Raw genomic sequence first — 43,596 nt, forward strand, 5'->3', positions numbered from 1 at the left:
GGTGGGAATCTATGCACGGCCCTTCCCACGCGCTCGTGCCTGCGAGACCTACATGAATGAAGCGGAGGTCTCGGAGATGTGTTGTGGCATCAACACTCCGCGGGGGCTCAGCGGTTGAAGCGGAGAACCTGGATGGACCTGGCCGTCCCACCCTCTTCAGACCACGCAAGCACCGGGGTCCCGTGACTGTCGAATCCCAAGACGGGTCTCGTGGCCTCGGTCTTCCCGGATACGGCTCCCAGCGCACCACTCCCCAGCCAGTCCCAGTCACTTCCGGTCCACTGCCGAGCGAAGATGTCTTCGGACATCTCACCGGTGAACTCGCTCCACACAAGGTGGAGCGTGCCGTTCCGGTCCACGCCGAGCTGCGGCCACCGGGCCGCCTGGTAGCCAGACCGAGCACTCAGGGCCCCCCCCACGGGTTCCCAGGCATTGTTGTTCCACCGGCTGACGTAGATTTTCTCGGCAAGCGTCGGGGAGCCCGGCTGCTGCTTCATGAAAGCCACGACGGGGCGACCGTTCCCATCCAACTGCAACGAGGGCGTTCCTCCAAAACAGCCCGTGTCTCCCAGGTCACCGCCGACGGACCGCCAGTCATCACGTGCCCACGTCCAGACCCTGATGGTGCATCGGGGAGGAAAGACGTCGTCGTTCTCTTCATGTACGGCGACCACCGGGTGCAGCCCCGCTTCCAACACCATGGAAGCAGACACCGTCCTCATGGAAGGCCGACTGGCCGTGAGGGCAGTCCCAATGGGCAGCCACTCGCGACCGCTCCAGCGCTGGACGTACACCCATCTGGGACCACCCAAGGTGCCTTCATCCCATGAGACAACCGGACTGCCATCCTTGTCGAGCTGCAGAGCGACACTCCAAACCGGCGTATCCCCAGCCTGCGCACTCAAGGGAGTGCCCAGTTGCTGCCACTCGCCATCCACCCATCGCGAGACATACAGGCTGGTGGTGGAACCCTGACGGCCACCCCAAGCAACAACTGGGTTGCCCTGCGCATCCAACCGGAGAACCACCGGGCCATGCGCGGAATCCTCCACAGTGGGAGCGCCAAGCGACTCCCAGGAACTCCCGTTCCACCGCGAGACAAAGACGAATTGACCGTTCTCATCCGTATCCAGCTCGATCCAGGCAACGACAGGACGCCCATCTCCATCGAGCTGGAGCGAGGGACCGCCGGCAGGGGTTGAACCTTCGAGAGCACTCAGCGCCGGAAACCTGAAGAACTCGGGAAGGCTCCAGGCCCACCCATCGGAGGGCAGTAACAAGGCGTTTCCAGCCAGGTCCGTGAGCTGGTCTGTCAGGACGAGCGTCAGGGTACCCGGCAGCTTCAGGCTCGCCGCAGGAGCCACGATGAGCGACATACCGTCGTTGGACAACTCCGCGGTACGCGCCAAGGGTCCAGTGCCCGCGCGCAGCAGCACCGAAGCCTCCGTCAGGGTCACGGCGTCGAGCGGTTCGGTGAACGTGGCCTGGATGGGCTCGCGGACGGAAACGCCCTCGGCTCCAGGCGCGGGGCGACGTGACAACACCTGGGGCGGCGTCCTGTCGACAACCACGGTGCGCTCCGCGCTGGTGTACAACCTCCCAGCCAGCGTGGCGCGAGCCCGAAGCACGTGCGCGCCTTCCGCGGTGGACGTCGTATCCCACGAGTACGTCAACGGCGGCGTCAGGACCGCGAGACGGCTGCCATCCACGAGCAGCTCCACGACTTCGGGTGTGCCGCCCTCCATTGCCACTTCGAGCAGGACACTCCCGTTCGTATACGTGACGGGTTGTGGCGTCAGGAGGTCCAACGTGAACACGGGAGGCCCCGCATCCGGCACCGAAGCATCCGGTGTTCCGGAGTCCGGCGATGTTCCGGAGTCCGGCGGTGTTCCGGAGTCCGGCGGTGTTCCGGAATCCACGACGGGAACCTCCGGCTCGCCAGCGTCGGGCGTTTCGGGCACCTGCTCGATTTCTGGGAGGTCGATGCAGGCCCAGGAGAAGAGGCAGCAGAGCACTGCGACGGTTCTGAGGTTGTGCATGGTGCAGGTGGGCGGTGCAGTCGTCGTTCCGCGCCCACGCCGGATGGGAGCCGTGCCAATACCTCGAACTCCCATGGGTTGAAGCCACGAAAACAGCGGCCCTTCCCGTGAGTGAGTCCACCCGCGAGACGCGGGTCTCGCCCAATGGACCTCCGGCATCCAGAACGGCAACGCCCCCGTGGAGTCCGTCTCCACGAGGGCGCTGCGAGCCACTCAGTGCTGGAGGCTCAGGACCTCCGTTGAATCACTGGGCAGGAGGCGGCTGGGTGGCGACCGTGCTGACCGACAGGTTGGCGGTGATGGGCTGGCCCCAGATGCTCTCGTAGGTGCCGGTGGTGCCCCCCGCGGGGCGGTTCGCCAGCTTGTCGAACGCCACGTGCACCCGCAGGCTGGTGGGGCTCAGGGGGAACGCGCCGTTGTAGAAGAAGGAGTAGCGCGTGCTGTAGCCCGAGTAGATCATCGGGAAGGGAGCCACCTCGGCGGGAGTGCGGGTCTGGAGGGGAGCGGAGGGCTCATCCATGAAGAGGTCGAGGCCCACCGGGTTGTTCAGCTCACCCGCGACGTCGCCGATGACGTTGACGGAGGTGGCGCTGGCGTCGGCGATGTTCGCGTCGATGAACACCTGGACGTAGGGGCCGAAGTCGTAGGTCCGCGCGATGGGCGAGCTGAAGTTCACGTAGATGCGCTCACCGGGGTTGATCTGCGACGACGTGGGCGACGACGTCGAGGTCTCCTGGTAACGAACCTCCGAGATGGTGATGGCCTGGGCGTTCGCCGGCTCGCCCGTGAAGAAGTAGCCGGTCTTGGTGTAGAGGCTGCCACCCTCGGCCGACACGGCGCGCACGTCGATGTTGTACTCCCGGCCCGGCTGCAGGCCGTTGGAGGGCCGGATGGTGGCGCTGTAGCCGCCAGCACCGATGCTGGTGGTGACCGCCAGCGACTCGCGTCCGGCCTCGTCGGTCAGGCGCGCCAGCAGCGAGCCCTGCTGCACGGGCTGGCTGAAGAACAGGTAGATGGGGTCGCCGGCACCAATCATGTTGCGCAGCGGGTCCCTGTCGGTGGCTCCCCGGAGGCTGCCGACGTTGCTGCTCTCGACGTTCAGCGCCGCCCCCTGGTTGTCACGCGCGAACTGCAGGTTGATGAGCCGCGTGGAGGTGTTCTGCACGGCCGTCTGGCCCGAGTAGGTGGCCGCGTAGCCCGTGGTATCCGGCAGGGCGTCGTTGTTGGTGTCCACCGGGGAGACCCACAGCCGGTACGCGCCATTCTGCAGGCGCGCCATCTCCGCCGCGCTGGGGATACCCGAGAACGTCAGGACACCCTGCTCGTCCGCGATGGCCTCCACCACGACGTTGCTCACCACGCGAGTGGCGTTTTCACCATTGAAGAGGATGATGGAGCCTGCGGGCGCGGCCTCGAGCGTGGCCCGCGCGTTCGCGGCGGGGCGGCCCTGCGGCGTCACCACGATGAAGCTCATCGTGCCATCCAGCTTCGCCAGGGTGATGGGGCCGAAGCTCGCGTTGGCGTTGTTGATGGGGACGTTGCCGGCCGACGAGGGCACCGTCGAGGTGGCGCGCAGCGTGGCATAGCCGGCCTTGCTGAAGGTCAGCAGCACCTCGGAACCGGCGGGAACGCCCGGGAACTCGAAGTTGCCCTTCGCATCCGTCGGGACCGACACGGGCTCCGCCGAGCTGCCGATGGTCATCTCCACGACGACCTCGGACAGCGGCTTCAGGTCCGTGCTCAGCACCTGGCCCGACACGGTGCCCTTCGGCGTGGCCGGCGTCACCACCGTCACGCTGTCCGGCTCACGCACGCCGTCCGCGATACCGTCGCCGTTCTCGTCCTTCAAATCCTCGCCACAGCCCAGAGCCAGGAACGGCACCACGGCGAACACCAGATGCTTCTTCATCTTCCCCACCTTGAAAGGATTTCCCCAATATCGGCGTCCGAACACTCGAAAGGACGCGCAGCGGACACTCTCCGACCCGAGCCTCTCCCGTCAAGCCAGGGGCCCCGCCGGGCATGCCCTCCACTCCCACCGCCCGCTCCGATTCGGATCACCCCCGGTTTCTCAACCCGCGGAGGTCCGAGCCGACCCCCCCATCACATCCCGCCGTGCCCGCGCCGCCGGCTGCTAGGGTGCCGCGCCATGTCGGACGTGAATGACCCCTGCCTCGGCTGCGCCATCGTGCGCGGGGACACCCGCCCCGTGGGGGGCGTTCTCGCCCGGGCTCCGGGGCTCGTGCTGCACGGTGTGGCCTCCCCCAGCCCCGTCCCCGGCTGGGTCGTCATCTCCAGCGAGCGCCACGTGCGCGCCTGGTACGACCTGGACGACGAGGCCGCGCGCGAGCTGGGCCCCTTCGCCGCCCGCGTCATGCGCGCCCAGCGCGAGGTGCTCGGCGCCGAGCACGCCTACGCCTTCGCCATCGGCGACGTGCTGCGCCACTTCCACCTGCACCTCGTCCCCCGCTACGCCCACACCCCCCAGCGCCTCTGGGGCCGCGCCGTCTTCGACGCCCCCGCCGCGGACCACCGCCCCGCCGAGGAACTCGAGGCTGCCGCCCGCGCGCTCGCCGCCGCGCTGTCGCGCTGAAGCCGCTCGCCCGCCCCCCGGGCAACCGCCACGCGCCCCTGGGAGGAGGACCCCACCCCGCACCGCGTGCCCACGACGGACGCCGCCGCGGGTCCGATAGGGGCATCACAACCCGCCGGCCCCATGGACCTGCCCTCCCGGAGAGGGAAGAATGCCGGCCGCCCCATGCGTCCCTCCCGTTCCGGTCCGCTGCTCGCCCTGACCCTCCTGCTCCTGTCCACGAGCCCCGTGCTCGCGGACAACAACGCGGACGAGGCGGAAATCGCCTTCGAGCTGGGCAACGACGCGTACTCCCGGGGCGAATACGCCGAGGCGCTGCGCTCCTACTTCACCAGCTACCGCCTCGTCCCCAACCGCAACGTCCTCTTCAACATCGCCCGCTGCTTCGAGGCGCTGAACAAGTTCAACGAGGCGTACCGCTACTACAACGACCTGCTCACCGAGGACCTCCCCGCCGAGGACGCCTCCGAGGTGACGCGCTCGCTGGACCGGCTCCGCCCCAAGGTCGCCCTCGTGCGCGTCACCACCAACCCCAAGGGCGCCGACGTCTACGTGGACCGCATGGACCTGGGCAGCCGCGGGCGCTCGCCGCAGACGCTCGCGCTGTCGCCCGGCCGCCACAAAATCATGGTGAAGAAGGACGGCTACCGCCCCGCCGAGGCCACCGTCTCCCTGGCGAAGGGACGCGAGGCGGAGCAGACCTTCGAGCTCACCCTCATCACCGGCGGCGTGGAGCTGTCCGGCACCCCCGAGGGCGCCGAGGTGCGCGACACCCCCAACGGCCCCGTCATCGCCCGGCTGCCCGGCCGCGCGCGCCTGCCTCCCGGCCAGCGCGTGCTGTACGTGCGCGCCCCCGGCTACGCCCCCTCCCAGTACGTGGTGGACGTGCCCGCCGACAGCGCCGTGCCCCTCGCCGTGTCCCTGCGCGTGCAGGACCGGCCCACCGGCCGGCTCGTCGTCACCGCCAACCGCGACGGCGCCGCCGTGCGCGTGGACGGCCAGCCCGCCGGCTTCACCCCCACCGTCGTCACCCTCCCCGAGGGCGAGCACACCCTCGAGGTGGAGAGCCGCGAGGTGCGCCCCCTGCGCCAGCAGGTGACGGTGGTGGCCGACCAGGAGGTCAAGGTCCACGCCGAGCTGCGCTACGCCCCGCCCCCCGTGCGCGCCGCCTCCAAGAGCCTCGTCGCCGTGGACGAGGCCCCCGCCTCCACCACCGTCCTCACCCAGGAGGAGCTGCGCGCCTTCGGCTGGCGCACCCTCGCCGAGGCCCTCTCCGGCGTGCGCGGCATCTTCCTCACCGACGACCGGACGTACACCTACCTGGGCGTGCGCGGCTTCTCGCCCCCGGGCGACCTCAACACCCGCGTCCTCATCCTCTGGGACGGCCACGCCATGAACGACGTCTGGGCCGGCCAGGGCTACGCCGCGCATGACCTCAGCGTGGACCTCCAGGAGGTGGAGCGCATCGAGGTCGTCCGCGGCCCCGGCAGCGCCCTGTACGGCACCGGCGCCTTCTTCGGCGTCATCAACGTGGTGCCGCGCGAGTCGCTCGGCGCGGACAAGCACATGGAGCTGACGGGCGCGGTGGGCGGCCTGGGCACCAGCCGTGGCCATGCCACCGCGTCGTGGGAGGACGGCGACCGCTCGGTGCTGGTGAGCGCCGCGGCCATGAGCGCCACCGGCGCGGACACCACCCGGCTGAGGGACGACCTCATCATCACCGGGCTGGACGGAGAGAAGGCCGCCACCGGCTCGGTGCGCGCCCGCCTGGGCCACTTCTCCTTCCAGGGCCAGTTCAACGTCCGCTCCAAGGACCTGCCCACCGCCCCCTATGGCACCGTGCCGGGCGCCGAGGGCAACACCGTGGAGGACCTGCGCGCCTTCGCCGAGGCCCGCTACGAGCGGGCCTTCTCCGAGCGCATCAGCCTGTCGGTGCGCGGCGCGTTGGACCTCAGCCGCTACGAGGGCATCTACGTGTACCCGGACGCGGGCGGAGGCGCCCTCCCGGAGGAAGGCGCGGCGGACTGGGTCACCGCCGAGGCGCGAGCGACGCTGGGCCTCTTCGACGGCAACCGCCTCACCGTGGGCGTGGAGGGCCAGGGCCAGCTGCGCGTGCGCCAGACGGCGCGCGGCGAGCCGCTGGAGACGAAGGCCCGCACGCTGGTGTCCGCGTACCTGCTCGACGAGTGGCGGCTGCACCCGCGGCTGAGCCTCTCCGCCGGCCTGCGCCTGGACAAGTACCTGGACCTGGACACCACGCCCCTCACCCCGCGCCTGGCCCTCATCGCGCGGCCGTACGAGAAGGGCCTCACCAAGCTGGTGGCCGGCCGCGCCTTCCGCGCGCCCAACGTCTACGAGCTCTACTACGAGGACGGCATCTCCCAGGGCGCGGCCGGGGAGCTGGACCCGGAGACCATCACCACCTTCGAGCTGGAGCACTCGCACGACCTGACGCACGAGCTGCGGCTCACCGTGGCCGGCTACCACAACCGCATCTCCAGCCTGGTGCAGCTCCAGACGGAGGCCCGCCCCTCCGGGGACTGCGGCGGCGCGGCCTGCCTGCGCTTCGTCAACAACGACGGCACCGCGCTGGCCTGGGGCGCCGAGGCCGGCGTGCACTGGCAGCCGGGGCGGTGGCTGCTGGTGGACCTGAGCTACTCGTACGTGAAGCTGAGCAACGCCTCGGAGGACGTCGTCGCCGCGGCCCCCGCGCACCTCGTCTCCGGACGCTTCCTGATGCCGGTGGGCGCCGGGGACATGCGCGTGGCCACGCAGGCCACCTACCAGAGCGCGCGGCCCGGCGGCCCCGGCGGCGCCGACAGCGGTGAGGCGTTGCTCGTCGGCTTCGGCCTGTCCGGCGACTACGGCCCGCTGCGCTACTTCGCCGGCGTGCACAACCTCCTGGACGCCCGCTACACGCTGCCGGTGTCGGAGGAGAACTCCATCGCCCCCGTGCCGCAGTACGGCCGGACGTTCACCCTCCAGCTCACCGGCAGCTTCTGACGCGCCCCATGTCCGACCTCGCGCTGGCCTTCATCCACCCCGGCCATGCCCTCTACGAGGGTGAGCTGGAGCTGCGCTTCCGCGTGCTGCGCGAGCCGCTCGGCTTCACCCGCGCCCAGGTGGCCTTCCCCTTCGAGGGCAACAGCCTCCACCTCGTGGCGCACCAGGGTGACACCGTGCTGGGCTGTGTCCTCTTCAACCCCGAGGACGCACACGGCGGCCGCCTCTTCCAGATGGCCGTGTCCCCCACCCTCCAGGGGCGGGGCCTGGGTGCCCGGCTGGTGCGCGCCCTGGAAGAGGAGCTGCGCCGTCGCGGCTTCACCCACGTCCACCTTCACGCCCGCGCCCCCGTCGTCCCCTTCTATGAGCGGCTGGGTTACAGCGTGTACGGAGAGCCGTTCACCGAGGTGGGAATTCCACATCGGCACATGCGCAAGGCGCTCGACAGCCGGGGGGCCTAGCTGTCACCCGTCAACCAGCCGGAGGGCTTCGGCTGGACCCGGGGGGTTGATCCACCAGCGATGCTGGTAACCTCTGGATTCCGAGCAGCCCGCCACCTCCAGGAGACACGATGAACGGAAAGAACGACGGACGTTCTCCGCCCCCTTCTCGCGGCACCGGTCCGACGGCGGGTCCACCCGGTGGCGAGGACGAGGACGAGGGCGCCGCGTCCGAGGTGGACGGCGCGGACGCGCCCCGGCGGCCCATCTACGTGCTGGAGGGCAACACGCTGCACACGCGGCTGACGCGGGAACTGGGCCTGCACTATCCCTTCGTCAACGCGGGCATGGCCTTCGTGGCGCTGCCGCCGCTGGTCATCGCCGTGTCGGAGGCGGGAGGCCTGGGCATGCTCGGCGCCGCGCCGGAGCCGCCGCCCTTCCTGCAGGCCCGCATCCAGGCCATCCGCGCCGGCACGAAGCGCCCCTTCGGCGTCAACCTCATCGTCGCGAGCGGGGGCGGCCAGGACTTCACCACGCGCGCGCACATCGACGTGTGCATCGCGGAGAAGGTGCCCGTCGTCTCCTTCCACTGGGGCACGCCGCCCGCGGACTGGGTGAAGGCGCTGAAGGCCGCGGGCACGCGGGTGTGGATGCAGGTGCACTCGGTGGAGGCCGCGCGCGAGGCGCTGGCCTGGGGCGCCGACGGCCTCATCGCCCAGGGCCGTCAGGCCGCCGGTCACAACCGGAGCGCCGTGTCCACGCTGAAGCTGGTGCGCGAGGTGCGCGCGCTCGCCCCCGAGGTGACGCTGCTGGCCGCCGGTGGCATCGCCGACGGCCCCAGCGCGGCGCGCGCCCTCTTCCGCGGCGCGGACGGCGTCTGGGTGGGCACGCGCATGGTCGCCTCCGTGGAGGCCCACGCGCACCCCGGCTACAAGCAGCGCGTCGCCGAGGGTGACGCGGGCGACTCGGATGTCACGACGCTCTTCGGCCCCGAGTGGCCGGGCCAGCCCATGCGCGTGCTGCGCAACCGCGTGGTGCGAGAGTGGGCCGGCCGCGAGGCCCGCGTCCCCTCGCCGCCGCCCGCGCCGGAGCGCATCGGCACCGCGCGGCTGTTCCCTGGCCTGCCGGGTGGGGACGCGCCCTACGCGATGCCGAAGTTCTGCTCCTTCCCGCCCACCGCCGACACCGAGGGCGACCTGGAGGAGATGGCCATGCCCGCCAGCGGCGCCAGCATGGCGCGCATCGAGAGCGTGCTGCCCGCCGGTCAAATCGTGGTGGAGATGATGGAGCGGGCGCACCGGGTGCTCGCCAATCCCATCGGCCTGGACGCTGAAGCCGAAGAGGACGACCGGGGCTGAATTGGAGTAGGAGCGCCTCCATGGGTATGCACTGGAGGCGTGCTTCTCTCGCCGGCTGGGGGGTCCTCGCGCTGTGCGGCGCCACCGCGGTGGTGCGCGCCGCCACCTCGGAGATGCCCCCACCCGAGCGGCGACTGTCCCCCGAGGAGCGCGTGGAGGTGGGCCGCGCCGCCGCCGCCGAGGAGCCCGGCTGGAGGCAGCGCTCGCGCCACTCCTTCCCGGGAGACCAGTGGTCCCAGGACGACGACTTCGGTGCCTCCGAGCGGAAGTGGGCCATGGACGAGGCCCGTCGGCGCGGCGTGCCGGTGACGGACGTGTTCGACGCCATCGACGAGGAACTGCACGCGGCGGGCCCCATCGCATCCCCGCGCAAGGCCACCGCCAGCCCGTGCAAGCCCCGGCCCTTCTACGACTGACGGCGCCCACCCATGACGTCCCAGCTCCGCACCTTCCACCGCGTCGCCACCCTTCCCGCCCTGCGCCTGGCCCTCTTCGCCGTGCTGGCCCTCATCGCGTGCTGGCGCCCGCTGACGAAGGCGGGGGGGCTGAATGACTTCCGCGACTCGCACCTGTTGCACTCGTACGAGGACGCGGGCGCGCGCACCCTGACGCGCTACGGCCAGCTGCCGCTGTGGAACCCGTGGTCCTGTGGCGGCCAGTACGCGCTGGGCAGCCCGCAGACGCGCGTGGCGTCTCCGACGCTGCTCGTGTCCGCCGCCCTGGGCGCGCGGCGCGCGGAGCCGGTGCTGTTGTGGGCGTTCCTCGTGCTCGGCATGGAGGGCTTCTTCCGCTACGCGCGGCGGCGCGCGGGCTCCGCGGTGGGGGCGCTCGCGGCGGCGCCGCTGTTCGGCCTCTTCGGCTTCACCGCGCTGTCGTGGTCCATCGGCTGGCTCAACTTCGCCGGCTTCCTGCTGCTGCCCTGGCTGCTGGTGGGCACGCGCCGGGCCGCGGAGGGGCGGCTGTCCGGCGTGGTGCTGGTGGCGGCCGTCTTCGCCTTCCTGCTGGGCTTCGGCGGCACCTACCCCGTGCCCATGGGCGCCCTCTTCGTCGCGCTGGAGACGGGGCGCACGCTGTACATGCTCCGTGGCCGCGAGCGCCGCCTCCGCGCGCTGTGGACGCTGGGCGCCACCGCCCTCTTCACGCTGGGCGCCTGCGCGTACCGGCTGTGGCCGCTGGTGGAGACGATGCTCTCGTCGCCGCGCATCATGGCGGGCTCGCCGGGCAACTCCCTCGAGACGCTGGCGCGGATGATGTTGCAGCTGCCGGCGCGCTCGGGCTTCAGCAACCCGGGCAACTTCTTCCTCGTGGCCGTGGCGCTCGCGCTGGTGCCGGTGGCGCTGGTGCTGGCCCGCCGCCGCGCGCTGTACCCCACCGCCCTCGCGGCGCTGTGCGTGTGGATGGCGGCCGGGTACTCCGCGAAGCCGTCGCTGTTCGCCGGGCTGCGCACGCTGCCCATCTTCAGCACGTTCCGCTACCCGGAGCGCTTCCTCCTCCCCGCCGGCTTCTTCATCGCCGAGCTGGCCGCGCTCGCGCTCGCCGCGCTCCTCGTGCACGCGCTGCGCCGCCGGACGCGGTGGGCGCCCCGGGTGGCGGCCCTGGCCTGCGGCGCGGTGGTGGCGGGCTGGGGCGTGCAGGTCCACGCCTTCTCCAACCTCACGCGCTGGGCACCCATGGTGGCGGAGCCCACGCCCACGCCGCCGGAAGCGGAGCAGCCCTTCGCGCAGGCGCGCGGCAACCGCTGGTCGCAGGGCCACTTCCTCGCCCTCAACCGCGGCTCCATCGCCTGCGGCGAGGCGTGGCCGGTGCCCATGTCCGCGATGCTGCGCGGAGACCTGCCCCAGGAGGAATACCTGGAGGAGCCCACCTCCGGCACGGCTCGCCGCGTGGAGTGGACGCCCAACCGCGTGGAGGTGGACGTGACGGCGTCGCGGCCGGCGGTGCTCCTCGTCAACCAGAACTGGCACCCGGGCTGGGAGACCTCGGTGGGCGAGGTGGTGTCGCGCGACGGGCTGCTCGCCGTGCGCCTGCCGGAAGGTTCCCACCGCGTGGTGTTGAGCTTCCTGCCGCGCTCGGGGCTGGGTGGCGCGCTGGTGTCGGTGCTGGCCTGGGCGGGGCTCGGCTTCCTCGCGTGGCGCCAGCGCGCGCGGCCCTCCCGTCCCTGGTGGGGCGTGGGGGCCCTCGCCGTGGGCGCGGTGCCGCTCGTCGCGTGGGGCGCGCTGCTGGTGACGTCGAGCGAGCCCGTGGCGCGGGCGGTGCCGCGCAACGCGGATGGCACGCCCATCGTCGTGGAGACGCTGCCGCCCCAGGCGCGTCCCGTGGGCGCGCGCTTCGACGTGCCCATGGAGCTGGTGGCCGTCGACGTGCCTTCCGCCCCGGACGCGGAGGGGCTCGTCCACATGGCGCTCTACTGGCGGGTGACGGGGCCGGTGCCCCGCACGACCGGCATCTTCGTGCACCTGCCGGGGCCGGAGGGCAGCAAGCGCAAGAACTCGGACCACGTGGTGCTGGGCGGCACCTTCTTCCTCCGCGACGTGCCGAGGGATGTCCTCCTGCGCGACGCCTTCGCCGTGTCCACCAAGGACTGGGAGGCCGGCGAGTGGAAGGTGCTCGTGGGCCTGTGGCACGCCGGAGGCAACGGCTCGCGCATCGAGGCCCGCGGCGCGGACGGAAGACCGCTCCCCGAGTCACGCGTGGAGGCGGGCGCCTTCGCCGTGCCGCCGAAGACGGCCCGCTGACGCTCCTTCACTGGTGACTGTCCGGAACCCGACACGGCTCTCGTGCCCAAGGGTTGGGTGAAGGACTCGCGGGTCCGCCCCTCTTCCCTCGGCTTTCCCGTTTCCGAGACGATTGCAACGGCATTGCGGCTGCGCCGTTGCATCGGAGACACCGTGGGGACCTACCGGATTGTGAAGAAGCTGGCCGCGGGCGGCATGGCCGAGGTGTTCCTGGGGAAGGTGGTGGGCGCGGAGGGCTTCGAGAAGCCGGTCGCCGTCAAGCGCATCCTCCCCTCGTACGTGCAGGACGCGGCCTTCGTGGAGCTGTTCCTGCGCGAGGCGAAGGTCTCCGTGGCGCTCCAGCACGGCAACGTCGTGCAGGTGCTGGACCTCGGCTCGAGCGCCGGCCAGTACTACATGGTGATGGAGTTCGTGGACGGGGAGAACCTGCGCGCGCTCCTGAAGGCGGCCCGGCAGCGGCAGCTTCCCCTGGGCCTGCGTGAGGTGTGCTTCATCGCGCAGCAGGTGGCGGACGGGCTCGCGTACGCGCATGGCCGCGTGGACCGCGCCGGCGCGCCGCTGAACATCGTCCACCGCGACATCAACCCGTCCAACGTCATGGTCTCCAGCAACGGAGGCGTGAAGCTGGCGGACTTCGGCATCGCCAAGGTGGCCGACGGGCACATCGAGACGCAGGCCGGCGTGCTCAAGGGCAAAATCAACTACCTGTCCCCCGAGCAGGTCCAGGGCCGCCCCGTGGACCAGCGCAGCGACATCTTCCTGCTGGGGCTGCTGCTGTTCGAGATGCTCGCGGGACGCCGGCTCTTCGACGGCTCGTACCCGCAAATCATCCACGCGCTGGGCAGCTTCGACGAGCGCACGCTGGAGCCGCTCCCCGGTGTGCCCGCCCCGCTGTGGTCCATCGTGCTGCGCGCCCTGGCCGCGTCGCCCTCGGCCCGCTTCCCGTCGGCGCGCCAGTTCTCCGAGTCCATCCAGAGCTTCCTCTTCGACCACCGGCTGCGGGTGGGCGCGGCGGACATCGCCGGCCTCTTCGGCCGCGCCTTCCCGGACCGCCGCTCGCCCCTGGCGGACATGGAGGGAGTGCCGGGCGAGGAGATCCGCCTGGAGGGCGAGGAGCTCCCCCGAGCCGCGGGCCCCGCTGGCCGGGACGCGCGCCGGCCGCCTCCGCCTCCGGGCCCCCCGCCCATGCTGAGGCCGGCGGGCGCGCCTCCACCCCATGGCGCCACGGCCGTGGCGCGGCCCGTGGCGCAGCCTCCACCTCCTCCGGCCCTGGCCATCGCGCCTCCCCCGCGGAACCCCGCCGTGCCGCCACCGCCTCCCGGGCAGCGCGCCCGGCCCCGGCAGCCGCTGGGGTCCATCCTCGTGGCGCGCGGCCTGGTGACCCCGCAGGTGCTGGAAGAGAGCCTGGCGCTGCAGAAGAAGCGAGGCGGGCGGCTGGGCCAGATCCTGGTGGCGGAGCGGAAGCTGGAGCCGGAGCACCTGGTGCGCGCTCTGTCCGAGCAGACGGGACTGCCGCACATCACCGAGGAGAAGCTCCAGTCCCTCCCCATCCCCGAGGAGCTGCTCCGGCTGGTTCCCCGGGAACTGTGCGAGAAGCTGTGCGCGGTGCCGGTGGGCATGCGCGGCCGGGAGCTGGTGTGCGCCGTGCTGGACCCGAGAGACGTGCAGGTCACCGACGCGCTGCGCTTCTCCGCGCGCGCGGTGGCGGTGCAGGGCGTCTTCGCCACGGAGCACGCCATCCGCCGGGCCATCCGCCGCTTCTACCCGGCCCAGGAGGGGGAGGCGGACGTCGCCCTGGAGGCCATGGACGCCACCGGACGCGAGCGCATGCTCCAGTTCGTGGAGCAGTTCACCGGCCGCGCCGTGCTGAGCGAGCGCGAGCTGTCCGGGGCCGACGAGCCGGAGCCGCAAACGCCCACGCCCTCCGAGGCGGCGAGCCGCCTGACGCCGCCGCCCCGGAGCGACGCCCGCGCGCGCATGGTGCTGGTGGTGGCGGAGCCGTCGGAGCCCCGGGAGGCCGCGGTGAAGCTGCTGCTGATGCAGGGGCTCGCCGCGGCGACGAGTCCCGCGGCCGAGGCGGAGCGGGCGCTCTCGCTGGGCGGGTATGACCTGGTGCTGGTGCTCGAGGACGCGGTGGCGGACGCGGCGGGCATGGCCCAGCGGCTGCGCGCCGCGCACCCGCGCGTGGAGGTGCGCGTGCTGCCCTCCTACAGCGCGGCGCTGATGGGCGAGGGTGGCCCGCTGGCGAAGCTGGGCGCACTGCAGACCCGGCTGCTGGACGGGGTGATGTCCATGCTGGGCGGCAGCGCGGTGCTGGCGCCCTTCGTGGCGAAGCTGGCGCGAAGGATTGCGGTGCGGATGGGGGCAGGAAGCGTGGAGGAAGCGCTCGTCGGAACGGCGGCCTCGGCGCTGGCGCTGGCGGCCCGGCTGGAGGAGCCGCGCCGCTTCACCCTGCCCTCGCGCGCCCGGGCGCTGGTGCTGGTGGGCAGCGGTCTGCCGGAAGTCGTCGAGATGCTCACCGCCGTGCTGCCGGAGGGAAGCGAGTCACCGCCTCCCGCGAGCCGGGCGGCCATCGCGCTGCTGTGCTCGGCCAGCTTCGTGATGCAGACGCAGAGCGCGCAGCCGAGCGCGCCGGACGCGGCCCTGGCGCTCCAGGCGATGCGGCAGGAAGGGCGCCTCCCCCAGGCCGCCCTGGAGGCCCTCACCGCGGAATTGGAGACGGGCGCGCTGGCGCAGGACAACAAGTCGGCCCCCCGGGTCGTGGTGGCCGAGACGGACGCCGCGAACGCGATGACCCTGCAGATCCGCCTCATGGCCGACGGGCTGGGCACGGTGCGCGCCAGCACGCGCGGTGAGGTGGAGCGGGCACTGGGCGCGGGGGCGCAGGCGGCCATCCTCGCGGACCCGCTGCCGGACGGAGACCTGCATGCGCTCCTGCGGGCACTGCGGAAGAACGCGGCGACCCAGGACCTGCCCGTCTACCTGCTCGTCAGCAAGGAGGACCCGGACCTCGTCACGGCGGCCCTGGAGGCAGGGGCGGACGACGTCCTCATCCGCCCGGCGAACGTGGAGGTGCTGATGGCCAAGCTGCGCCGGGCCATCCAGCAGCGGCAGGCGGCTCGACGGAACGTCCGGCTGGCCAACTGACGGCGAGACGTGGTGCATCCGGGGCGTTATGAAGCGCCCCATGAGAATCCTGCACACCATGCTGCGCGTCGGCGACCTGGAGAAGTCGCTCGACTTCTACACCCGGGTCATCGGCATGAAGCTGCTGCGCCGTCATGAGTACCCGGACGGGAAGTTCACCCTGGCCTTCGTCGGCTTCGGCCCCGAGGACACCCACCCGGCGCTGGAGCTGACCTACAACTGGGGCACCTCCAAGTACGAGCTGGGCACCGCGTATGGCCATGTCGCGCTCGGAGTAAACGACATCCACGCCACGTGCGACGCCATCCGCAAGGCCGGCGGCAAGGTCGTCCGCGAGCCGGGCCCCATGAAGCACGGCACCACCGTGATTGCCTTCGTCGAGGACCCGGACGGCTACCGCGTGGAGCTCATCCAGCAGGGCACGTGACGGCTACGGCGTCTCGTCACCCTGCTTGAGGGGAGCGCGGTAGCACTCATCGTGCACCGCGCTCGCGAGCGGCCGGCGGGAGCGCCAGCCGTTCTCCTCCAGGAGGGGCCGCGCTCCGAAGGCGACCGGGTAGCCCACGCAGAGGTACGCGATGGGCTCGACGCCCGGAGGCAGGCCCAGCTCGTCGCGCAGCACGCGCGGCTCGACGATGCTCACCCAGCCCACGCCCACGCCCTCCACGCGCGCGGCGAGCCACAGGTTCTGCACCGCGCAGCAGGCGCTCCACCGCAGGGCCTCGGGCTGCACGGTGGTGCCCAGGATGGCCTCCTTCGTGGGACGCAGGTCCACCGTCACGCAGAGGTTGAGCGAGGACTCCTCGATGCCCTCCAGCCGGAGCGAGAGGTACTTCTCGCGCCGCTCGGCGCTGAAGCGCTCGGCTTCGATTTCCCGGCAGCGCAGGAAGCTCTGGCGGATGCGGGCGCGACGGGCCCGGTCCCTCACCAGCACGAAGTCCCAGGGCTGCGAGTAGCCCACGCTCGGCGCCAGGTGCGCCGCGCCGAGGATGCGCTCCAGCACTTCGGCGGGAAGCTCCACGCCCGGGCGGAAGTGGCGCACGTCGCGACGTCGCGCGATGGCGGTGTAGACGGCCTCACGTGCCTCGGCGCTGAAGTCGGCGCTCACACTCCCACCACCCGGTCCAGGTGCGTCATGTCGAGCGCCGCCTCGAAGTGGTCCGCGAGCCGCTCGTACGGGTCCACCGCCGGTCCTTCCGAAACCTCCGCGCCGAGCGCGCGCACGAGGGCACGGCGCACACCCTCGTTCTCGAACAGGCCATGCACCAGCGTCCCCGCCACGCTCCCCACGGTGCAGCCTTCCTCCGCGCGCATCGGCTCGGGTCCGCGCCGCAGCATCGTCCCGAAGGCGTTGGCGCCCGGAGCCACCGTCACCCGGCCACAGTGGATTTCATAGCCGCGCGCCTCCTGGCCTCCCGCGGACTCCAGCAGTGGAAGCCCTTCCGCGAGCCGCAGCACCACGGGCGCGGTGGCCTTCTCCCGCTCGAAGCGGGTGACGATGGGCAGCAGGCCCAGGCCCGGCACCTCGGGCTCCGGAGACTCCACGCCGAGCGGGTCGAGGACGCGCTCGCCCAGCATCTGGTAGCCCCCGCAGATGCCCAGCACCGCGCCGCCACTGCGTGCCCTGCGCACCACCGCCGCGGCGAGCCCCGTCCTGCGAAGCCAGGCGAGGTCGTTCGCCGTGCACTTGGTGCCGGGCAGCACCACGAGGTCCGCGCCCTCCAGCTCCTCGGGCCGCTCGCACCAGTGCACCTCCAGGCCCGGCTCTCGCGCGAGCGGCTCGAACTCGTCGAAGTTGGACAGGCGCGGCAGCCGCACCAGCACCACGCGCGCCGCGCCCCGGCCCGAGCCCCGAGGCTTCAAGTCCAACGAGTCCTCGCTCGCGATGCCCGTGTCTCCCAGGTGCGGAATCACGCCCGCCACCCGCACGCGGAGCCGCTCCTCCAGGAAGCGCACCCCGTCGTCGAACAGGCGCGGGTCGCCCCGGAACTTGTTCACCACCAGGGCGCGCACCCGCTCGCGCTCGTGCGGCTCCAGCAGCTCCAGCGTGCCGACCAGCGCGGCCATGGCTCCGCCCCGCTCGATGTCGGTGACGAGCACCACGGGTGCATCCGCCCGCTCGGCGACCCACATGTTGACCAGGTCCCGGGACTTGAGGTTCACCTCGGCGGGGCTGCCCGCGCCCTCGATGACGAGGAGGTCGAAGTCCCGCCGGAGCGTGTCGAGCGCCTGGCCCACCACCTCGCGCAGCTCCAGCTTGCGTTTGTGGAAGTCGCGGAAGTGCATGCTGCCGAGCACCTTGCCCATCACCACCACCTGCGAGCCGCTCGTCGTCTCGGGCTTGAGGAGGATGGGGTTCATCTCCGCGCGCGGGCTCACGCGGGCCGCTTCGGCCTGGGCGTACTGGGCGCGGCCAATCTCCGCGCCGTCCGGACAGACGGCCGAGTTGAGCGCCATGTTCTGGCTCTTGAAGGGGGCCACCTTGAGACCGCGACGCGCGTAGATGCGACACAGCGCGGTGGTGAGCAGGCTCTTGCCCACGCTGGAGGCGGTCCCCTGGACCATGAGGGTGCGTGCCGTCATGCGTGCTCCAGCGCGCGGATGAACGCCCCGCGCGATTGGGAGGCAGCGGCCTGAATCCTGAGCGTGCGTGCCATCATCGGTTCTCCAGCGCGCGGGCGAGCGCCTCGCGCAATCGGGGGTGCTCGGCCTCGGGGCGGACTCCGAGCCGGACGTGGTGCGGGAGCCCGAGGCTCGTTGCGTCGCGCACGCGCACGCCCGCCTCGGCCATGCGTCGGGTGAAGCCCGGCGCGTCGCCCACGTGCACGAGGAGGAACGTTCCCCCTTCCGCGTCCACCCGTGCGCCGGCCGCCGTGAGCAGCGTGGACTGCAAGGTGCGCAGCCGCGTCACCTCGGCCTGGATGTCGGGGAGCAACGAGGGCAGCACCTGGAGCGCGGCCTGTCCCGCGGCGAGCGCCAGCGCGGACACATTCCAGGGAGGAAGCGAGGCACGGACGGCGCGGGCCACCTCGGGTGAGGCCACGAGGTAGCCGAGCCGCACGCCCGGCAACGCGAGCACCTTCGTGAGCGAGCGCACCAGGGCCACGTTGGGCCCGGCCGTGAGTCCCTCCTCGCCTGGGAAGAGGGGCAGGTAGGCCTCGTCCACCGCGAAGAGGGTGGCGGGATGGGCCCTCGCGACCTCCTCCAGTGACTGGCGTGGCATCAGCGAGAGGCAGGGGTTGGAGGGACGGCCCACGAAGACGAGCGAAGGACGGTGCGTTTCGAGCGCGGCGAGCAGGTGAGCCGCGTCCCACCGGAAGGGAGGTCCCTCGGCGACGAGCGTCACGAGGCGGCCGCCCGACGCGCGCACCGCCTGCGCGTACTCGCCGAAGGCTGGGGTGAGCACGAGGGCCTTGCGACCAGTGCCGACAAAGGCGCGCGCGAGCGCCCAGAGCAGCTCCACCGAGCCGTTGCCCGCGACGATGGCCTCGGCGTTGACACGATGTGCACGGGCCGCCACCTCGCGCAGGGGGAGCGCGCTCGGGTGCGGGTAGCGCGTGACGTCGGCGGAGCGCAGGGCGGTGAGCACCGCCTTGGGCGGCGGAAGGGGGCAGACGCCGGTGCTGAAGTCCACGAGGCCGCTGTGCGCGTCACCACCGTGTGGTGCCGGAGGCAGGTCGAGCAGCTCGGGACGCGGGAGTGGACGCATGGCGTGATTCAGCCTCCCCGCAGGAGGAAGACGAGAAGAAGCGAGGTGAGCGCGCCCAGGAGGCTGGCGGCCACCATGAGACGGACGGTGCGCGCGATGTCGCCCGAGCCCGGCAGCCGTCCCTCGGCGCCGAGGCGGTAGTGGCCCACCTTCTCCAACTGCACGCCGAGCGCACCGGCCACCGCCGCCATGGGCCTGCCCGCGTTGGGGCTCTCGGTGCGTGCGCCATCGCGCCACCAGCAGCGCAGTGCGCCCAGGACGGAGGCTCGTCCCAGGGGGGCCACGAGCACCAGCAGCGCGGCGGTGAGCCTCGCGGGCACGAGGTTGAGGAGGTCATCGAGCCGGGCACCGGCCTTGCCCAGCCACTCGTACTCGCCTCGGTAGCCAACGAGGGCGTCGAGCGTGTTGGCCGCGCGGTAGGCAAGCGCCGCGGGCACGCCGCCGAGCGCGAAGAAGAGAATCGGCGCGACGGCGGAGTCCGAGGTGTTCTCCGCCACCGACTCCACCGCGGCGGCCGACAGCAGCGGAGGCGTCAGCGCCGAGGTGTCACGCGAGACGAGGCTGCGCAGGCCCTGCCTCGCACCGGCGAGGTCCCCCGCCTCCAACGCGCGCTCCACGGAGAGCCCCGCCTCGGCGAGCGCCCGTACCGCGAAGGCGCTCTTGAACAGGTACACCTCGACGACGAATCGCAGCGCGGGCACCGGCGTGAGCACGTGAAGAAGCAGCCACGCACCACCACCGAAGACGAGCGGCCCCAGGAGGGCCATGAGCGTCCCCCACAGGAACGCGGGCAGCGGAGCGCGCGGGGCACGGCGCCGCAGGGCACGTTGCAGACGACCCATCCACACCACCGGGTGGACCCGGGTGGGCGGCTCGCCGAGGAGCGCATCCCACAGGAGTGCCAGCGCGAGCACCACACCCGCGTGCAAGGCGCCTTCCGTCATGGCACCGACTCCAGCACTCCACACGGCGGAGCCAGCACACGGCCAATGAACCGGGCACCACCTGCCATGGCGCCATGCAGGGCTCCGCCTGTCATGGCGTTGCCTCCAGCACGAGCGGTGAGGGCTTGAGCCGCAGGAGCAGGCCGAGCGCGCCGAAGTACACCTCGTCGGCGCACGCGGCGAGCCGCTGATGCGCGCCACCCGACACGTCGCGGAACACACGGCCGAGCGGCGTGTCCGGCACCACGCCCATGCCCACCTCATTCGTGACGAGCACCGTGGCCCCCGCGCGGGCGCGCAGCACGGAGGTGAGCCGCTCCACCTCGGAGAGAATCGCGTCGGGCGAGTCTCCGCGCAGCAGCAGGTTGGAGAGCCACAGGGTGACGCAGTCCACTACCGCCACGTCGGAGGTGTCCGCTTCGAGCCGCTCGCACAGCGCGATGGGTTCTTCCACCGTGACGAAGCGCCCCGCGCGCTCGGCCTGATGTCGGCGTGCACGCTCGCGCATCTCGTCGTCAAAGGCCTGCGCGGTGGCGAAGTAGGTCCGGCGCTCGCCCAGCTTCTCCGCGAGCCGCACCGCGAAGGCGCTCTTCCCCGAGCGCACACCCCCACCGACGAGGATGATTCGTGCGCTCATCGCAGCTCCCGTGCGGCCAACCGCGATGTGAATTCACGCCTGCCCGCGCACGCGCCGATGCCAGCACGGATGACCCGCCCGTTCCCAACGGTCGTTACCCGGCCCGCTCGCACGAGCACCGTCTCCAGCACGAGCGAACACGCCCATTCCGGGGAATGACGCGCGCTCATCGCAGCCCCCGCTCGGCGAGCCACGCGTGAGCGCCTCGGGCCACCGCTTCATGCACCGCCGCGCCCAGCGCCGCACCCAGCGCGGTGTGCTTGCCCACCCATGTCTCGGGCGTAGCGCCTGCCTCAGGAGCCGCCACGACGATGCAGTCAGTCCCCGTGCCCGTCGCGGGTCTCAGCGAGCGACGCGAGGGGAACCGCGCTTCCAGCATCGCCGCGGTACGCGCCTCCGTCGCGAGCGACACGGCCTCCACGAGCGCGCCCTCCCCTACCGGATGTGACAGCACACACAGCAGGTTGATGGTGCCCACGCTCCTGCGGAGCGGCCCGGGTGAATCACCGATGGCGAGCGCATTGCCCAGCCCCACCGTGGCCACGCACCGCGCCGAGTACTCACCGTGCGCGCGCGTGATGTCCTCATAGCGAGACACGTCACGCGACGTGAGCAACCCCACCGCGCCGGAAAGCTCCTTCGCCGTGAGACTCCGCGACAGCAGCAGCGCCGGGTCCACATCGGGCCCCAGCTCCGCTTCCGTCACCTGCCGCCACACGACCTCACTCGCCCGGGTGCGTCCGCCCTTGTGCACCGCCCAGGAAAGGACGGCATGGGGCGCACCCAGCCGAACCACGAGGAGCCCGCCTTCGACGCGCGGTGCGCTCCCATCGCACGGAGGAGTGAGTGCAACCGCGCTCATCTCGCCCCCTCGCGAAACGCCCGCGCGCTCCGCACGAATCCCTCGGCCACGAGCGGATTGGACGCCCAGTGCGCGTGCACGTAGGACGCGAGCACGTTGTCCGGCCCGTAGCCCTCCTGGTGCGTGGAGTCGCCGCGCCGCCGCCGCACCCGGAGCGCCCCACCATCCCCGGGAGCCCCCTCCAGCGTGGAGTACCGGAACTGGTGGCCACGGAAGCGCAGGCCCGCGCCACCGAGCACCGTGCGACGCGTCGTCTCCACCTCCACGTACCCGAGCGCCTGGAGCTTGGGCGCCATCACCGCCACGCCCGACACCAGGCCCACCATCGTGTGCTCCCGGCCGTCCAACGTACGCAGCCCCTGGGCGAGGTACATCATCCCGCCGCACTCGGCATACACGGGCCCGCCCGCATGGGCGAAGGCGCGCACGGCCTCGAGCATCGCCGAGTTCCCCGCGAGCGCCGCGGCATGCACCTCCGGGTATCCGCCGCCCAGGTAGAGCGCGTGCACGTCCCGGGGAAGCGAGCCATCGCGCACGGGGCTGAAGGGCACCAGCTCGGCGCCCAGGGCCTCCAGTCGTCGCAGGTTGTCCTCGTAATAGAAGTGGAACGCCTCGTCCTGGGCCACGGCGATTCGGCACACCGGCACCGGGGATGCGACAGGCGCCGACTCCTCGGCCCCTTCGAGCGGCCCCGCGCTCGCGGCAAGCCGGAGCACGCCATTCAGGTCACACCACTCGGACACCAGTGAGCCCCACGCCTCCAGGCGCTCGGGAGACAGTCCCCCCTCCTGCGCCGTGACGAGCCCCAGGTGCCGCTCCGGAAACGCCAGCTCCGGCCGCTCCGGCAGGCCGCCCACCACCGGCGTGCCCGTGCCCACGCAGGCACGCTGCAACAACTCCAGGTGTCCCTTGCTGCCCACGCGGTTGGCCCACAACCCGGCCACCTTCACCTCCGGGTGGAAGCTCGCGAGCCCATGTCCCACCGCCGCGATGGTGCGCGCCATGCCGCTCGCGTCCACGACGGCGAGCACGGGCGCTCCGAGCCACCGCGCCACCTGCGCCGCCGATCCGTCATCCGTGTCCGGCGAGGCGCCATCGAAGAGGCCCATCACCCCCTCGATAAGGGCCACGTCCGCCCCCCGGCTCGCGCGGGCGAACGTCCCCACCACCGCCTCGCGCCCCATCATCCAGCCGTCGAGGTTGTGGCAGGGCGCGCCGCTGGCGCTCGCATGGAAGGTGGGGTCCAGGTAGTCCGGGCCACACTTGAACGTGGCCACCTGGAGCCCACGGGCGCGCAGGGCCCTCGTGAGGGCCACCACCGTGGTCGTCTTGCCCACGCCGCTGGCGACACCGGCGATGACGAGGCGGGGAATGCCGGAGGGGCTCATCGTCTAGAAATCCAGTCCGGGCTGCGCGGGCAGACCCTTCGAGAAGGGATGGCGCACCGCGCGCATCTCCGTGACGAGGTCGGCGCGGTCGAGCAGCGGCTCGGGCGCGTTGCGGCCGGTGACGACGACGTGCACGTGGGCCGGGCGCTGCTCGAACGTGGCGAGCACCGCGTCCACGGAGAGCCAGCCATAGTTGAGGCAGTACGTCAGCTCATCGAGCACCACGAGCCCGTGCTCCCCCGAGCCGATGAGCCGCGCGGCTTCCTCCCACGCCGCCTCGGCGGCGCGCTTGTCGCGGCTCAGGTCATCACTCTCCCAGGTGAAGCCGCGGCCCATGGTGAGGAAGACGAGCCCGGGAATCGTCTCCGCGTACAGCCGCTCGCCCGTCTTCCACTTGCCCTTGATGAACTGCACCACGGCCGGCTTGAGCCCGCGCCCGAGCGCCCGGAACACCGCGCCCAGCGCCGCCGTCGTCTTGCCCTTGCCGTCGCCCGTGTAGACGACGAGCAGTCCCCGCGCCTTCGCGTCCGTCATGCCGCCACCTCCGTCGAGAGTCCACGCGCCCGGTCCTCGAACCACCGCAGCCGCTCGCGCAGCCGCACCACCTCGCCCACCACCACGAGCGCCGGAGGGCCGATGAGGTTGCGCGCCTCCACCTCCGCCGCGAGGCTCGCCAGCGTGCCCACCACCACGGTCTGCTCGGGCGTGGTCGCCGCCGCCACATAGGCCGCGGGCGTGTCCTCCGCCTTGCCACACGCGACGAGCCGGGCGAGGTTCGCCGCCAGCTTCCGCGTCGCCATGTACAGCACCAGGGTGCCGGCGGCGGCGCCGAGCCGCGCCCAGTCCGTGTGACTCGACGGGCCCTCAATGTCGTGCCCGGTGACGAACGTCACGTCCGAGGCGTACTCGCGGTGGGTGAGCGGAATGCCCGCGTACGCCGCGGCGCCCAGCGCGGCGGAGACTCCGGGCACCACCTCGAAGGGAATGCCCGCCTCCAGCAGCTCCTCGGCCTCCTCGCCGCCCCGGCCGAAGATGAACGGGTCCCCCTGCTTGAGGCGCGCCACGTGCCGGCCCGCGCGGGCGTGCTCCAGCACCGCGGGGTGGATGCGGTAGCCCGCCTGCTTCGCCCCCTGGTTGCGATGGCCCACCGAGACGCGCTCCACGCCCGACGGAAGCGAGGCCAGCACCGCCGGCGCGACGAGGGCGTCGTACGCAATCACGTCCGCGCTGGCGAGCACCTCGCGCGCGCGCAGCGTGAGCAGCCCCGGGTCACCGGGCCCCGCGCCCACCAGCGACACGAGCGGCCCACGGCGGCGCGTCCTGGGAGCGAGCGCCTCCAGACAGAATGCGACCCGCTCATCGACGGTGCGGAGCCGCGCGGGCACCTCGATGAGCCGGGAAGCAGGCACGTGCCGGCGCAGCAGCGCTTCGAGCACCAGCTGATAGCGCAGCTCCTGTGCCGGGCTCGCGCTGCGTATCCCGTCCTGCTCGTATGGCAGCACCCCATGGGGCAGCAGGAAGATGGCGTCGTACGTGCCGCCACACGCGGTGGCCGCCGCGAGCAGCTCGGGGGCCTCGGATGCACACCCGTGGTGCAGCGCATAGGCGGCGAAGTCGAGCACGCAGTTGTCCGCGACGAAGCCTCCCGATTGGGCGTCCTCCGTCACGAGGCGCTCGCGCCACATGCCCTCCAAGGCGCGCGCGGCCTCCGCGGGCGACCGCTGCTCCAGCCGCGTGCCCGTGCTCATCAGGTAGGCGCGCATCTCCTCGGGGACGAGCGGCAGCGAGAGCGCCCCGGACAGCGCCCGGGCGAGCGCCGTCTTGCCGGTGGACGCCGAGCCCGTCACCGCGAGCCGTGGGGCCGAGTCACGACGCACGGTCGGTCCCCCTGCGGAAGCGGTGGGTGAAGCCCGCGTCGTACAGCTTCGAGTTGGCGAAGTCCTTCGCCTCCAGCACTTCGCCCACCAGAATCATCGCGGTGGCGGTGATGCGCGCCTCGCGCACCTTGTCACCAATGTCCGCGAGCGTGCCGCGCACCACGCGCTGGTCCGGCCAGCTCGCGCGCTGCACCACGACCACCGGACATGCCTCGCCGTACGCGGGCGTCAGCTGCGCCACCACGTCGCGAATGAGGTTCACCGACAGGAACAGGCACATCGTCGCGCGGTGGCGGGCCAGGTCCTCCAGCTTCTCCAGCGGCGGCATGGGCGTGCGCCCCTCGGCGCGGGTGAGGATGACCGTCTGGGACAGCTCCGGCAGCGTGAGTTCCTTGCCGAGCGCGGCGGCGGCGGCGGTGAAGCTGGAGACCCCGGGGACGATTTCGTACTCGATGCCGAGCGCCTCCAACTGGCGCATCTGCTCCGCGGTGGAGCCGAAGATGCTCGGGTCTCCGGTGTGCACGCGGGCCACGTCCTCGTCGCGGGCGTGCGCTTCCTTGAAGACGTCGACAATCTGCTCCAGCGTCATCCCCGACGAGTCGAGCACCCGCGCGCCAGGCGCGGCGCGAGCGATGACGGCCTCCGGCACGAGCGAGCCCGTGTAGAGGACGACGGGGCAACGCTCGACGAGGCGCGCGCCCTTCACGGTGATGAGGTCGGGGTCTCCGGGCCCCGCGCCGATGATGTAGACCTTCATGGAGGAGCCTTTCCCTTCAGGAGCACTTGAGGACGCCGTCGCGCACCACGTTCCACACGGCGGCCGGCATCTGCCCGAGCCAGCGCGCATCGGTCCGCGGCTCGGCCTCGCCCTGGGTGACGAGCCGCCACAGACGCTCGGAGACGCTCGCGTTGCGATGGATGACGAGCCGCTCGTGGAGGAGCGCGGCGAGGGGCTCGCCCTCCACCTCCAGCACGAGCAGTGGGGTGGGCACCTCCACCGCGCGCACCGGCTGGAGGCGCACGAAGGGCGTGCCCACCGCGGGCGTCTGCACGGGCGGCTCGAAGCCGGCGGAGGCCCAGTCACACGGCTCCTTGAGGTCTCCCACGAGGAAGAACTCGCCCTGCGTCTCGGCCAGGAGCGCCCCGGCCAGTCGACCCACGCGTGCCATGCTCAGCCCTCCTCCGCCACGACGAGCGAGCGGCCCGGCCGCTGGCCCGGCAGCACTTCGCCGTCGAAGGTGTACTTCCGCGTGTAGCCACGCGGCGTCACCATGTAGCCCTCGAACATGAACGTCTGGCTCGAGCCCACGATGACGGTGGTGAGCATTCCGATTTCGTAGTCGAGGAGGTGGTCCAGGTCGGTGAGCACCACCTTCTCGCCCTCGCGGTAGGCGCCCTTCACGAGCGCCACGGGCGTGGTGCCCTCGCGGTAGCGGCGGATGATGGACTGCGCCTCGACAATCTGCCGGGTGCGGCGGCCGCTCGCGGGGTTGTAGAGCGAGATGACGAAGTCGGCGGAGGCCGCGGCCTCGATGCGCTTCGCGATGGTGGCCCACGGCGTGAGCAGGTCCGAGAGGGAGATGGTGCACGAGTCGTGCACCAGCGGCGCGCCCACGCGGGAGGCGCAGCTCGACGCGGCGGTGATGCCGGGGATGAGCCGCAGCTCGGGCGAGTCCCCGCGCTTCCAGCCAATCTCGCGCAGCACCTCGAAGACGAGGCCGGCCATGCCGTAGACACCCGCGTCCCCCGAGGAGACGAGCACCACCCTCGCGCCGGCACGGGCTCGCTCCACCGCGGAGCGTGCGCGGCCGATCTCCTCCGTCATCCCGGTCTGCACCACCTCCTTGCCGTCGAGGAGGTGGCGCACGAGCTGGATATAGGTCCGGTAGCCCACCACCACCTCCGCCTCGCGGATGGCGGCGAGCGCGGCCGGCGTGGCATGGGCTCCGTCACCCGGGCCGATGCCCACGACGGACAGGGTTCCCTCAGGCATGGGAGGACTCCTTGCGAGCGGCGAAGGGGATACGCACGGCGAACGTCACCCACCGAGCCGCGTCCTCGCGAGAGACGAACGGAATGTGCACGGCGCATGGCCCTGCCGGTACGTGCTCGGCCCCGCGGTGGCGCCTTGCGCCCAGCAAGAGAGGCAGACGCGGAGTCACGAGCCGGCGCGCGTCCCACAGGGTTCCCTCAAACACAGGAGGACTCCTTGCGAGCAGGAAAGGGAATGCGTGCGGCGGCGAAGGTCATCGACCGACCCGCGCCCTCCTCGGTGTAGACCTGCTTGGTGACCAGCAGCTCGGAAGCGCCCGAGGCGAGCAGCGCCGCGGGCTCGCTCACCCCGCGCGTGCCCACGTGCCGCTTCACGGTGTCCGAAGGCGTGGGCACCTCCACCGTGTCGAGCCGGGCCGCCGGGAAGGTGATGAGTTCCCAGCCTCGTGCCGCGCACAGTTCCAGGAGGGCGGGCTCATCCGCCTTCACGTCGATGGTGGCCACCGCCTTCACGGACAGCGGAGAGAGCAGGTGTCTGGCGAGGAGCGCATCCACACCGCGCGCGACGAGCGCGGGAGGCGTGTTCCGGTCGCACCCGATGCCCAGCACGAGCGAGCGGGGCCGATACACCACCGCGTTCTCCCAGTGCGCGCGGTGGGTTTCCTTCAGGTCGCGGTCGCTCGCGACGAGGAGGATCTCCCAGGCCGATGGGTCCACACCCTCCAGCGACGTGGCGTACTCGACGCCAGGGGGCAGCGCCTTGTCGAGCGGCCAGAAGTCCGGCTCGCCCGTCTCCTGTACGAAGAGGACGCGCGTCTCATTGACGACGGCGGCACAGCCGCGCGTGACGTTCCGGTCCGGGTCGTCCAGCCGCCAGCCCTTCTCGCGTCCGAGGATGTCCACGGTGAGCGTGCCACGCACGTCGGACGCGGTGGTGACCACGGACGTGGCGCCGAGCGCCTGCGCCACGCGGTCCGTGAACACATTGCCGCGCCCCACGTGACCGGAGAGCACGCAGATGCTGAAGCGGGCCGCGTCGTCCACGCACACCACCGCCGGGTCCACCTTCTTGTCCTCCAGCAGCGGAGCCACCATTCGCACCACCGCGCCCACGGAGATGATGAAGACGTGGCAGTCGTACGCGGTGAAGGTCCGCCGCAGCGTGGGCCCCATCGGCAGGCCGAGCGGCAGCGCGCCGGGTGCGGCCTTCGCGAGCAGCTTCTCGGACACGTACATGTCCGCGCCGGGCAGCGCCTCGGAGAGCCGGCGAGCGATGTCCAGGCCGTGCAGGGTGATGGCGTAGATGGCGAAGGGCTTGCGCGCCATCATGGAGTGACCTCCACGAGCGCGCCACCGTCCTTCTCTTCGTAGCGCTCCAGCCCCCACAGGGAGAGGGCATCACGGGAGAAGGATTCGCGCACCGTGTCGATGGCCTCCGCGCTCATGGAGGCGCGCTCTTCCTCATGGAGCCCGCAGGCGATGTCCAAGCCGTGCAGGGTGACCGTGTAGATGGCGAGAGGCATACCTGCCGTCATGGGATGACCTCTCCACCGCGCCGACTCTCGAAGCGGGCGCGGACGTGGCTCAGCCCCCGCGGCACGGGAATGCCTGGCGACAAGGTCGTGCGCGCCATCACGACGTGGCCTCCGCGAGCGCGGCGACGGCACGCCCGGCGAGCACGCCGCTGCGCTCCTTCTTCGCCACCATCACCATGGAGAAGTAGTCGCACTTGTCATTGCGGATGGTGCGCAGGTCCCTCACCACGCGCTCGGCGCCCGCGCTGGCGCGCGACACGTACACCGCCTTGTCCAGCAGCCCTTCCTGCTCCAGCGCGGCCACCACCTGGGGCATCACGCTGCTCACCTTCATCAGCAACACGGTGTCGAAGTCGCGCAGCACGCGTGACAGGTCGTCCACGCCGTACGTCGCCGGGAGCACGGCGATGCGCTCCTGCCCATCGGCGATGGGCTGCACCACGGCGGCGGGCACCGCGGTGATGGACGACACGCCGGGCACCACCTCCACCCGCGCCCCCGGGAAGTGCTCGGGCGCCGCCTCCAGCAGGTAGATGAAGGTGCTGTAGACGAGCGGGTCTCCCTCGGAGATGAACGCCACGCGCTTGCCCGCCGCGAGCCGGGGCGCCAGCTCCGCGAACGCCTTCGCCCACGCGGGCTTCAGACGCTCCGGGTCCTTGGTCATCGGGAACGTGAGGAACAGGCGCTCCTGGCCCGGCACCTCGCCCACGTTCTCCTTCGCGATGCGCCACGCGAGCGACTCGTCGAACTCCGAGCGGCGTGGAATGGCGATGCAGTCCGTCTCCCGCAGCACCCGCACCGCACGCAGGGTCATCAGGTCCGGGGCCCCGGGGCCCACGCCCACGCCCACCAGTACGCCACTCATCGGTTCTCCTCCGAAGCCTGCTCGGGCTTGCTCGCCGCGAAGAGGTGGATGGGGTTGTGCGCGTCGTAGCGCTGGTAGCGGGCCAGCGGCTCTCCCCGCGCCACGTTGACCAGCAGCACCTCGGGCTCCACGCCGAGCTCCTTGAGGCCCGCGTAGGCCTCGGCCACGTTCTCCAGCGTGACGGCGTTGGCCACCAGCCGGCCGCCGGGACGCAGGCGCGAGAAGGCCACGTCGAGGATGTCTCGCATGCTGCCCTTCGAGCCGCCCACGAAGACGGCGTCCGGGTCCGGCAGGCCGGCGAGCGCCTCGGGAGCGCGCCCCTCGATGATGCTGAAGTTGTCCGCGCCGAGAGCCAGCGCGTTCTCCCGGCACAGCGCCACGCCCTCCGGGTCCACCTCCACGCCGTACACGTGGCCCGCGGGTGCCAGCAGCGCCGCCTCGATGCCCACCGAGCCACTCCCCGCCCCGACGTCCCACACCACGCTGTCTTCGCGCAGCCCCAGAAGTCCCAGGGACAGCAGCCGCACCTCGCGCTTGGTGATGAGCCCCCGCTTGGGCACCCGCTTCGCGTAGGCGTCCTCCAGCAGGAAGGGCACGCGCGGCGGTGGCCGCCACGTGGGGTCCGTGCGCAGGAGCACCAGGACGTTGAGCGGGTCCACGTCCTCACCCCCGGAGAGCGCCTCCAGGGAGAACGGGCGCACGCGCTCCCCCGGGTTGCCCAGCCGCTCGCAGACCCACGCGGTGAAGCCCGTCTGTCCATGGGCAAGCAGGTGGCGCGCGATGACGGGAGGCGTGTTGACACCGTCCGTCAGGAGCGCGGCCTTGGCCAGCTCGCGTAGCCGCGAGCACAGCCCGGTGAGCGGCCGTCCGTGGAAGGACAGCACCTGCGCGTCCTCCCAGGCCACACCGATGCGCGCGAAGGCGAGCTGCACGCTGGAGGGATGGGGCACGAACTCCACCGCGTCCGCGCCAACCTTCCGCGCCACGAGACCGCCGATACCGAAGAAGAGCGGGTCACCCGACGCCAGCACGCACACCTGGTGCTCGTTCGCCAGCTCCGCAACCCGCTCCAGCGTGGCACCCAAGCCGCCCTTCAGCACGATGCGCTCCCCGGTGAACTGCGGGAAGAAGGCGAGGTGTCTCTCGCCGCCCACCAGCACCTGGGCCTGAGCCACCGCGTTCGCCGCGCGGGCCGACAATCCCGCGCACCCGTCGTCTCCCACGCCCACCACCGTGACGGCCGCGCGCTTCATGGCATGCCCTCCCGCGCGAGGAGCAGCGCTTCCACGATGGTGCCCGCCATGGTGCTCTCGTGCCCTCGCGTCATGACGCGCCCTCCTTCGTGAGCAGCAACAGCGCGTGCACGATGGCGACCGCGATGGTGCTGCCGCCCTTGCGCCCACGCGTCACCACGTGCGGCACCGGCAGCCCGAGCAGCACCTCCTTGGACTCCGCGGCGGACACGAAACCCACGGGCACACCGACGACGAGCCCCGGCCGCAGCCCTTCCTCCCGCACCATCCGGGCCACTTCCAGCAGCGCCGTGGGCGCGTTGCCCACCAGGATGATCGCGCCGTCGAGCAGCCCCTGCCGGTGCGCCTTGCGCATGGCCTCGATGGCCCGCGTGCTGTTGCGCGCCTTGGCCTCCGCGATGACGTCCTCGTCGGAGATGAAGCAGTGCGTGCGGCTGCCATGCGCCGCGAGCCGCTCCTCGGAGAGGCCCGCCAGAATCATCTTCACGTCCGCCACCACGGGCGCGCCGCGCCGGAGGGCCGCCACGCCCGAGGCGATGGCATCCGGCGAGTAGCGCACCAGCTGGCTGAACTCGAAGTCGGCGGTGGCGTGGATGACGCGGCGGACCACCTGCCACTCGGCGGGTGGGTGGCCATGGTCGCCAGCCTCCTGGTCGATGATGGAGAAGCTCTCGTCCTCGATGCGACGGCCCAGGGCCGTCATCTGGCGCATGTCGCTCACGCTGCCTCCTCCTGCCGCGGCGGCGCCGGGTGCTGCCCCAGCAACGTGCCGTTGAAGTCCACGAGATACGCGCGCACCTGCGGGCCGGGCCCCGCGTGCTTGGAAAGATGCTCCACCACGCGCCGACACACGCGGGTGGTGATGTCGGTGAGCCCTCGCGCCGCGCACAGCTCCAGCACGTGGCGCGCGGTGTTGGCGCCTTCCACCTCGCGCACCAGCTCGTCGGACGCCCCGGACTCACGGGCGAGCTGGGCGAGCAGCGCCATGTTCACGTCGGAGCCGGCCGCGTGCGTCTGCAGCTTGCCGTCGGCCATCTTCGACAGCTTGCCCATCATCCCCACCACGTGGATGCGCTCGGCCTTCACCCGGGCCCCGTGCTTGACGCCCACACCGATGAAGTCGCCCACCTGGATGAACGCCTCCTCGGGGAGGTGGGGCATCATCTCCATCGCGTATTTCTCGCTCTTGCCCCCGGTGGTGAGGACCAGGTCCACGTTGCCGCGGTGGCGCGCCACGTCGATGGCCTGCACCACGCTCGCCTTGTACGCGGCCGTGGAGTACGGGCGCACGATGCCGCTGGTCCCCAGGATGGAGATGCCGCCGAGGATTCCCAGCCGCGCGTTGAGCGTCTCCTTCGCCATCTCCTCGCCGCGCGGCACGTGGATGGTGACCTGCGCGCCCCGTCCCTCGGGCAGCTCCTCGCGCACCATGTCGATGATGTTGCGCCGGGGCACGGGGTTGATGGCGGGACCGCCCACCTCCAGCCCCAGTCCCTCCTTCGTCACCACCCCCACGCCCTGCCCGCCCGCGAGCGTCACCTCGCCGTCGCCGGTGAGGCGCACCTCGGCCACCAGCTCGGCGCCATGGGTGCAGTCCGGGTCGTCCCCGGCGTCCTTGATGACGCTGCACACCGCGCGCTCCCCATCCGTCTCGCAGCGGTGCAGCGCGAAGGTGACCCTGTCCCGGTTGGGCAGCGTGGTCTCCACCTCGGTGAGCGCGCCCCCTCGCACCAGCACCCGCGCCGCGGCCTTCGCGGCGGCCGCCGCGCACGCGCCGGTGGTGAAGCCGGTCCGGGTACCGCGCTTGTCGCGCGGCGGAACGAGGGGAGACGCGCCCTGGCTCATGCCGCCGCCTTGCGCACCGGAGGATTGAAGAAGGACTCCAGCCGCACCGTGCCCTCCGCCAGCCCGAGCCCGTGCAGTTCGGTGCGCAGCGGCGCGAGCACCGCGCCGTCGCCGGACAGGTACACGCGCTCGGGGGCGTTGGAGGCGAAGTACGGCAGCACCTCGGCGCGCAGCGCCTCCAGCCGCTCGGGGTGGCCCACCGGCGGCAGGCCTCCCGTCTCGGGTACGAGACCGGTCCGCTCCCGGAGGGTCTCCAGGGGGAAGAAGTCGAAGCCGTCCGGGCGCAGCCACACGAGCCGCGTCATCGGGTGATGGGGCATGAAGGCGCGCGCGCGCAGCAGGCCCACCGCCGCGGTGATGCCGCTGTCGGTGGCGATGAGCAGCGTGCGCCTTGGCTGCGAGTCCTCCGGGAGGAAGCTGCCCCACGGGCCGCTGAAGGAGAACACGGCGCCGGGCTCGGCCGCGTGCAGCACGTGGGAGCCGGGCCCGTGCTGGTACACGGCGAGCTGGAAGCGGAGCTGCTCCCGGTCCGTGCTCACCAGCGAGTAGGCGCGCTTGTGGCGCCGGCCATCCTCGCGCTCGATGCCGGTGTCGACGATGACGTACTGGCCACCGACGAAGCCCAGGGGCTCCGGAGTCTCGAAGGTGAGCAGGCGCCCGCGCGCGCCGAGCGGCGCGGAGGCGAGCAGGTGTGCGGAGCGTGCGGTGGCCATGGCTGGCTAGTCGCGCGGGTACAGCTCGTGGGTGAAGTCGTGCAGCTCCTCGAGGCCGCGCCACAGCGACGTGAGAGAGTCCACGTGGCGCTGCAGCTCCAGCTCCACGCCCCGGGTGAGCACCAGCAGCGTGCGCAGGTAGGGCAGCTTCGGGTCATCCGCCTTCGTCGCGGCGACCTTCTCCTGGAGGTCCACCAGTGCGGACGCGAAGAAGCGCTGCATGACGGCGAGGTCCTTCGCCTGCGCGAGCGAGCGGAGGACTCCGGGCGTCTCCGCGGCGGCGCCCAGCTCGGCGAGCTCGTGCTGGCGCTCGGCGGGGTCCTCGATTCCGAGCACGTTCATCAGGGACAGCCGCAGCGCGGCCAGTTCGTGGCAAGCCATGTTCACGCTCCTCTTTCAGCTCATGATGTTGTCGACGAGCCGGCCCACCAGCCGGTCGCCCACCAGGTGCTCGTCCACGAGCTCCTGGGCGTCTGCCTCGGTGACACCGCGGTACCAGACGCCGTCCGGATAGACGGCGACGGTGGGGCCCTCGCCGCAGCGGCCCATGCAGCTCGTGCGCGTCACGCGCACGGTGCGCGCCTTGCCGAACACCTTGAGGCGTCGGCGCACGGCGTCCAGCAGCCCCAGGCTCCCCCGGTCCGCGCAGTCCGCGTTGCCGCAGATGAGCACGTGTTTCTCCAGCGCGCGGTGCGCGTGCGGGTGCGGCGCCGCCTGGGTGTGCGTCTCCCGGTGGCGGATGCTCCACAGCAGCGCACGGAGGCCTCCAACCTCCCGCTGGAGGCCCGCGAGCGGCACGCGGTACTGGCAGGTGTCGCAGGGCAGCGGCGCTCCGCCCGCGAGCGCGTCTTCTATCCGGCGCGCCACGTGGTCGAGGAGCGGCTCGGTGGGGCCGTCCCAGAGGTGGGGCGCCAGCTCGGCGCGGACCCACGGGTAGCGCTCGCCGAACTTCGCCACCTGCTCGCGGACCTTCTGGAGCAGCACACCCGTGAAGAGCAGGTAGGGCACCACCACGACGCGCTCGGCCCGGGCGCGCGCGAGGAGGTCGAGCACGTCGTCCAGCTTGGGTGTGGTGACGCCGATGAACGCGGGCACCACCTGGGCGAGGCCGCGCCCTTCCGCGAAGAGGCGCGAGAGCTTGACGAAGTCGCCATTGGCATCCGGGTCGGACGAGCCGCGCCCGAGCATCACCACCGCCGTCTTCGCCGCCACCTCCGCCGGGAGCGGCCCGCCCACCGTCGCCTCGAAGCGGGCCTGGGCGAGCTGCGCGAGGGAGGGGTGTACTCCGAAGGCCTGCACCGCGATGAAGCGCACCTTGGGGTGCTTCTGGCGGATGAGGGAGAGCGCGAGGGGGATGTCGTTCTTCACGTGGCGCGCGGTGAAGAGGAACAGCGGCACCACCAGCACCTCGTCCACCTCGGCGGCGAGCGTGTCGAGCGCCTCCAGCAGCGGAGGCGGAGTCAGCTCCACGAAGGCGAGCTCCACGCGCCAGTCGGGCCGGCGGGCACGGAAGGCCTCCGCGAAGGCGCGAACCTCGGTGAGTGCGAGCGGGTCACGGCTGCCGTGGCCCACGAGGAGCACTCCGCGACGGCGGGCGGGAAACGTCGTCACGGGTGCGCCCTGGGTGGCCGCCTGTTCCGCGAGCGGTTGAATCGTCATGACCTCGCCTCCAGGAGAGGACGCAGGCGCTCGGCGGCCGCGTCCAGCGTGAGCGGAGCCGGGAGGACGGGCACTCCGAGCCGCTCCCACAGCTCCATCGCCGCGGGAGGCCGCAGCCGGGCGCGCGTGAGCAGGTCCGCGTCCGCGAAGGCCCGCTCCGGTGGACCGAAGGCGAGCAACGTCCCTTCTCCGAGGATGGCCACGCGGTCCGCGAAGAGAGGCACTTCGTCCACCGCGTGGGTGGCCACGAGCACCGCGGCTTCCGTCTCGCGCGCCACGCGGCGCAGGAGCCCGGCGGCTTCTCGCTCACCGACCGGATCGAGCCCGGCGGTCGGCTCATCGAGCAGCAGCACCCGTGGCTTCAGCGCGAGCACTCCGGCGAGACAGGCGCGCTTCTTCTCTCCGAAGCTCAGCTGCTCCACCTCGCGCGCGCCGAGCCCTTGCAGGCCCACGGAGGCGAGCGCCGCCGTGACTCGGGCGGAGACCTCCACCTCGCGCAGCCCCTGGGCCCGGGGGCCAGACGCGACGTCTTCGTCGAGCGTCGCGCCGAAGAGCTGGTCATCGGGGTTCTGGAACGCGAGCGCCACTCCGGCCGCCGCGCGCGCCGCCGCGCCTCGTCCCAGGGGAGCGCCGTCGAGCAGCGTGCGCCCTGCCCGCTCCGGAAGGAGCCCCATGAGCGTGCGCAACAGCGTCGTCTTGCCGCAGCCGTTCGCTCCGAGGAGCGCCACGACCTCGCCGGCTCGCACTTCGAGCGACACGCCCGTGAGGACGGCACGCGCGCCACCGGGGCCCGCGCTCACGCCTTCCACCCACAGGCGCGGCGTCATGACCTGCTCCCCACGCCGCGCGCGGCGCGAGCCTCGGCTGTGGCGGACGCCTGGTCGAAGGCGCGCACCAGGGTGAGCCCCGCCAGCGCGCCCATCGAGCCGAGGGCCCGGCGCGTGCCGCTGTAGCCGCCACGCACCAACTGCGCCTCGCGCGCGGTGCGGGCCGCGCCCTCGAACACACGGGCATAGCGAGCGGAGAGCGTGAGCAGCTCGGTGAACACGTCCGGTGCACCGAGCTTCCGAAGCGCACCGGCGAAGGCCCACGGAGGCGTCAGGTGCGAGAAGAGCCCGAAGACGGCCACTCCCGCCGCCATGCGGGCACCGAGCACGAGTCCCGCCTGCGCGCCCGCGCGGGTACCGAGTGCCACATGCAGCGCCGCCGTGAGCAAGCCCGCGAGCAACGCCGCACCGAATCCACGTGCCACCCGCGTGGGAGCCCTCCCCCATGCAAGCCCGAGCACGCCCACGCCCAAGGCCACCGCGAGCGGAGCCCACGGCAGCGGCCCGCCCAGCCCCACCGCGAGTAGCCCGAGCGAGACGCCGAGCGTGATGCGCGCATCGAGCACACGTGCCCAGGCGGGAGGCTCACGCACCACGGCGGTCCTCCCTCCACTGCGAGCGCGAGGCGAGCAACGAGACTCCACCTCCAGGCGGGATGCCACGCACCACGGCGGCTCCCTCCGCCATGAGTTCGCGGTAGCCAGAGCCCAGCTCGCAGGTGGCGGGCTCACGCACCACGCCGCCCTCCCTCGACGAAGAGCGCGCGGTAGCCGTAGCCCAGCACCCAGCCGCCAATCAGCCCCGCCATGAGGAAGGCGAACAGCAGTACGTCGCCCTCGGGCTGCGGAAAGAGCGGCGCGAGCGTGCGGCCCGCGGCCTCCGCGTAGGGGCGCACCACGTGCTCGTCCATGCCGGGCCAACCCTCGGGAGTCGCCCCCGTCATCACGGAGCCACCGAGGTGCGAGCGGCGCCAAAGGCGAGCAACGAGGGACGCCGCCGGGCGATGAAGACCACCGCCCCCGCCGTCATCACGCCCTCCAGCAACCCGAGCGGCAATTGCGTGGGAACGAAGGCCAGCGCCACCGCTCCGAACGCGCGCCCCAGCCCCTCTTCCCCGTGCAGCGCCGAGGCCAGCTCGAAGGCCGTGGTCGCATACGTCGCCCAGTCCGCTGCCAGTCCCGCGAAGAAGGCCGCGACGGACAGCGACGCGCCAGCCCCACGCAGCCCACGGAAGACGAGCCACCCCGCGAAGCCACCCGCGACGCCCATGCTCCACACGTCCGCGCCCAGCGTGGTGAGGCCACCGTGCGCCAGGAAGAGCGCCTGCAGCAGCAGGGCCACCACCGTCACGAGCACCGTGAGCAGCGGGCCAACCAGTATCGCGGCGAGCCCGGTGCCCACCGGGTGGCTGCATGTGCCCGCGGTGGGCACCGGCACCGGCATGCACGAGATGACGAACACCGCCGCCGCGAGCATCGCCAGGAAGGGCCCGAAGACGGGGTCCTCGGCCGAGCGCCGCCGCAGCACCCGCACGCCGAGCACGAGGAACGGCAGCATCGCGAGCGTCCACCCGGCGGCCCATGGCAGGGGCAGCACGCCCTCGGCCAGGTGCATCGCGTGGGCGCACGCGGGCGCGAGCAGCAGCGCGGCGAGCACGAGCGGTGCTCCGCGCACGCGGGACAGAAGACGGTCGTCAGAGGGAGCGGGCCGGCATGTGCCGTCCCCACGCCCATGCACCCAGCGCATGGCAACCTCCTCTCAGTCCACGGAGAGGGTCAGTCGTTCAGCCTGGGGTAGGTCTCCTGGCTCATGGGCTTGCGAGAGACTCCTCGACCTCGAGGAGGACTCCCGCGCCGCTTCCGCCTTCCCGGGTGCGTACGGCACACCCAGTGGCACTTCGTGGAAGCGGCCTCACCCACTCACAGTGGCGGGACCGCGCCGGATTCACACCGGCTTCCCTGTTATGCCCGTCATGGGCACCCAAGGCGGCGATTCAGTTGTGGCCGTGCAAGTAGCGGAGTGACGAGGCACTTGTCAACGAACACGCCTTCCGTTGGCTGGAGTACACCTGCCACACGGGTGCATTGAGCACGCGCCTTCAGCGTTCCTCCACCGTGTTTCCGAACGCGATGACGATGGCGACGATGTGCTCGAAGAGCGTCTCGCCCACACCGCGCCCCGCCTCCCGTGCGCGGCGGATGAGCCAGTCCCTGCCATCCCTGTCGAGGTAGCCCCGGTTGCGGAGCTGCACGCCCGCCCACGCTCGGAAGGCCTCATGTCCCAGGGCCCGTCGTGACACGGCGGCGTCTTCCCAGCGGAGGATGAACGGCGGCGCCACGCCAAAGCCTCCATGGCAGCAGTCCTGGAGGCTCATGGAATCGTGTCCGAAGTAGCCCCCCGGGCCGTTCACCGCCTCGCCCATGGCGCACAGGAAGGCACTCAGGTCTCCAATGAGCCGCCCTGGAAGGACGATGACGCTCCCCGTCGGCCTGTCGGCGGGCCATGGCGTCGGACGCGCGAAGTGACGCTCGCAGGCCTCCGCGAGCCACCGGGCGCGTTGCTCGACAGAGAGTGGAAGCCAGGTCCCTGGAACAGAAGGCACTGCCATGGAGGAGGACACACGGCACTCACGTCCCCGCGCCAGCGCGCCTGACATCCGGCGGCTCAGCCCTCTTCCCTCGCGGGGAACAGCTCCGCCGTCCGCGCGGCGATGAAGTCCAGGAACGCTCGCACGTGCGCCGGCATCGCCGTGCGGCGTGGGTACAGCGCCGAGAGGAAGCGCGGCGCGGGACGCAGCGGGGCCAGCACCCGCACCAGCGTGCCGGACTCCAGGTCCTTCGCCACGAAGTACTCCGGCAGCACCGCGATACCCATTCCCGAGAGCGCCGCCACGTGGAGCGCGGGCAGGCTGTCACACTGGAAGCGGCTCTTCGGCGGACGCACCTCGTGCACGCGCCCCGCCTGCCGCAGCTCCAGCGGCCGGGCCGCCGGGCCTCGCGGCGGCAGCAGTACCTCGTGGCTGGCCAGGTCCCTCGGACGCCTCGGTGTGCCCTGCTCGCGCAGGTACGTGGGGCTCGCGCACAGCACGTACGGCTGGACGCCCAGGCGCCGCACCATCAGCGTGCTCGGCTCCAGCCGGGTGGCGATGCGCAGCGCCACGTCCACGCCGCGCTCCACCAGGTCCACCATCGCGTCCTCCAGCACCAGCTCCAGGCTCACCGCCGGATGCGCGCGCAGGAAGTCATTCACCAGCGGCACCAGCACCTGCTGTCCGAAGAGCACCGGCGCCGACACCCGGAGCGTGCCGCGCGGCACGCCCTGCTCCGTCAAATCCCGCTCCGCCTCGTCGAGCGCCTCGAGGATGCCCCGGGCATGCGTCAGGTAGCGCTCCCCCGCCGCGGTGAGCTGCATCCGCCGCGTCGTGCGCTGCACCAGCTCGGTGCCCAGCCGCGCCTCCAGCGCGGCCAGCTCGCGGCTCACCGCCGACGGCACCCGCCGCACCGTCCGCGCCGCCCCGGCGATGCTGCCCGCCCGCGCCACCTCCACGAATGTCCGCAGTGCCTCGAAGCGGTCCCGGCTCGCCATGGTTCGTGCTCCTGGCGCACGAATGTCGTGCATCCCTGACACCTGTTCAAGCCACCCCGTCTGACGCATTCAACAGGGCAGGAGGAAGCCATGAGTCTCCAAACCCCGGCCCCGCACGACGCCGCCGCCAGCCACGCGCGGGACCGTCAGCTCGCGCATGCGGTGCTCCGGCTGGTGCTGGGCGTCAACATCACCCTGCACGGGCTGGTGCGCGTGGGCGCGCCCGGCGCGTTCGCGGACACGCTGGTGAAGAACTTCGCGGAGACGCCGCTGCCCGAATGGAGCGTGCGCGCCTTCGCGCTCAGCGTCCCCTTCGTGGAGCTCATCGTGGGCCTGTGCATCCTGCTGGGTCTGCGGCTGCGCCTCGCGCTCGTCGTCGGCGGCGCCTTCATGGCGTCGCTCACCTTCGGCGAGTCGCTGCGCCAACAGTGGAGCACCGTGTCCATCCACCTCAGCTACGCGCTCGTCTACTTCGTCCTCCTGTCGCGCGTGTCCGACGCCCGCTTCACCCTCGACGGACTGCTGGGCTCGCGCCGGACAGCCCCGTAGCCCCCAGAAAACGAAGGAGCCCCCCATGTCACTGTCCCGCCGAGAGTTCGTCACCCACACCGCCGTGGCCGGCACGACCGCATCGGCGGCCGGCCCGCCCGCGCCCGCGTGCTCGAGGAGTTCATCGCGTACGCCAAGAAGCAGCGCGGCGTCTGGTTCGCCCGCAAGGACGAGCTGGCCCGCATCGCCCTGGAGAGCCCCCTCACCCCACGCGAGGGCTCCCTGGCCTCCCCCGTGAAGCCGTGACACTCCGGCGCACGTGACGCCTGCATCACCGGCCCGGGCCCGTTAAGGTGCCCGTCGTGAGCACCGACCTCGACGACCCTTCCGAACCGGCCACGCGTCAGTTCGTCGCCAGCCACGAGCCTCCGGACCGTCCCCGGGACGGTGCCCTCCTCTTTCTCGCCCGGGGCATGGACCTGCTCGTCCGCGAGCAGGACGGCACCCCGTCCATTCCCACCGGCGCGGACTTCCCGGAGCTCGCCGCCGGCGCCCACTTCCTCGGCGCGCTGGACGGTCAGGACTGCTACGCCGCCGTCCTCCCGGACGACCTCACCCCGCCCGAGGGCTTCAAGAAGGTGCTGGCGCGCTCGCTCTACACCCGGCTGGACGACGCCGAGTTCTCCCTGGTGGGCCGCTCGCTCGCCATCGTCGAGTGGGACGTCACCCACCGCTTCTGCGGACGCTGCGGCGCGCCCACCCAGCTCGTCCCCGGCGAGCGCGCCCGCCGCTGCCCCGTGGACCGCACGCCCTTCTACCCGCGCATCGCCCCGGCCATCATCGTCCTCGTCAGCCGCGGCGACACCATGCTGCTCGGCCGCAACGCCAGCTTCCCCCAGCCCATGTTCAGCACCCTGGCCGGCTTCGTGGACCCGGGTGAGTCGCTGGAGGAGTGCGTCGCCCGCGAGGTGAAGGAGGAGGTCGGCATCGACATCCACCACATCCGCTACTTCGGCTCGCAGCCGTGGCCCTTCGGGCGCTCGCTCATGGTGGGCTTCACCGCCGAGTACGCCGGAGGCGACATCGTCGTGGACCCCAAGGAAATCGCCGAGGCCCGTTGGTTCTCCCCGGATGACCTCCCCATGCTGCCCCCGCGCCTGAGCATCGCGCGCCAGCTCATCGACTCGTTCATCGAGCGGGTGAAGCGCCCCAAGCTCGGCCAGTAGCCCGGCATCCCGGCGCGGTCCACCCCGCCCGGGAAGGCCGCGTCATGCCAGGGCCCGCGTTACCGTCTGGCTTCAGGGTTCCACACTTGCAATCCCGCGCGCAGTGCGGTTGAAGCGCGCTCCCCCCTGACAGCCACACCTCCGAAGACGCCATGCCCGCCGCGCGCCCGCACATCGAGCCCCGCCTCGTTCCCACCGCAGACTCCGTGGTGGTGAAGGAGATCTACCTTTCCGTCCAGGGCGAGTCCTCGCACTCCGGCCTGCTGTGCGCCTTCGTCCGCCTCACCGGCTGCCACCTGCGCTGCACCTACTGCGACAGCGAGTTCGCCTTCCACGGCGGCAAGCGGATGAAGAACGCCGACATCATCTCCGAGGTGAAGGCGCTCAACACCCCCAACGTGGAAGTCACGGGTGGCGAGCCCCTGCTGCAGCCGGGCGTCTACCCGCTCATGGAGGGCCTGCTGGACGCCGGCCTCAAGGTGCTGCTGGAGACCAGCGGCGCCATCGACGTGCGGCTCGTGCCCCCGGCCGTCCACAAAATCGTGGACATGAAGACGCCCTCCTCGGGCGAGCACACGCGCAACGACTACCGCAACTTCGCGTCGATGAACGCCAACGACGAATTGAAGTTCGTCATCGGCTCGCGCGAGGACTACGACTGGTCCAAGGCGCTCATCGCCGAGCACGGCCTGCTGAAGAAGCCCTACGGCATCCTCTTCTCCACCATCTTCGACAAGCTCCACCCGCGCCAGCTCGCCGAGTGGGTCATCGAGGACAGGCTGCCGGTCCGCTTCCAGCTCCAGATGCACAAGTACCTCTGGGACCCGAACGCGCGCGGCGTGTGAGCGCACGGCGCCCGCGTCTGGCGTCAGGACCGCCTGAACCACAGCAGCGCCAGCGCCACCAGCCACGCGGTGGCCAGCACCAGGTTGCCCCACCCCAGCGCGCGCACCACCTGTGCCTGCGTGAGCCCACGCATGGGGCCCTCGCCCCGGCGGATGCGGCGCAATTCGCGTGTGCCCAGCACCACCCCCGCCAGCCCCGCCACCAGCGTGGGCAGCGGCAACACCAGCGTGCCCGGCAGGCACACCAGCCCCAGCACGTTGAGCACCAGCGCCGCCTGCACCACCCGGGACGGCTTCGCCTCCCGCCGCAGCATGCCCACGCAGGCCGCGCAGTAGGGAGACTCGCCCACCACCTCCGTGCACTCACCGCACAGGAAGGAGCCGCAGCGCGCGCACGTGGCCACCGCGGCGGCGTCCGGGTGCTGGGCGCAGCGCGCCCCGGTGGCCGGGGACGTCACCGGCGCCTCAGAAGGCCGGAGGCGGCAGCCGGGAGGACATCGCCGTCAGCCCGTGCGCTCCCAGCCCCAGGAACACCGCCGCCAGCACCGTGCTGGCCACGAAGCCGGCGACGATGAGGCCCTTCCTCGGGTGCTCGAACTGGCTGAAGGCGTAGAAGAGCACGTAGCAGGGGATGAGCAGCACCATCACCCCCGTCCCCACGCTCCGGCGGAAGGCGTGGAACAGCAGGAAGGCGGCGCACACCAGCGAGACGAGCCCGAACAGGATGGCGAGAGGAAGCAGCGGCACGCTCCTCCCTTAACACGTTCCATCCTTTGCGGCGGCCCCATGCGCATATTAAGCACGGCCCGTCGTCAACCCGCCGAGGTACCTGCCCATGAACACCGCCAAGACGCTGCTCAACTTCGTCCTCGCGGGCGCCCTGCTGGGCATCATCGTCGCGTCGTGGATCGTCCCGTCGTTCCTCGGCTGGTACAACGAGACGCCCTACGCCACCCAGACGATGTGCAACCTGCCCGAGGTGATTCGCAAGACGTCCTCGGACGTGCTGCGCTACCAGGCCATTGGCGCCGGCATCGGCGCGCTCGTCATGCTGGTGCTGGGCGTGCTCTTCGTGCGCCGCGCGAGCCGCCGGGCCCGGATGCAGGCGGGCCAGACGCCGCCCACCGCGCCTCCGCCCGCGGCGCCTCCCGCCACCGCCTGACGGGCGGCCTATCGCACCTGCACCACCACCGACGGCGACGTCCCCAGCACCCCGCCGCCCTCCTCGTCCGTCACGGTGACGGTGATCGTGAAGGACATCGTCTCCGAGACCACCGGCGCCCGCCACGTGGGGTTGCGCGTGCGCGCATCGCTGAAGTGGCCCGCCGGATCCGCCGGAATCTGCGTCCAGAAGTAGGACATCTTGTCCCCGTCCGGGTCGCTCACCTCAAGCTGCATCGCCAGCTCTCCTCCCGACTCCACGACGAGCGAGTTGGGACGCGGCCCCACGGTGACCAGAGGCGGACTGTTGGCCACACACCCGGAGCCGAAGGCTCCCAGTGCCAGCGCCACGACGACACCCACGGACAGCCGAGACATGGACTTCCCCCTGCGAAAGATGCCTTCAGCCTAACGCCTGGGCTCGCGCCGAGGTATCGGAGCCGCTTTCGCAAAAGTCCTGAAATCCAAGGTGGACGTCACATCTCGCGCGGAAGGGTCCGCCACGGACGGTCACCCCGCTCGGAGGTGCGAGCCGGAAGTGTCCGGCGGCGCTCACTTCCGCTTGCGCGGAGGCTTCCGGCGCGCGGCCGCGCCCACCAGCAGCAGCTTGTCCCCCCGGGACAGGCGCTTGATGGCGGCCTCGCGGCGGAGGGCGGCGCCGCGGTCTCCCGCGGGCTCGCTCCACACCAGGGTGACGGGCAGGCGGGCGCGCGTATACGCGGCCCCTCGCCCGCGCCCGTGGGTGGCGAGCCGGCGCTCCAGGTTGTTGGTGGCGCCGGTGTACAGGGTGCCATCGCGGCACCGCAGCATGTAGACAGTCCAGGAGGGTGAGTCGTCCGACACGGCGCGGGCACTGTACCGCTCCCGCC

Annotated in this window: 46 protein-coding genes and 1 riboswitch; of the genes, 13 read left to right on the forward strand and 33 right to left on the reverse strand. The window is 71.9% G+C overall.

The genetic code is table 11. The features are described 5' to 3' along the window. Positions 1 to 107: 107 nt before the first annotated feature. The gene (locus HG543_RS16450) at positions 108 to 2,039 is read right to left on the reverse strand and encodes an Ig-like domain-containing protein (protein WP_169345726.1); all 1,932 of its coding nucleotides are present in this window, start codon (positions 2,037 to 2,039) and stop codon (positions 108 to 110) included. A gap of 244 nt (positions 2,040 to 2,283) precedes the next feature. Next, on the reverse strand, positions 2,284 to 3,948 hold the full coding sequence (locus HG543_RS16455; protein WP_169345727.1) for a carboxypeptidase-like regulatory domain-containing protein: 1,665 nt from the start codon (positions 3,946 to 3,948) through the stop codon (positions 2,284 to 2,286). 240 nt (positions 3,949 to 4,188) lie between these two features. On the opposite strand from HG543_RS16455, the gene HG543_RS16460 reads away from it, so the two are divergent. The 8 genes from HG543_RS16460 (at position 4,189) to gloA (ending at position 15,742) form a co-directional block, all read left to right on the forward strand. Beyond that, the gene (locus HG543_RS16460; RefSeq protein ID WP_169345728.1) at positions 4,189 to 4,632 is read left to right on the forward strand and encodes an HIT family protein; all 444 of its coding nucleotides are present in this window, start codon (positions 4,189 to 4,191) and stop codon (positions 4,630 to 4,632) included. A 165-nt stretch (positions 4,633 to 4,797) separates the two neighbouring features. Beyond that, positions 4,798 to 7,635 carry a TonB-dependent receptor domain-containing protein gene (locus tag HG543_RS16465; RefSeq protein WP_246357074.1) on the forward strand — a complete coding sequence of 946 codons (2,838 nt, stop codon included), beginning with the start codon at positions 4,798 to 4,800 and terminating at the stop codon, positions 7,633 to 7,635. An 8-nt stretch (positions 7,636 to 7,643) separates the two neighbouring features. Beyond that, entirely contained in the window at positions 7,644 to 8,096 is a 453-nt protein-coding gene (locus HG543_RS16470) for a GNAT family N-acetyltransferase (protein WP_169345730.1), read from the forward strand. 110 nt (positions 8,097 to 8,206) lie between these two features. Then, the gene (locus tag HG543_RS16475) at positions 8,207 to 9,433 is read left to right on the forward strand and encodes an NAD(P)H-dependent flavin oxidoreductase (protein WP_169345731.1); all 1,227 of its coding nucleotides are present in this window, start codon (positions 8,207 to 8,209) and stop codon (positions 9,431 to 9,433) included. Positions 9,434 to 9,453: 20 nt separating this feature from the next. Continuing rightward, positions 9,454 to 9,849 carry a hypothetical protein gene (locus HG543_RS16480; protein WP_169345732.1) on the forward strand — a complete coding sequence of 132 codons (396 nt, stop codon included), beginning with the start codon at positions 9,454 to 9,456 and terminating at the stop codon, positions 9,847 to 9,849. 12 nt (positions 9,850 to 9,861) lie between these two features. Then, entirely contained in the window at positions 9,862 to 12,168 is a 2,307-nt protein-coding gene (locus HG543_RS16485; protein WP_169345733.1) for a putative glycosyltransferase family protein, read from the forward strand. 153 nt (positions 12,169 to 12,321) lie between these two features. After that, positions 12,322 to 15,315: a protein kinase domain-containing protein gene (locus tag HG543_RS56330; protein WP_169345734.1), complete on the forward strand. Its 2,994-nt coding sequence runs from the start codon at positions 12,322 to 12,324 to the stop codon at positions 15,313 to 15,315. 40 nt (positions 15,316 to 15,355) lie between these two features. After that, positions 15,356 to 15,742 (forward strand): lactoylglutathione lyase, encoded by a 387-nt coding sequence (gloA, locus tag HG543_RS16495; RefSeq protein ID WP_169345735.1) that lies wholly within the window; start codon positions 15,356 to 15,358, stop codon positions 15,740 to 15,742. A gap of 3 nt (positions 15,743 to 15,745) precedes the next feature. Here gloA and bluB read toward each other — a convergent pair whose 3' ends face one another. The 27 genes from bluB to HG543_RS16630 form a co-directional block, all read right to left on the reverse strand. Beyond that, entirely contained in the window at positions 15,746 to 16,423 is a 678-nt protein-coding gene (bluB, locus tag HG543_RS16500) for a 5,6-dimethylbenzimidazole synthase (protein WP_169345736.1), read from the reverse strand. Then, entirely contained in the window at positions 16,420 to 17,898 is a 1,479-nt protein-coding gene (locus tag HG543_RS16505) for a cobyric acid synthase (protein WP_169345737.1), read from the reverse strand. Before HG543_RS16505 ends, bluB begins: the two co-directional genes overlap by 4 nt. A 73-nt stretch (positions 17,899 to 17,971) precedes the next feature. Then, positions 17,972 to 19,024 (reverse strand): pyridoxal phosphate-dependent aminotransferase, encoded by a 1,053-nt coding sequence (locus HG543_RS16510; protein WP_169345738.1) that lies wholly within the window; start codon positions 19,022 to 19,024, stop codon positions 17,972 to 17,974. An 8-nt stretch (positions 19,025 to 19,032) separates the two neighbouring features. Next, positions 19,033 to 19,968, reverse strand: a complete 936-nt coding sequence (gene cbiB / locus HG543_RS16515; protein ID WP_169345739.1) for an adenosylcobinamide-phosphate synthase CbiB — start codon at positions 19,966 to 19,968, stop codon at positions 19,033 to 19,035. Between the two features lie 91 nt (positions 19,969 to 20,059). Then, positions 20,060 to 20,605: a bifunctional adenosylcobinamide kinase/adenosylcobinamide-phosphate guanylyltransferase gene (gene cobU / locus HG543_RS16520; RefSeq protein WP_169345740.1), complete on the reverse strand. Its 546-nt coding sequence runs from the start codon at positions 20,603 to 20,605 to the stop codon at positions 20,060 to 20,062. Between the two features lie 166 nt (positions 20,606 to 20,771). Beyond that, positions 20,772 to 21,401: an adenosylcobinamide amidohydrolase gene (locus HG543_RS16525; RefSeq protein ID WP_211193970.1), complete on the reverse strand. Its 630-nt coding sequence runs from the start codon at positions 21,399 to 21,401 to the stop codon at positions 20,772 to 20,774. A gap of 62 nt (positions 21,402 to 21,463) precedes the next feature. Continuing rightward, positions 21,464 to 22,855, reverse strand: coding sequence for a cobyrinic acid a,c-diamide synthase CobB (locus tag HG543_RS16530; protein WP_169345742.1), 1,392 nt, complete (start codon positions 22,853 to 22,855; stop codon positions 21,464 to 21,466). Between the two features lie 3 nt (positions 22,856 to 22,858). After that, positions 22,859 to 23,389, reverse strand: a complete 531-nt coding sequence (cobO, locus tag HG543_RS16535) for a cob(I)yrinic acid a,c-diamide adenosyltransferase (RefSeq protein ID WP_169345743.1) — start codon at positions 23,387 to 23,389, stop codon at positions 22,859 to 22,861. Next, positions 23,386 to 24,732 (reverse strand): uroporphyrinogen-III C-methyltransferase, encoded by a 1,347-nt coding sequence (cobA, locus tag HG543_RS16540; protein WP_169345744.1) that lies wholly within the window; start codon positions 24,730 to 24,732, stop codon positions 23,386 to 23,388. Before cobA ends, cobO begins: the two co-directional genes overlap by 4 nt. Beyond that, positions 24,722 to 25,489, reverse strand: coding sequence for a precorrin-4 C(11)-methyltransferase (gene cobM, locus HG543_RS16545; RefSeq protein WP_169345745.1), 768 nt, complete (start codon positions 25,487 to 25,489; stop codon positions 24,722 to 24,724). The genes cobA and cobM overlap by 11 nt, the downstream gene beginning before the upstream one ends. Positions 25,490 to 25,505: 16 nt before the next feature. Further along, positions 25,506 to 25,901 (reverse strand): precorrin-3B C(17)-methyltransferase, encoded by a 396-nt coding sequence (locus tag HG543_RS16550; protein ID WP_169345746.1) that lies wholly within the window; start codon positions 25,899 to 25,901, stop codon positions 25,506 to 25,508. A gap of 2 nt (positions 25,902 to 25,903) precedes the next feature. Then, the gene (gene cobJ / locus HG543_RS16555) at positions 25,904 to 26,725 is read right to left on the reverse strand and encodes a precorrin-3B C(17)-methyltransferase (protein WP_169345747.1); all 822 of its coding nucleotides are present in this window, start codon (positions 26,723 to 26,725) and stop codon (positions 25,904 to 25,906) included. A 197-nt stretch (positions 26,726 to 26,922) separates the two neighbouring features. Further along, complete coding sequence (locus tag HG543_RS16560) at positions 26,923 to 28,053, reverse strand: cobalt-precorrin 5A hydrolase (RefSeq protein WP_169345748.1); 1,131 nt, start codon at positions 28,051 to 28,053, stop codon at positions 26,923 to 26,925. Further along, entirely contained in the window at positions 28,050 to 28,259 is a 210-nt protein-coding gene (locus HG543_RS16565; RefSeq protein WP_169345749.1) for a hypothetical protein, read from the reverse strand. Before HG543_RS16565 ends, HG543_RS16560 begins: the two co-directional genes overlap by 4 nt. 97 nt (positions 28,260 to 28,356) lie before the next feature. Then, positions 28,357 to 29,124, reverse strand: a complete 768-nt coding sequence (cobI, locus tag HG543_RS16570) for a precorrin-2 C(20)-methyltransferase (RefSeq protein ID WP_169345750.1) — start codon at positions 29,122 to 29,124, stop codon at positions 28,357 to 28,359. Then, positions 29,121 to 30,377, reverse strand: coding sequence for a precorrin-6y C5,15-methyltransferase (decarboxylating) subunit CbiE (gene cbiE / locus HG543_RS16575; protein ID WP_169345751.1), 1,257 nt, complete (start codon positions 30,375 to 30,377; stop codon positions 29,121 to 29,123). Before cbiE ends, cobI begins: the two co-directional genes overlap by 4 nt. A 70-nt stretch (positions 30,378 to 30,447) precedes the next feature. Beyond that, positions 30,448 to 31,089, reverse strand: coding sequence for a precorrin-8X methylmutase (locus HG543_RS16580; protein WP_211193974.1), 642 nt, complete (start codon positions 31,087 to 31,089; stop codon positions 30,448 to 30,450). A gap of 5 nt (positions 31,090 to 31,094) precedes the next feature. Further along, on the reverse strand, positions 31,095 to 32,222 hold the full coding sequence (locus HG543_RS16585) for a cobalt-precorrin-5B (C(1))-methyltransferase (protein WP_169345753.1): 1,128 nt from the start codon (positions 32,220 to 32,222) through the stop codon (positions 31,095 to 31,097). Then, positions 32,219 to 32,935 carry an FAD-dependent oxidoreductase gene (locus tag HG543_RS16590; RefSeq protein WP_169345754.1) on the reverse strand — a complete coding sequence of 239 codons (717 nt, stop codon included), beginning with the start codon at positions 32,933 to 32,935 and terminating at the stop codon, positions 32,219 to 32,221. The genes HG543_RS16585 and HG543_RS16590 overlap by 4 nt, the downstream gene beginning before the upstream one ends. A gap of 6 nt (positions 32,936 to 32,941) precedes the next feature. Then, entirely contained in the window at positions 32,942 to 33,316 is a 375-nt protein-coding gene (locus HG543_RS16595) for a DUF3209 family protein (RefSeq protein ID WP_169345755.1), read from the reverse strand. 15 nt (positions 33,317 to 33,331) lie between these two features. Then, positions 33,332 to 34,594 (reverse strand): CbiX/SirB N-terminal domain-containing protein, encoded by a 1,263-nt coding sequence (locus HG543_RS16600; protein WP_169345756.1) that lies wholly within the window; start codon positions 34,592 to 34,594, stop codon positions 33,332 to 33,334. Beyond that, entirely contained in the window at positions 34,591 to 35,421 is an 831-nt protein-coding gene (locus HG543_RS16605) for an energy-coupling factor ABC transporter ATP-binding protein (RefSeq protein ID WP_169345757.1), read from the reverse strand. The genes HG543_RS16600 and HG543_RS16605 overlap by 4 nt, the downstream gene beginning before the upstream one ends. After that, positions 35,418 to 36,017, reverse strand: coding sequence for a CbiQ family ECF transporter T component (locus HG543_RS16610; RefSeq protein WP_169345758.1), 600 nt, complete (start codon positions 36,015 to 36,017; stop codon positions 35,418 to 35,420). The genes HG543_RS16605 and HG543_RS16610 overlap by 4 nt, the downstream gene beginning before the upstream one ends. Positions 36,018 to 36,148: 131 nt before the next feature. Continuing rightward, complete coding sequence (locus HG543_RS16615) at positions 36,149 to 36,364, reverse strand: cobalt transporter (RefSeq protein WP_169345759.1); 216 nt, start codon at positions 36,362 to 36,364, stop codon at positions 36,149 to 36,151. Continuing rightward, positions 36,364 to 37,167: an energy-coupling factor ABC transporter permease gene (locus tag HG543_RS16620; RefSeq protein WP_169345760.1), complete on the reverse strand. Its 804-nt coding sequence runs from the start codon at positions 37,165 to 37,167 to the stop codon at positions 36,364 to 36,366. The genes HG543_RS16615 and HG543_RS16620 overlap by 1 nt, the downstream gene beginning before the upstream one ends. A gap of 29 nt (positions 37,168 to 37,196) precedes the next feature. Beyond that, a riboswitch (cobalamin riboswitch) is annotated at positions 37,197 to 37,420 on the reverse strand. A 99-nt stretch (positions 37,421 to 37,519) separates the two neighbouring features. Beyond that, positions 37,520 to 37,795, reverse strand: coding sequence for a barstar family protein (locus HG543_RS56815; protein WP_343073377.1), 276 nt, complete (start codon positions 37,793 to 37,795; stop codon positions 37,520 to 37,522). A 290-nt stretch (positions 37,796 to 38,085) separates the two neighbouring features. Further along, positions 38,086 to 39,006 (reverse strand): LysR family transcriptional regulator, encoded by a 921-nt coding sequence (locus HG543_RS16630; protein WP_169345762.1) that lies wholly within the window; start codon positions 39,004 to 39,006, stop codon positions 38,086 to 38,088. Positions 39,007 to 39,096: 90 nt separating this feature from the next. On the opposite strand from HG543_RS16630, the gene HG543_RS16635 reads away from it, so the two are divergent. From HG543_RS16635 to HG543_RS16650, 4 genes are all read left to right on the forward strand, one after another. After that, a complete protein-coding gene (locus tag HG543_RS16635) occupies positions 39,097 to 39,555 on the forward strand; it encodes a MauE/DoxX family redox-associated membrane protein (RefSeq protein ID WP_169345763.1) in 459 nt (152 codons plus the stop codon). Between the two features lie 108 nt (positions 39,556 to 39,663). Beyond that, positions 39,664 to 39,801, forward strand: coding sequence for a hypothetical protein (locus HG543_RS16640; RefSeq protein ID WP_211193972.1), 138 nt, complete (start codon positions 39,664 to 39,666; stop codon positions 39,799 to 39,801). Positions 39,802 to 39,857: 56 nt separating this feature from the next. Then, positions 39,858 to 40,721, forward strand: a complete 864-nt coding sequence (nudC, locus tag HG543_RS16645; RefSeq protein ID WP_343073378.1) for an NAD(+) diphosphatase — start codon at positions 39,858 to 39,860, stop codon at positions 40,719 to 40,721. 152 nt (positions 40,722 to 40,873) lie between these two features. Next, positions 40,874 to 41,566 (forward strand): radical SAM protein, encoded by a 693-nt coding sequence (locus HG543_RS16650; RefSeq protein ID WP_169345764.1) that lies wholly within the window; start codon positions 40,874 to 40,876, stop codon positions 41,564 to 41,566. Between the two features lie 23 nt (positions 41,567 to 41,589). Here the strand turns inward: HG543_RS16650 and HG543_RS16655 are convergent, their stop codons facing one another. Together HG543_RS16655 and HG543_RS16660 are read right to left on the reverse strand one after the other, a co-directional pair. Further along, entirely contained in the window at positions 41,590 to 42,024 is a 435-nt protein-coding gene (locus HG543_RS16655) for a B-box zinc finger protein (protein ID WP_169345765.1), read from the reverse strand. 7 nt (positions 42,025 to 42,031) lie between these two features. Beyond that, on the reverse strand, positions 42,032 to 42,313 hold the full coding sequence (locus tag HG543_RS16660; protein ID WP_169345766.1) for a hypothetical protein: 282 nt from the start codon (positions 42,311 to 42,313) through the stop codon (positions 42,032 to 42,034). 88 nt (positions 42,314 to 42,401) lie between these two features. Between HG543_RS16660 and HG543_RS16665 the strand changes: the two genes are divergently transcribed. Continuing rightward, the gene (locus HG543_RS16665; protein WP_169345767.1) at positions 42,402 to 42,728 is read left to right on the forward strand and encodes a hypothetical protein; all 327 of its coding nucleotides are present in this window, start codon (positions 42,402 to 42,404) and stop codon (positions 42,726 to 42,728) included. A gap of 8 nt (positions 42,729 to 42,736) precedes the next feature. Here HG543_RS16665 and HG543_RS16670 read toward each other — a convergent pair whose 3' ends face one another. Next, positions 42,737 to 43,105 carry a PKD domain-containing protein gene (locus tag HG543_RS16670; protein ID WP_169345768.1) on the reverse strand — a complete coding sequence of 123 codons (369 nt, stop codon included), beginning with the start codon at positions 43,103 to 43,105 and terminating at the stop codon, positions 42,737 to 42,739. A 174-nt stretch (positions 43,106 to 43,279) separates the two neighbouring features. Further along, positions 43,280 to 43,570, reverse strand: coding sequence for a GIY-YIG nuclease family protein (locus tag HG543_RS16675; RefSeq protein ID WP_169345771.1), 291 nt, complete (start codon positions 43,568 to 43,570; stop codon positions 43,280 to 43,282). Between the last annotated feature and the right edge of the window lie 26 nt (positions 43,571 to 43,596).

This window comes from Pyxidicoccus fallax (assembly GCF_012933655.1).
Classification (GTDB): Bacteria; Myxococcota; Myxococcia; order Myxococcales; family Myxococcaceae; genus Myxococcus; species Myxococcus fallax.

What these genes read in the sequence shown, in the direction of transcription:
- HG543_RS16470 (WP_169345730.1), top strand. Translation starts at nt 7,644, where the DNA reads ATGTCCGACCTCGCGCTGGCCTTCATCCACCCCGGCCATGCCCTCTAC.
- cobO (WP_169345743.1), bottom strand. Translation starts at nt 23,389, where the DNA reads ATGACGGACGCGAAGGCGCGGGGACTGCTCGTCGTCTACACGGGCGAC.
- HG543_RS16595 (WP_169345755.1), bottom strand. Translation starts at nt 33,316, where the DNA reads ATGGCTTGCCACGAACTGGCCGCGCTGCGGCTGTCCCTGATGAACGTG.
- gloA (WP_169345735.1), top strand. Translation starts at nt 15,356, where the DNA reads ATGAGAATCCTGCACACCATGCTGCGCGTCGGCGACCTGGAGAAGTCG.
- HG543_RS16465 (WP_246357074.1), top strand. Translation starts at nt 4,798, where the DNA reads ATGCGTCCCTCCCGTTCCGGTCCGCTGCTCGCCCTGACCCTCCTGCTC.
- HG543_RS16560 (WP_169345748.1), bottom strand. Translation starts at nt 28,053, where the DNA reads ATGATGGCGCGCAAGCCCTTCGCCATCTACGCCATCACCCTGCACGGC.
- HG543_RS16630 (WP_169345762.1), bottom strand. Translation starts at nt 39,006, where the DNA reads ATGGCGAGCCGGGACCGCTTCGAGGCACTGCGGACATTCGTGGAGGTG.
- HG543_RS16635 (WP_169345763.1), top strand. Translation starts at nt 39,097, where the DNA reads ATGAGTCTCCAAACCCCGGCCCCGCACGACGCCGCCGCCAGCCACGCG.
- HG543_RS16550 (WP_169345746.1), bottom strand. Translation starts at nt 25,901, where the DNA reads ATGGCACGCGTGGGTCGACTGGCCGGGGCGCTCCTGGCCGAGACGCAG.
- cbiE (WP_169345751.1), bottom strand. Translation starts at nt 30,377, where the DNA reads ATGAAGCGCGCGGCCGTCACGGTGGTGGGCGTGGGAGACGACGGGTGC.
- HG543_RS16580 (WP_211193974.1), bottom strand. Translation starts at nt 31,089, where the DNA reads ATGCGCCAGATGACGGCCCTGGGCCGTCGCATCGAGGACGAGAGCTTC.
- HG543_RS16670 (WP_169345768.1), bottom strand. Translation starts at nt 43,105, where the DNA reads ATGTCTCGGCTGTCCGTGGGTGTCGTCGTGGCGCTGGCACTGGGAGCC.
- HG543_RS16455 (WP_169345727.1), bottom strand. Translation starts at nt 3,948, where the DNA reads ATGAAGAAGCATCTGGTGTTCGCCGTGGTGCCGTTCCTGGCTCTGGGC.
- HG543_RS16565 (WP_169345749.1), bottom strand. Translation starts at nt 28,259, where the DNA reads ATGACGGCAGGTATGCCTCTCGCCATCTACACGGTCACCCTGCACGGC.
- cobU (WP_169345740.1), bottom strand. Translation starts at nt 20,605, where the DNA reads ATGAGCGCACGAATCATCCTCGTCGGTGGGGGTGTGCGCTCGGGGAAG.
- HG543_RS56815 (WP_343073377.1), bottom strand. Translation starts at nt 37,795, where the DNA reads ATGAGCCTCCAGGACTGCTGCCATGGAGGCTTTGGCGTGGCGCCGCCG.
- HG543_RS16505 (WP_169345737.1), bottom strand. Translation starts at nt 17,898, where the DNA reads ATGACGGCACGCACCCTCATGGTCCAGGGGACCGCCTCCAGCGTGGGC.
- HG543_RS16590 (WP_169345754.1), bottom strand. Translation starts at nt 32,935, where the DNA reads ATGGCCACCGCACGCTCCGCACACCTGCTCGCCTCCGCGCCGCTCGGC.
- cobI (WP_169345750.1), bottom strand. Translation starts at nt 29,124, where the DNA reads ATGAGTGGCGTACTGGTGGGCGTGGGCGTGGGCCCCGGGGCCCCGGAC.
- HG543_RS16615 (WP_169345759.1), bottom strand. Translation starts at nt 36,364, where the DNA reads ATGACGGGGGCGACTCCCGAGGGTTGGCCCGGCATGGACGAGCACGTG.
- cbiB (WP_169345739.1), bottom strand. Translation starts at nt 19,968, where the DNA reads ATGACGGAAGGCGCCTTGCACGCGGGTGTGGTGCTCGCGCTGGCACTC.
- HG543_RS16460 (WP_169345728.1), top strand. Translation starts at nt 4,189, where the DNA reads ATGTCGGACGTGAATGACCCCTGCCTCGGCTGCGCCATCGTGCGCGGG.
- HG543_RS16485 (WP_169345733.1), top strand. Translation starts at nt 9,862, where the DNA reads ATGACGTCCCAGCTCCGCACCTTCCACCGCGTCGCCACCCTTCCCGCC.
- HG543_RS16665 (WP_169345767.1), top strand. Translation starts at nt 42,402, where the DNA reads ATGAACACCGCCAAGACGCTGCTCAACTTCGTCCTCGCGGGCGCCCTG.
- HG543_RS16480 (WP_169345732.1), top strand. Translation starts at nt 9,454, where the DNA reads ATGGGTATGCACTGGAGGCGTGCTTCTCTCGCCGGCTGGGGGGTCCTC.
- HG543_RS16600 (WP_169345756.1), bottom strand. Translation starts at nt 34,594, where the DNA reads ATGACGATTCAACCGCTCGCGGAACAGGCGGCCACCCAGGGCGCACCC.
- HG543_RS16605 (WP_169345757.1), bottom strand. Translation starts at nt 35,421, where the DNA reads ATGACGCCGCGCCTGTGGGTGGAAGGCGTGAGCGCGGGCCCCGGTGGC.
- HG543_RS16530 (WP_169345742.1), bottom strand. Translation starts at nt 22,855, where the DNA reads ATGAGCCCCTCCGGCATTCCCCGCCTCGTCATCGCCGGTGTCGCCAGC.
- HG543_RS16650 (WP_169345764.1), top strand. Translation starts at nt 40,874, where the DNA reads ATGCCCGCCGCGCGCCCGCACATCGAGCCCCGCCTCGTTCCCACCGCA.
- cobJ (WP_169345747.1), bottom strand. Translation starts at nt 26,725, where the DNA reads ATGCCTGAGGGAACCCTGTCCGTCGTGGGCATCGGCCCGGGTGACGGA.
- HG543_RS16585 (WP_169345753.1), bottom strand. Translation starts at nt 32,222, where the DNA reads ATGAGCCAGGGCGCGTCTCCCCTCGTTCCGCCGCGCGACAAGCGCGGT.
- cobM (WP_169345745.1), bottom strand. Translation starts at nt 25,489, where the DNA reads ATGAAGGTCTACATCATCGGCGCGGGGCCCGGAGACCCCGACCTCATC.
- HG543_RS16620 (WP_169345760.1), bottom strand. Translation starts at nt 37,167, where the DNA reads ATGCGCTGGGTGCATGGGCGTGGGGACGGCACATGCCGGCCCGCTCCC.
- HG543_RS16450 (WP_169345726.1), bottom strand. Translation starts at nt 2,039, where the DNA reads ATGCACAACCTCAGAACCGTCGCAGTGCTCTGCTGCCTCTTCTCCTGG.
- HG543_RS16510 (WP_169345738.1), bottom strand. Translation starts at nt 19,024, where the DNA reads ATGCGTCCACTCCCGCGTCCCGAGCTGCTCGACCTGCCTCCGGCACCA.
- HG543_RS16475 (WP_169345731.1), top strand. Translation starts at nt 8,207, where the DNA reads ATGAACGGAAAGAACGACGGACGTTCTCCGCCCCCTTCTCGCGGCACC.